The following is a 57,671-nucleotide window of genomic DNA, read 5'->3' as shown; positions in this document are numbered from 1 at the left end:
GCTAGAACAGAATCGAGAAAGGTTGGGCCCAACCGCGGAGCCGATTCGTGAAGTGCTTGAAAGCACGCATTTACCTATTACCAAGTACACGTTTGATGGTTGCAAAGAGGCGACGTTTAAGGTCGCGGTGGAGAACGCGAAAGTTGATACCTGGTTGGTTTGCGGTATTGAATCCCACATTTGCGTCTATCAAACCGCGGTTTCTCTGCGCCAGTCCGGTTATCGCGTTGAATTAGTCACGGATTGTGTATCTTCCCGAACCGCTGCCAATAAAGCGCTCGCTCTTGCGAAGTTAACCGCTAACGGTGTGGTGCTCACTGGGCTAGAAATGTGTTTGTATGAAATGGTCGAAGATTGCCGAGCACCTGAATTCAAAGAAATTCTGGCGCTCATCAAATAGAGTAATCACTGGAATCAACAACAACTTTATCTGAACACGCTATTCAAATTCTCGTTGATATCTTGGCAACATCGACTCGTTGCCAAGTAACCCGCCTTGGTGAATATAAATCACCATTTTATCTGTGTTCTCTTCCAACCAAGGGGTGAGGCATTGCCACATATACGGGTCGTATAACAGGTCAAATTCGAGGTCGGTTTGCTCAAAGAGTGCTTTCCATGTGATGTAATCTTCTTCGTACAAGCGACCAAAATGGTGTTTGTTGCGGATAGTTAAAATGGTTGGGTGGCTGTTTTCACCGAGCTGGTTGAACTGCTCAGTTAAGTAATCTGCATCGCCTACGCAAGGGCAAGTTAGCACTTCAATGCCGTGTGGACTTAAATGTTTATGAAGATATAAAGACGTCGTGCCAGTGCCTGATGGCAGGGCGACCGCAAACTGCTCTTTACCTCTCAATCGCGTCCAATCAAGAATTTCTCGTGCTAACTGTTTGATGCCAGCTTCAGCGAGGTGGGAACGTCCACCTTCTGGAATAAGCAATGTCGATTCATCTAATCTTCGTACCTGGTGGATGTACTCACTAGGGTGGAGTTCGCTACCGATGTCTTGCATGGCGGTGATTTTCATACCCAAATCGAGAGCGCCGCGATAGTTTCCGATGGGGGAGCTTTTTAGCCAAGATGGAATGTGATGAACATAAAACTCAAATGCCCAATCTTTAATCTGGGCGAGAGCCGCTAGCGAGTACATGGCATTAGATTGAGCGGAGCCAAAGCTTATTAACGTGGTGATGTCGGGATTGTGCTCTTCCATTAACGTCATAAACTTACGTGCTTTGTTCCCAGAAAAGTGGGAGTGGAGCATGTCGTCACGTTTAAGGAAAAATTTGTGCCCATTAAAGCTATGTTGGGTGATAGGACTTTCTGAGAGTTTCATGTCGATGCTGACGGAATAAACCGTGTCACCTTTGCCATTTAAAAAGGGCGCGTAGTGTAACGCCATTAAACCCAGATAAAAAGTCTGGGTTTCAGTACAACCATTTCGGTTATTCCTGATGTTTTGACGCGCTTTTACTGGGGCTGTAATGCAATGGCTCGCCTTTCTGCTTCAAGCCACGTAAACTACGCCGCTTATTTCAACTCAATCAGAAGGCTTGGTTTTGCAAACTCTAGAACAATTAAAAACAGGACAATTAGTAGGAACGAAACAACTGAAGTTGGCAGAAGGGCTAACTGAGTTTCCTATGGAAATTTTAGAGCTTGCAGAAACGCTTGAAGTGTTAGATTTGTCTGGTAACGCACTGTCAGATTTACCACCAGAGTTGGAACAGTTGACCAAGCTAAAAATCATCTTTGCTTCCAACAACCAGTTCACCCATCTGCCAGAGGTCTTGGGTAAATTGCCAAACCTTGAGATGGTTGGGTTTAAAACCAACAAGATTAAAGTGGTGAGTGAAGCCTCACTACCAACTCAGTTACGTTGGTTGATTCTGACCGACAACGAGATTGAAGTTCTGCCAAACAGTCTGGGTGAAAGACCACGCCTAAGAAAGCTTGCATTGGCGGGCAATCGCATCAAACAACTGCCAAACAGCATGGAAAACTTGGTCAATTTAGAATTGATTCGTTTATCTGCGAACCAGTTAGAGCACTTCCCGGATGTGTTGATGAAGCTGCCTAAATTGGCATGGTTTGCTTTCGCAGGTAACCCATTCTGCAAACACCCATCTTCGTTAGACAGTGTGCCGAAAGTGACGACAAACAGTTACTCGCTTAATCATGTTCTTGGCCAAGGTGCGAGTGGTGTGATTTCTCATGCTAACTGGACTGACGCTCAATACGACTTCCCGAATGAAGTGGCGGTGAAAGTGTTCAAGGGCGAAGTGACCAGCGACGGCTACCCACATGATGAACTTGAAGCATGTTTGCAAGCCGGGCATCACAACAACTTGGTGAAATCCATCGCGCAAGTGGATGACGGTAATGAGCTTGCTTTGGTGATGGAGCTGATCCCAAACTGTTACTACAACTTGGGTTTGCCACCAACGTTGGAAACTTGCACCCGAGATACATTCCCACAAGGTTTTACGTTGACGGTCGAGCAAGTCAATTCCATTGTTGAGCAGATGGTGGACGTGTTTAATCACCTGCACGACAACAAGGTGTGCCATGGCGATTTGTATGCGCACAATACTTTGGTTAATGAGCAAGGTGAGATGATCTTCGGCGATTTTGGTGCGGCGAGCATTTACGGTTACTTATCGGACGAACAGCAAGCGGCAATCCGAACCATTGAATCTAGAGCGTTGAAGTACTTTATCGAAGATATGTTTTCTGTGTGTGAGGCGTCGGAATCGGCATCGCAAGCATTCAATCGACTAGCAGCGCTTGCAGCATAAGATTTCATTCAATCGAAATTAAAAAGAGGTATCGAATTGCTCGTTTGATACTTAGCAAAGTAGATACCTCTCAATTGAATTAGGCGCTGAGGAAGTTACTCTGATCAAGCCTCTTGATGCTCTGACGCAAGATTAATCACCGCCTCACAACCACCTTCTGGATGTGTACCAATCTTAAATTGCCAGCCATAGCGTTGGCACAAATCGTCCACAATCATCAAACCTAATCCGTGCCCATCAGAATGTGGAATGGTCGAAAAGCCTTCACCTTCATCGCGCACCGAGATGGTGTTTTCATCCATATTGATATGAATTGATCCCGAAGGTGTCGCAGCGATGCCGTTGCGAATCAGGTTGCCAAGAATAATGGTCAACACGGCATTGGTCGCGCGCGTTCTTGGGTTGCCGTCGATCTGTACATCAAAGCTGAGTGCTTTCTCATCCGCCTGAGCTTGGCTTTGGAAGATGATTTGGTTGAGTTCTTCTTCGGTGATGCTGCGTACTGGTGAATCATCTGCATTACGCTCGTAACGCACTAAGCCGAGTAGGGCATCCACCATGGTCGACATCTGCTGCGTCGCATCCTGAATTCGGCTCACTTGGCGGGTCTGGAAATCCGTGTTCGCACTTCTCGCCAGTAAGCTACTTGAGCCTTTCATCACGGTTAACGGTGTACGCAGTTCATGGCTCGCGTATCGTGCAAAGGCTTGCTCGCGCTTGATGACTTGGTTGATTTTGTGGCGATATTCATTCAACTCATCCGCGAGGGTTTGGAACTCTTTGGCCGAGCCCTCAGGCACACTAAAGGTCTGCGTGGCATCGCCTTGGTGGTGATCGAGTTGGGTTTTAAGCGCATTGACGGGTTCAATCAAGCGCTGTGATAAACGCAGCAGCAGGCTACCAAACAGAAACACCAGCACGGCGACAATGGACAACACCATAGCGACAACGAGAATGAATTCCTCTGAGGTGATCTCGATTTCATCAATCAAGGAAACCAGAATCACAGGATGTTCAACGCCTTTGTAGGTGTAAGTACTCATGTAAACCATGCGCGAGTATTCACCATCTTCTACTTCATCTAGAAAGTGCTTTTGACCTATTAGGTATTTTTGGTAGCGCTCGGCAACCAATGAGATGTCGTTGTATGCGGTGGTGAGCAGGTCAAGCTGAATACTGCCTTGCTCTGGGTGGGACTGGAAATGTTCAATCGCTTCTTTTTTGTCGACCATAATACGACGCTCACCCACGCGGTCTTCAGACCAAAGCAGGGAGCCGGTAATCAACAAAAAGCAGAAGATGCCAATCACGACCGACACAAAAGAGAAAAACAGAGCGAGTCGCCCTGTCATACTTTGTGTGCTTTGCGTGCTAGCAAGTAAGCGATTGATCATGCAACTGTCTCCAAGCGGAAGCCAACTTTCGGCACGGTGATCAGCACATGTTGTTCAAATGGCTTATCAAGTTGGTTGCGAAGTTGGTAAATGTGGCTGCGCAGAACGTCGTTGTTCGGCTCGTTCTCTTGCCATAGTTGGAAGGCGATTTCTTCACGTGTTACTACGTCTGGCGCGCTTTTCACAAGCATTTCCAGAATGGTGTAAGTGGTGGGGTTTAGCGCCAACAGTTTATCTTGGCGGTAAGCTTTACGCGTTTTTTGGTCGATAGAGACTTCGCCATATTCCAACTTGCTCGACGCGACAGTGCCGCGGTAACGGCGGATCAGTGCCATCATACGCGCTTCAAGAATATCCAGATCGAAAGGTTTAGTCAGGTAATCATCGGCACCATGTTGGAAGCCTTTGAGCATATCGTCACGGCTATCAAGCGCCGTCAGCATAAGCACTGGTGTGTTGTTGCCCGCATCGCGAAGTTTATTACACATGGTCAGGCCATCCATGCGTGGCAGCATGAGGTCGAGCAAGATGATGTCGAAGGTGTTTTCCATCGCCAGTTTCAGGCCGAGCTCGCCGTTGTCTGCATAATCGAGTTCCATACCTGCACACTCAAAATAATCGAACAGCATGCCTGCGATTTCTCGATTATCTTCGACTAAAAGTACGCGTTTCATGTATTTCTCTCCAAGTGGGCAGGTGTTCGAAAATAAGACTTCTTTTTAACCGAACATTATTCACTAAGGGCGTGAAAAAGATGTCAATAACATCTCTTTCACGTTGATGTTTGTAGACTGGATTCATTCATCGGATTTAGTGGAAGAGTAGCATGTCAACCTTCAACATTCACGCTGCAACCTTTTCAAAGGTGAGCCAACACACTGAGCCTAAAACAGTTTTGTCTGTTGTGGTGCCATTCTTTAACGAGCAAGAAGTCTTACCTGAATTTCATCGTCGTTTAGCCGCCGTTTTGGATGAAATGCCAGAACGCTGTGAAATCGTTTATGTGGACGACGGCAGCAAAGACGACAGCCTAATGATCGCGCAAAACTTTTCTCAATCTTCTAGCGACGTTCGTTGTATTGCATTAAGCCGTAACTTTGGCAAAGAGTCCGCCATGAGTGCGGGTCTGGAACACTGCCAAGGTGAAGCGGTGATCGTGATTGATGCCGACTTGCAAGACCCACCGGAGTTGATCCCGCAAATGGTATCAAAATGGCGTGAAGGGTATGACGTGGTGAACATGCAGCGCAGTGAACGCCACGGTGAAACTTGGTTCAAACGCTTCTCGGCCGCTTGCTTTTACAAAGTGCTTAATAGCATGGCGAAATTGGATGTGCCGGAGAACGTGGGCGATTTCCGTCTACTGAGCGCAAAAGTGGTCAAACACATCAATGCGCTGCCGGAACGTAACCGATACATGAAAGGTATTTTTTCTTGGCCGGGTTTCAAGCAAGTGACGGTTCAGTTTGAGCGTGACGCTCGTTTCTGTGGTGAAACAAAATGGAACTACCTCAAGCTGATTGGCCTTGCAATGGACGGCATTACCTCGTTTTCCATTCGTCCTTTGCGCTTAGCGACACTTGCCGGTGCGTTAGTGGCGTTCAGTGCCTTTATCTATGGCGCATTCATAGTGATAAAAACCGTTGTGTTTGGTGAGCCTGTCACTGGCTACCCATCCATGATGGTCGTCCAACTTGCATTGGGCGGTGTGCAACTGCTGTCGATTGGCCTTTTGGGCGAATACATTGGCCGCATTTTTGTCGAGACCAAGCAACGTCCTCTTTATCTTGTTCAGTCTGTTTACGAGCAGCCTGCAAAACATCAATCCATCCAAACCATGAAGTTTAAACTGGGAGAAACCGCGTAATCATGAGTATTAATAAAACCCATCTGTGGTTGTTGTTGGCGTTTGCTCTTTTACTCCGTCTTATTTCACTTGCTGCTTACCCTTTGATGGACACCACAGAAGCCCGCTACGGCGAAATGGCGCGCTTAATGGTGGAAACCGGCAATTGGCTTACCCCACAGTTTGATTACGGCGTGCCTTTTTGGGGGAAGCCACCGCTGTTCACTTGGATGAGTGCTTATGGCATTGAGCTGTTTGGATTGAATGAATTTGCAGTGCGCGCGCCTCATTGGTTGGCGGGTGTTGCGACGATTGTTTTTGTTGCTTTCATGGCGTATCGCGCTGGCTTTAATGCTGTCATCGCAGCGTTGGTACTGGCGACGTGTGGCATCTTTTCAATTGCGGCGGGTGCGGTGATGACCGACATGGCACTGACGTTGGCCATGACGATGGCGATGGTTGGTTTTTACTATTGCTGGCTTGGCAAAGACAAACACAGCCGATTATGGGGTTACCTCGGTTTCTTTGGCTTGGCTTGCGGGCTGTTAGCAAAAGGTCCAGTGGCGATCGTGATTATGGGTATCGCAGTGTTTCCTTGGCTCGTGATTCAGCATGGTTTCTTCGGTGCCTTCAAAGCCTTGTGGCAGCGTTTTCCAATTGTGTCGGGGTTGGCGCTCATGCTGGCGATTGCTCTACCGTGGTACATCATGGCTGAAATGGCGACGCCTGGATTTATTGATTACTTCATTGTTGGCGAGCACTTTAAGCGTTTTGTTGTCAGCGGTTGGGAAGGGGACCTGTATGGCTCTGCTCATGACCAACCACGTGGGATGATCTGGGTATTCTGGCTACAATCGGCTGCGCCTTGGTCAATCGTATTGCCTATCTTGGCGTGGAAACGTCGTAAGGTGCTCAAAGCCATTGAAACCGATCATCAAGGTTTGTTTAGCTTCCTGATGTGTTGGCTGATTTCACCAATGATCTTGTTCACCATGGCTGGGAATATTTTGCCTGCTTACGTACTACCGGGTGTGCCTGCATTGGGGATCTTGATTGCAATGCTGGTGGATAAACACGATTTCAAATGGCTGACCGGAACGGCAGCGGTGTTGCCAGCCCTGCTTATGATTGCGATGTTGGTTTTGAATATGGGCAAAGCAGACAGTCGCAGCGACCGCATCATCTTCGCGCAAATTAATGACAACGCTCCGGTCTTTTATATTGGTAAGCGCCCGTTCTCAGGCCAGTTCTATAGTCATGGTCAGGCGAAAAAGCTTGAAGATAAGAATGACTTAAACAATCTGAAGAAATTCCACCTGATTGGTAAATCGCAGCAAGTGGATAGCATGATTCATGAAAATGCGTTGAGTTGTACCAACGAGTTCACAGCAAAGTCGAAACGCTCACTCTACACCTGTGTGGTTGGATAGCGGAATGGGCAAATTACCAAAATTTGCTTCGTTAGAAAGGTTTGCTTCGTTAGAAAGGTTTGCTTCGTTAACAAGGTTTGCTCTAGTAGGTGGTGTCGGCTTTATGGTCGACACCCTTATCTTTTCTGTGTTGTTCCATTGGTTTGGTCTGGAGCTGATGTTGGCTCGTGGGATAGCATTTTTATTTGCGGCAACCACGACTTGGCTTGGTAATCGTTGGCTGACTTTCTCTCAAGCAGAAAAAACCAACCCTTTCGCTCAATGGAAAAAGTCTATGATGAGTGCCTGTATCAGTGCTTTGCCGAATTTTATTGTGTTTAAAGGCGTAACGCTCGCGCTAGGAACGCAAGGAATGATGGTCTATTTGGCTTTGAGCTTAGGCATATTGGCAGGCATGATGAGTAATTATTTGCTCAGTGCAAAATGGGTGTTTAGTTGAGGATAGAAAGGTTCGGGCTTACTATCCTATCCTCGAGTTAAAAATTCGTTATTTGAACCAATTTTTCTTTTTGTACATCAGAGTAAACCTAAAGCTTTTCATGGGGTATGTAAAAAGGTAAATAAGCCAAGGTTTATACCTTGGCTGCCGTTAGTTCAGATTTTGATTGTTCGATTTCAAACTCGGTTTGCCACTTGCCGTTGTAAAGATACTTACACTCTGGGAGTGGCGCTTTCGCATCCCTTAAATCAAACACTTCATTGGTAGGGTATTCTCGATAATAAGCGGGAGTCGTAAAAAGTCTAGGTTCAGGCTTCGCTTCAAACAGCTTTTTATGATCATTGACCTCTTTACAATCCAGTTTGTAGACCTCTGACAGTTGCGTGACCATGGATTCTAATTCCGCTTCATTTTTAAAGAAAATGTAACAATAAAATCGTCCCTGTGAGCGAAAAGTAATCTCCTGAGCAGTATCTTGGTATTCGCACCTGTCATACTTAAAAAAGAACTTAATTACTTTCCTTTTCTTATTATAATCAGCAAAGAGCCAGTCTTCACGTTCTCCGACACTCACTTCTGTTGGTTCATCAGGCTGACGTTTAAGCGTTTTAAAGGAGACTAATATAAAAGCACCAGCGCCTGCTAACGCCATCGGGCCAACCACCGCAACCATCACCACACACACCACAGCACCTATCCAGCCAACGGCTTGCGTGGCGGTATTCACCCAGTTAGGCATGTTGCGACGTTTCTTCATCACAAAGCCTTTGTCAGAAAAAATATAGTCATAGCGATAGTCGAGGCCAATCGTAAGGTAAAAGGCTCCAGACACCATCACCGACAAAATAAAAGAAAAAATAGTTACGTCAACCGTGTCACTCGTGTGTATAAACAAAGTTAATAGGAATGGGGCGATCACAAATGGAAGCGCAAAAAGTTTAAAGTAATAGCGAAATGGTTCCTCTACATCATACTTATGCCATGTTCTGACGTTATCGCCTGCGAGTATTTCTTGCTCTTGTGCCTCTTGATAAACTGCCAACTCTTCTGGGGTGATGTAAAATGGTGAATATGCCAAGGGTTACTCCTTGGCTAAAATTGAAGATATATATTCTAAATCAGGTAATGGAGCGTTTGATGTTCGTAACGTTCCCACTGCTTCTAACGGGTAATGTGTCCCGCGGAATGGCGTTGTTTTGTATATTTCTGGAAGTTTCGAGAAATCGAATAAGTCTTTCGCTTTTGGGACTTCTTTACAATCCAGTTCAAACTCTTGATTAAGCATGTTTAAGGTTTCCTCTAATTGCTTTGGTGAAGAGACGAATAGATAGGAACTTCCAATAGAGTGGTATCTTGTTACCGTTGTTTTAGCAGTGTCTTGGTACGAGCAGTCATCGTGTTTATGATATAGTTCGATTACTTTTCTATTTTTGCAGTATTCACAACAAAGCCAATTTTCACGGAGAGCCACAAGTACTTCAGTCTCCTCATTTGGTTGTCGCTTTAGAATTCGAAACGAAACCAGTATAAAACCCCCGGCTCCGACAAGAACCACAGGTCCGGCAAACGCAACCATCAATATACATACAATAGCTCCAATCCAGCCCATGACTTGAGCCGCGGAGTTTACCCAATTCGGTAAATTACGTCGTTTTTTTATAACTAACCCGCGATCGGAGAAGGTGTAATCATACCGATTGTCCAAACCAAATGTCAGATAAGACACACCAGACATGATTATCGTCAGCCCCGATAAAATGTAAGTTAAGATCATTTCACTACTATCATGTAGGAAATAGGTAAGGAAAAATAATGGACTGACAGCAGCTATAGCAATTGATAGGTATAAGTATCGAAAAGGCTCTTCAATATCGTGCTTGTGCCAGATTGTTAGATTCATCCCCTTTAGAATTTGTTGCTCTTGTTCTTCTTGATAAGCCGAAAGCTCGTCTGGCGTGATGTAAAAAGGTAAATAAGCCAAGGGTTACTCCAGAGCTGTAGTTAGTTCAGATTTTGATTGTTCGATTTCAGACTCGGTTTGCCACTTGCCGTTATATAGGTACTCTCGCTCTGGGAGCGGGGCATTTGACGCCCTTAAATCAAATACCTCATCGGTTTGATATTCTTTATAACAAACTGGCGTACCAAACAGTCTAGCCTCTGGCTTAGCTTCAAATAGCTTTTTGTGGTCGGCGACTTCTGTACAGTCAAGCTTATATTCCGTGGCTAGCTGATTGACTATAGACTCTAAGTCAGACACGGTTTTGAAAAATACGTAATAGTGGAATCGGTTGTGTAAGCGTGAAATCTTAGTATGTTCTATATTAATATATTCGCATGTGTCATGCTTAAAAAAGAACTTAATTACTTTTCTTTTCTTATTGTAATCAGCAAAGAGCCAGTCTTCACGTTCTCCGACCCTCACTTCTGTTGGTTCATCAGGCTGACGTTTAAGCATTTTAAAGGAGACTAATATAAAAGCTCCAGCTCCTGCTAACGCCATCGGGCCAACGACCGCTACCATCACCACACAAACCACTGCACCTATCCAGCCAACGGCTTGCGTGGCGGTATTCACCCACTTAGGCATGTTGCGACGTTTCTTCATCACAAAGCCTTTGTCAGAAAAAATATAGTCATAGCGATAGTCGAGGCCAATCGTAAGGTAAAAGGCTCCAGACACCATCACCGACAAAATAAAAGAAAAAATAGTTACGTCAACCGTGTCACTCGTGTGTATAAACAAAGTTAATAGGAATGGGGCGATCACAAATGGAAGCGCAAAAAGTTTAAAGTAATAGCGAAATGGTTCCTCTACATCATACTTATGCCATGTTCTGACATTATCGCCTGCGAGTATTTCTTGCTCTTGCGCCTCTTGATAAACTGCCAACTCTTCTGGGGTGATGTAAAATGGTGAATATGCCAAGGGTTACTCCAGAGCTGTAGTTAGTTTAGACTTTGATTGTTCGATTTCAGACTCGGTTTGCCACTTGCCGTTGTAAAGGTATTCACGCTCAGGAAGTGGGGCATTTGACGCCCTTAAATCAAATACCTCTTCGGTTTGATATTCTCTACTACAAACTGGAATACTAAAGAGCCTTGATTCTGGCTTCGATTCAAACAGCTTTTTGTGGTCATCTACCTCTGTACAATCCAGCTTGTAGACCTTTGACAGTTGCGCGATCATGGATTCTAAATCTGCTTCAGTTTTAAAGAAAACATAACAATCTGATCTATCTTGTGAGCGAAAGATAGTCTTATGAGCAGTATCTCGATATCTGCATATGTCCTGCTTAAAATAGAATTGGATCACTTTCCTTTTCTTGTTGTAGCCCGCAAACAGCCAATCTTCTCGTTCGCCTACTCTCACTTCTGTTGGTTCATCAGGCTGACGTTTAAGCATACCAAATGAAACCAATATAAACCCACCAGCTCCGGCAAGAACCATGGGTCCAGCAACCCCAACCATCACGACACAAACTATTGCTCCAATCCAGCCCATGGTTTGAGTCGCAGAGTTGACCCAATTCGGTAAATCACGTCGCTTTTTTATAACCAATCCGCGATCGGACAAGATGTAATCATAACGATTGTCCAAACCAAATGTCAGATAAGATACACCAGACATTATTATCGTTAGACCCGATAAAATATAAGTTAAGATCATGTCACTGTTATCATGTAGGAAATAGGTAAGGAAAAATAATGGACTGACAGCGGCTATAGCAATCGATAGGTATAAGTATCGAAAAGGCTCTTCAATATCGTGCTTGTGCCAGGTTGTGAGATCTTTCCCCTTTAGAATTTGTTGCTCTTGTTCTTCTTGATAAGCCGAAAGCTCGTCTGGCGTGATGTAAAAAGGTAAATAAGCCAAGGGTTACTCTTTGGCTGTTGTTAGTTCAGATTTAGATTTTTCAATCTCAGATTCGGTTTGCCACTTGCCGTTGTAAAGGTATTCTTGCTCTGGGAGAGGGGCGTTCGAAGCCCTTAAATCAAATACCTCATCGGTTTGATATTCTCTATTACAAACAGGAATGTTAAATAGTCTAGCTTCTGGCTTCGATTCAAACAGCTTTTTGTGGTCATCTACCTCTGTACAATCCAGCTTATATTCCGTAGCTAACTGATTTACCATCGATTCTAAGTCCGTTTCAGTTTTGAAAAATACGTAGCAATCGGATCTACTGTGTGAACGGAAAATAGTTCTGTGAGCAGTGTCGATATATTCACACTTATCCTGCTTAAAGTAGAACTGGATCACTTTGCGCTTTTTGTTGTAGTCGGCAAACAACCAATCTTCACGCTCTCCAACTCTCACTTCTGTTGGTTCATCAGGCTGACGTTTAAGCATTTTAAAGGAGACTAATATAAAAGCTCCAGCTAACGCCATCGGGCCAACCATCGCTACCATCACCACACACACCACTGCACCTATCCTGCCAACGGCTTGCGTGGCGGTATTCACCCAGTTAGGCATGTTGCGACGTTTCTTCATCACAAAGCCTTTCTCAGAAAAAATATAGTCATAGCGATAGTCGAGGCCAATCGTAAGGTAAAAGGCTCCAGATACAATCACCGACAAAATAAAAGAAAAAATAGTTACGTCAACCGTGTCACTCGTGTGTATAAACAAAGTTAATAGGAATGGAGCGATCACAAATGGAAGCGCAAAAAGTTTAAAGTAATAGCGAAATGGTTCTTCTACATCATACTTGTGCCATGTTCTGACATTATCGCCTGCGAGTATTTCTTGCTCTTGCGCCTCTTGATAAACTGCTAATTCTTCTGGGGTGACGTAAAATGGTGAATATGCCAAGGGTTACTCCTTGGTTGTATTCAGTTCTGCTTTGCGCTGGTCGATTTCCGCTTCGCTTAGCCATAAGTCACCACGCAAGTATTTTAGTTCGGGTAATGTGGCATTCTTATTTCTCAGGCTATCTACTTCGCTTAGTAGATATTTAGTTCCTCTTACTGGAATATCTTGAAGTTTTTCGTACATTAGGCCTGTATTGAAAAGCTGTTTAATGTTGTTTTCTTCAGAGCATTCGATGTTCCACTTGTTAACTAACAACTTCAACAAGTAATCCACTTCTGATTCAGTTTTGCAAAATATATAACTTCGACCACGAGTTTGGTTTCGACTGACTTCTTTATGCTCAATGTCAAAGAAATAGCAGTCGTCAAATTTGTGATAAATCACAATTAGTTTTCGCTGTTTGTTGTATTGAGCAAACAATGAATCTTTGCGAAGCCCCACTCGTACCTCAGTTTCTTCTTCAGGTTGGCGCTTCAGCATGCGAAATGAAACTAAAATAAATCCACCAGCACCGACTAGAGCCATTGGTCCTACTGCGATTACCATAAATACGCAGACTACTGCTCCAAACCAACCCATCACTTGCGCTGCTGAGTTCACCCAAGTAGGGAGATCACGTCTCTTTCTCAAGACCATGCCTTGCTCGGATATGGTGTAGTCATAACGATTGTCTAAACCAAATGTAAGATAAGAAACACCGGACATGATTATCGTTAAGCCTGATAATATGTAGGTCAAGAGCATCTGACTACTATCGTGCAGAAAGTAGGTAAGGAAAAATAATGGGCTGACTGCGGCTATAGCAATCGATAGGTATAAGTATCGAAAAGGCTCTTCAATATCGTGCTTGTGCCAGGTTGTGAGCTCTTTCCCTTTTAGAATTTGTTGCTCTTGTTCTTCTTGATAAGACGAAAACTCGTCTGGCGTGATGTAAAAAGGTAAATAAGCCAAGGGTTACTCCTGTAAGCTAAGTTCACTAGTATCTGAAGTTAATGAACTTCTGATCGTTGCTTGTTTAGTATTGTCTGAAATCGCCGTATAAGTTGCACGCTGTTTTGCATTATTTTGGAACCAGTACTTACGGCTTAATTCGTTTTCATCATCGAGGATGTATTCTATCTCAAATGCTAGATAGTCAGCTGAGTCTTTCATAGGTAAACTCAATTTATACACGCTTTGAGAGTTTGTGGAGTTCATCGGGCTATTCAAGGTTTCTAGATCTACTCCGGTGTACCAAGTTCCTGATATCAATTCTCCCTTAGTTACAGAAGTATTTGTCCGAAGTTTAATTCCATCTCTTGCTATTTTGGTAGGAACTTGGATATGCAACTCAATACCAAACAGCTCCTGCATTGCTGATGGGTATTGCGTTGATGAATTGGGAACAACCCGCATCATTGGCACTTGGTAGATTGATGGTGTATCTATGATGGTTTGTAAATCAAATAGTGCCTTTTGTACTAATGAAGAGTTGTGTTTTTCTCGTTCTAACAGATCTGGAGACTGACTCCATTGTGATCTGGCGGAATTATATCCCCACGGTAATTTATCTAACCATTTTTGAAAATCGTCTTGTTTGAACTTGCTCATTACATAGTTGCTCAAAAGGTAAATTGCAGTTAGCCCCATAATGACAAACATGATTGGCCCACCGAAAAGAACGTTTGCTGACCATACGCCAGTTATTCCTCCTACAGTTTGAAAGGTCCCTACTGCTGTAAGTCCAACTAAAGAAGAAAAGTTGAAGTATCCCGCAATTTTTGCAGTGCCATTCAAACTATCAAGTTGTTGTAACGACCGGTAAGCTTCTATCCCTGAAGCTAAAGCACCTATTATTCCTGTTACCGCAAGCCATTTGTTGAAAATTTTAAGATCACTCAAAGAAGAAATAGGTATTGTGGTATCACGTTTCGCCATTTCTTTTAGGGCAGATAAAGAACGTGCTCGTAGCGTTTTATCTACTCTTACGTTGTCCCAAAGTTTACCGGTGCGAATACCCGTCCAAGCGTTGACTGTATAAAAAAGCTTTTGCTGGATATCCAAGAACTCATCTGAGGATGTTAACCCTGTGTCTTGGATACTGCTCATGGCATCACCAAGCGCGATGCAGTTAAATACTAATGCCAGAAAGCCTAGACCACCGGCATTCTCGAACAGTTTATTCAAATCATTGAGCTTATTCATCACGATCCGCGTTCTAAGCTCGATGGTTCTTTGAGGTAGATCATCAGGTAACTCAATGTACTGCGGGTACTCCAATGTAGCTACAGCGAGAGCCTTCTTAATAGTCTTTTTATTTTTTAAAGCTGTTGTGTATTTAGAGTCAGCTTTGCGGTTATTTTTCTGGAAGTCAGCAATGATTGCATCGTTTTTTTCGAGCTTAATCAGATAATCATTTACGCGTGTTTTCCATTTTTTAAAATCGTGAGCGTAACCTTCTTTTATTGTTACGGGCATATTGTGTGCCATATGTTCTGCAATAACGGCAAATAAATAATAGCTATGACGGTTCAGAGGTTTAGCGAAAACAGGCATCAGCGAAATTGATACTTGTGAGGTCATGCTAACACCAAACTCTACAACGCCTTTTGCAAGCGCACCTATTGCAGATTTAAAAATAATATCCAGCTCTTGGAAACCTTTGGCGATATCTTTGAGAAAGGCTGTTTCCGTAGTGTTTGGGTTGGAAACAAAGTCCATGATCTTAGAGTACATATTCACGCGGTTGCTGGTATCAGATATCTGGTCCATCAACTGATTATCAGGTTCAGGATTGTCTGAGACGATCGACTGTTCATCAAGCGCCTCTGTAATATTCTTCTCCATCACTTTAAATAAACTACGACTAAACCCAGAGGCATAGAGAGCAAGTAAACTGGTTGGTTTTTCCCATTGGCTTTCAGCCCACTGTCGGTCTTCTTCTTGTATCACCAAAGTAAATGACTCAACCGCTTGCTTGTGTAGTTGATACAAGCTGTACTGCGTGTCTTCGCTGTATAGGTCGAAGGTTCTTTCGAGATGATGCGGCGTTAAGGACTCCATTACTGCGATAAAGTCGCGTTTGACCGAAACCACTTGGGCTAGCATGGTTTCTTTTTGTTCTGACAGCTCTTGCATCTCGCTCAGCATTTGCTTCCAGTTGAGCTGCTGACGCCAGCGTTCAGTCGCTATCCATTGTTCGTATTTACCAAAACGGCTCGCAGAAATTCGATATTTGTCCTGTATCGCTTTAGCAATGTCACTTTGGGTATGTTGGTGTGATTCAATCGCTCCAGCGGAAAATTTAGCAGGATAGCCGGACTGAACTGAGCTTTTGTTCTGCTCTGCCAAATCAAGTTGGTGAGAAGAGTCATAATAGTCAGCCATGTCGGTATAAAACGACAGCTCTTCGCCGTTACGCTTAACGCTAGCTGGCATGTCTATCTCGTCACTTGCACCAAACATACACAGTTGCATGGCGGTCTGCATCAAGTTCCACTGGTTTGAAAACTGGTCAGTGAAAAGGCGGTAAGGGCTTGCGGCACCAACAAAATGTAGTGACATATCTTGAATGTCTGCGGCGTAATCTTTTATCGCGACGAAGTAGCCTGATTCTTCTTCTGGAATCGCAGAGGTTAAATCGCTTTTGACTGCGACAGGTTTAAAGACAGAACCATCTTCATCTGCTTTGGTGGCGATGCCAGAATCCGCAAAGCGACCATCATCGACGGCAGAAGATTCAATATCAGCGACTTGGGTTAACTTATCTATTGGTGCAATGTTGTGCTGATTCTCGTTTGAGGACAGAACAATGGTTTGCATGCGATCGATATGATTACTCGGATTGTTAAGTACGCGCATGAACGTGTGCCATGTCCACCGGTGCTCAGAGAAGCAAATCGATAGTACGCTTCCGTTGATGTAAGTAAGGAAGGGTTTTGCATCTTGTGGTGTCCCACGCTGCTCTGATTTTGGGCTTTCTGATTCTCCCAACTTATAGAGCGTGAATTGCGTTCCTTTGATTTCGTATTCGTCTAAGCTTTTGTTGATTGCATCATAGACATACAGCCAACCGTCGCGCAGTTGACGCAGAGTGTAACCAACGGTATTGAGTTTGGCTGGGCCTTGGCCTTTCCATTCTTCAGGCAAACCAAAAGGTTGTGTCTCTTCTGTTTCTAGCTGATCGATGGCATAGCGGACTGGGATAAAGTGCGCAGGTGATGCTTCCGTTGCTTCTTTCTCAGTTTTTAAATTGAGAGGTTCTGGTTCAGACGGCGGTGGCGGATCGATTTTTTTTGTTTCTCCCTCCCAAAACATACTGCGCTCTGGGGGGGAGCCAGCAAGATCATCGGATTCCGTGGTTGGAACGATATTCAGCGATTTCAGTGTACCATCGCTTTCAAATGCCTGAACGGCCTCCTCATAGGTATAGCTGTTGTCATACCAGAACATAGAAGTTTTTGGGGGAAGTGGATTATTCATCGTTAGCCCATGTTTAAGAGTTTTACTCTGTTACGCAAATATCGCACCAAAATAAAGTGATTAAAAATCAATGAGTTAGATTTTTATGGTTTTGCGTCAATCAAATAATTGTTTGTTTTTCCAATAAGTTGGTTGGTGTTTACCATTTTTTGTATTGATTGAATCAAAGTTTGAGTTGTGAGTGATGCCTCAATGAGCCGACAAAACAAAAGGGCTCCAGAGTTACCTCTGGAGCCCTTTCTAGTATTTAAGTGCTAAAGAGTTAGCGACGCTTTGGTTTACGTTGACCAGCTGGTTTGCCTTGTCCTTGTGGGCGACCTTGGCCTTGCGGCTTGCTACCTGCAGGGCGGTTTGCACCGTTGCCGCTAGGACGTTGGCCGTTGCTTGCAGGGCGTTGACCACCTGTAGCTTTACCCGAACCGTTACGGTTGCCAGATGGTTTACCATCTTTTGAACCGCCTTCAGAACGTTTGTTCAAATGACCACCGAAGCCTGGTTGGTTTTTGGTATGTTTGGTTGCAAAGCGGTTTGCCCCGTGACGACCAGATTTACGACGTTGCGCTGGTGTTTGTGCTTCAATGTCTTCTGCAGGAACGAGACAGCCTTGTTTGTCACCGATCAAATGTTTTTTACCCATACTGACTAGGGCTTCACGGATCATTGGCCAGTTTGCTGGATCGTGATAACGCAACAGCGCTTTATGCAGGCGACGTTGACGTTCACCTTTTGCTACAGGTACATCTTCACGTTTTTTGTACTTCACGCGTTTCAGAGGGTTTGTCTCTGAGTAGTACATCGACGTTGCGTTACACATTGGCGAAGGGTAGAAGTTTTGTACTTGGTCACATTCGAAGTTGTTCTTTTTCAGCCACAGAGCAAGGTTCAGCATGTCTTCGTCTTCTGTGCCTGGGTGCGCAGAGATAAAATAAGGGATTAAGTACTGCTTCTTGCCTGCTTCTGCACTGTATTTCTCGAACATCTCTTTAAAGCGATCGTACGTACCCATGCCTGGCTTCATCATCAGATCAAGAGGACCTTTCTCAGTATGTTCCGGTGCAATCTTTAAGTAACCGCCTACGTGGTGAGTCACGAGCTCTTTCACGTATTCTGGTGATTCAATCGCAAGGTCGTAACGTACGCCAGATGCAACCATCACTTTCTTCACGCCTTCAACTTTACGCGCTTCGCGGTATAAATCGATCGTGTGTTTGTGGTCTGTGTTTAGCTTGTTACAGATGCCCGGGAATACACAAGAAGGACGACGACAGTTCGCTTCCGCTTTTGGATCTTTACAGCCCAGGCGGTACATGTTTGCAGTCGGGCCACCAAGATCGGAAATTGTGCCGGTAAAGCCCGGAACTTTGTCGCGAATTTCTTCAATCTCGTTGATGATAGACTCTTTCGAACGGTTTTGAATGATTCGACCTTCATGCTCGGTAATCGAACAGAAAGAACAGCCACCAAAGCAACCACGCATGATGTTCACAGACGTCTTGATCATGTCGTACGCAGGAATTTTTGCTTTGCCGTACATAGGATGAGGAACACGCGCGTAAGGCAGGCCAAACACAAAGTCCATCTCTTCGGTCGTCAATGGAATTGGAGCTTGGTTTACCCAAAGTTCACGATCACCATGGCTTTGAAGTAACGCTCGACCAGAGTACGGGTTCGTTTCTAAATGCAGTACACGGCTTGCATGCGCATAAAGAATGCGATCGTTTCTTAGCTTTTCAAACGAAGGTAAACGGACCGCAGTCGTCGCAGCATCGTGGCGTGATGGGCGAATTGTGATTGGTTGTGCAACTGGCTCGTCTTTTTTAGTTTCACACTGAGTTTCTACTTCGTATGGGTTCTTTGGTACGAACGCTTCTTTACGAGGTTTTTCAATGCGAGAAGAATCAATAACCGTGTAGCCTTCTGGCGCCGCTGGCAAGTTCACGGCAGTACCACGAATATTGGTCATGGTGCTGATGTCTTCGCCGTTTGCGATGCGATGTGCTACTTCGACAAGTGCGCGCTCTGCGTTACCAAAAAGTAGGATGTCTGCTTTTGCATCAAACAGTACAGAACGGCGAACTTTATCTGACCAGTAATCGTAGTGTGCCACACGGCGTAGGCTAGCTTCGATACCACCTAAAACAATAGGTACTTCTTTGTATGCCTCACGACAACGTTGAGAGTAAACCAACGTTGCTCGGTCTGGGCGTTTACCACCTTCGTTATTCGGTGTGTACGCGTCATCGTGACGAAGCTTTTTATCCGCGGTGTAACGGTTGATCATGGAGTCCATGTTACCCGCAGTGATCCCGAAGAACAGATTTGGCTTACCAAGTTGCATGAACGCATCTTTATTTTGCCATTCTGGTTGAGCAATGATACCGACACGGAAACCTTGTGCTTCTAGCAGGCGGCCAATGATAGCCATACCAAAGCTTGGGTGATCCACATAAGCGTCACCGGTTACAATGATAATGTCACAGCTATCCCATCCTAGGGCATCCATTTCTTTGCGACTGGTCGGCAAGAAAGGTGCCGTACCAAAACACTCTGCCCAGTATTTTTTGTACTCATGAATAGGAGTGATGTTATTGGTCATATTTTGCTCTCTGTTCCAGGGAGCGCGAATTATAGCGATTTGATTATCAGGTATCTATAACAAACTCATCTATTCAAGCTTAGTTCATCGAGTTTTATTTGGTTTGTAAAAATATCAATGCTCTATCGGCGATTTTCTGTCTAATTTCACCTTGAAAGCCTCATGGTTATAGATCGGTTCATGAAAAATGTCGCAATCTTAATACAAAGCATAAGCAATGGTGTGCTTATATGGGGTAAAGCCTATAATCAAATTAGTGCATATTAAATGCAAAAGGCTGAGCTGCTCTGGAAATAGTTCTAAGTCGATAGGCTTATCGTTGACACAATCCATCTATAAAGAGGATCGGCAGGTCCCAACTGGAATGTCGCGAATTGACTGTGAATTTTGAGCCTTGGGCTAATTACAAAAAAAGGGGCTAGGGTATGAGTGAATCTACGACAACAGTGCATCCAAAAATGCAAACGACTTCCAGTCTAACTCCTGTTATAGAGTGGTCTTACGATATTGATACTCGCGAGTTCGAATGTGATCAGCAAGGAATGGCAAAGGCATTTGGGATAAGTACGCCAGTAACCAGCCTAAATAACTTGTTTGATCATATGCTGATGGGGCAACAAGAAACGCTAAAACAACGAATTCTAGAAGTGGAACTCTTTGGCGAACGGGGGCGGTTTTCTTGTTGCATGATGCTAAAAAACGTTAACTTAGTGCACGTTACTATTAGTTTTGAAAGGCTCAATAAGCGCATTATCCAAGGCACTATCATTCCACAATTAACAATCACTGGTTGCGAGGAGTTAGCGAAAATCCTCGAAACGATTTTTGATTTGCCGAATGTAGGCGTTTTAGTTGCCGATGAAGATACGCGCATCTTAGGTTGTAACCGTGCCTTTGAGTTACAAATGGGCTATCAAAACCGAGATCTGGTTGGGCTTAAAACTCATATTTTCAGTACCTCTCACCATAGCCAAGCGTTTTATGATCAGCTGTGGCAGCAAATTAATGATGAAGGATGTTGGTGTGGTAACTTGCTGAGCAAAACAGCAAACGGTAGCAACCAAGCTCATCATCTTTGTATTTACCGACTTACGTTTCACTCTGGACGAATTCTTTATCTGGGATTTTCTACGGATATTTCTGCTTCGTTGTTGTGGATGAAAAATCGTTGTGAACAACAGCATGATTGGGCTGCCTTTTTACCGACGAGGAAAGAATTTGAACTCCAATTAGCTACCTTAGCGAATGAAAGCAGAAATAAAGAACTCAACATTGTTATGACACTCAGACCCAAGTTTTCGGAGAGATACTTGCTTGAACAGCAATTAGGTTTTGCAGATTTTATTATGCGAAGTCGTTACACCAGTATTGCGGGGCAGTTATCTCGGGACGTGTTTGTCGTATGCTTGCAGACCCCTCATTGTCAATGGTTGAGCCCGGTTCGTTTGATCCAAATTGCCATGAAAGGGTTCTTTAATGAGCTAAGAAATGAAATGGGCACAAAAATGCATGCCACTATCGTTAAAGGCCAAACTGGTGTGTCAATCCTTGGCTATGATACGAACCGACCAAGACAAGCGCTAGCACATGCAGCGCAAGCGATGTTGTCCTCTATTTCCGGTGAAGGCAGCTATTTCAACTTTTACGACAGTGAACTTCACTCTGAATTAGTGAAGCGCCAACATCTCGAGGCGTTTTTGGAGGCGCAAATAGAGAGTGGGCTAGTGGACGTTTACTTTCAACCGATTATCGACGTTCAAACCGGAAGAGTGGTTAAGTTCGAGGCTCTCGCACGCTTCTATGATGAAAATGATGCGTATTGTACGCAAAAGATGATCGCTATTATTGAAGATCTAGAACTCATAGCGGCACTTGATGATGTGGTCTGCCAAGCTGCGTTGAAGCACTTTCCGCGCTTACAAGAAATTTATGGCGAGGAAGTGGGCGTGACCATCAATCGCTCCCTCAATACGAAATTGGATTCTCTTCAGATCCTTCAGCGGTCGCATGATTTGATTAAAGCCAGTGGTGTAGACCCTAAGCGAGTAACTATCGAGCTAACAGAAACCGCGTATTTTGAACAAGATGAGGAGCATACTCGAGCTCTAGAGGAAGTGCGGAAAGAGGGCATTGAGATCGCGATTGATGACTTCGGTACTGGGTATTCTTCTTTTTCTTATCTAGAAAAAGGGCAGTTTGATTTACTGAAAATAGACCGAAAATTCGTCAAGAACATTCATAAAGGGAGCACTAGCTATAACATTGTGAAAATGGTCACCGAGCTTGCACAGCAAATGAATGTAAAAGTGGTTGCTGAAGGCGTGGAATCTAAGCAAGAACTTCAAGTATTGGCAGAAATCGGTGTCGATTACATGCAGGGCTTTCTATTTTCTGCTGCCGTGCCTGTCGATTTGATGGATAAAGCGGACAGTTATGAGCATCTGTTCTCTGACATCGCGATTGAGTCTAAGCAAAGTGATGTGTTGCAATCTTTGAGCCATGAACAAGTCAGGTCTATGGACCCTGGAGAACCGCTCTCCTTGGCAGTGGAGTACATGAATTTGAATCCAAGCTCGCCTTTAGTTGTTCTCAATGAAAATCGTTGTGTTGGGTTAATTACGAAAGAGACGGTGAATTTACACCTAACGCCTTCGATGGGAACAGAGCGAGAAACTGAACGAGAAAGCCGAATTTGGAAACGTCCTGTTAATCAGATAATGAGCACCGAATTTGTGTTGGTTGATGAGGATTTACCTGTCTCTGTTATTCGAGAGTTGGTTAAAACCGGGATTCGTTTCCCTTGGGTACTGTGTAATACCAAAGAAGAGTACCGTGGAGTTTTAACGCAGGAAGACGCGTTGAAGTATCTTGCTTCTCTGTGAATAAAATTGTCTTACCGTTTTAGCTCATTTGGGGGCCGACTTTCGGTGGTTTGGCGATAGTTGATTTGATATTATCGCCCCCCAAAATGACTTTTGAGCGTGCATTCAACATGATTCAACAATTGCTGGTTACTTTCCCTCCGATGCTATTTGGCGCACAAGCGCTACTGACTTTGCTTCTAATCAAGGGCGATATTTGTCCTGGTCAGCGAGGACGTCTTCATAAAATGTTGCCTGCAGTAGCTGTATTGTGGCTCGCTGTTGCGTCACTTCGCATTGAAGCATTTATGATCGTGTTTGCTATTTTCTACTTCTATTCTCAGGTTCAAACCAAGAAAACGCGTGAAAAAGGGCCACTATGGGCGATGCATTTAGCGAATGGTTTGGCCTTTGCGTATGTGAGTATTCAAGTATTTGAGCAATCAAGCTGGCCAGCATCGATAGCGATAGCGCTAATGATATTTTTCCTTGGGGCGTCATTTTCTCAATTGCTGCTTACGATAGCTCGCAGCAGATTACAGGCATTTCACCGTATTTTACCAGTTACGGGCATTGTGTCTGGAATGCTATTAGTCATCGCAACGTTGTTTGCTTCTTACCAGTTAAATGAAGCTGCACTGAACGCTGCAACACAGCCAATCTTGCTGTCTTTAGCTATGTTAATTTCTTCAATTATTGTGTGGTGTTGGCATATTTTTACGCATAAGAAACCAGAAAAGGTGCAACTGAGCGTTGCCTTGTTGCTAGCACTCGCGTCGATGACGAGCCTGCAAGGTTTATTCTCTCTCGCGGCTTAACCTCTATTCTAAAGACAAAGCTAGACGGCTTATATCCAAGTGCTTTCTTGGTGCTTGGGTATAAGGTGATCACGTTTTAGATCGCACTCACTTTAAATTCGCGTGATTACTACTACGCTTGTTTATATACCTTGTCGAAGAGGAGAGTCGCGATGGATTTAAGCAATGTAGGTAATCTGGACAGCACTATTTTGCTAGGTATCGTCAACGAAAAGCTACGTTTAGAGTGCGACAGTTTTGACGAGTTAGTATCAGTGTATGAGATGGATGTAGAGTCTGTAGTCGGCAAGCTTGATATGCTCGGTTATCAGTACGATCCATTGACTAACCAATTTAAAGCATATCAACGCTAAGCCTTTCATAATCCAAATCTTTTAAGCCACCTTGATTCCGTCAAGGTGGCTTTTACATTGTAGCCTCGCGGTTGCGAAAAAAGCTTGTAAGTAACGCTTTTCTTTCTCTGAGTGACGCGTTGCAGCAAACAAGCGACGCCATAAGCCTTGGCCGAAAGGTTTACTGGTAATAAGACCTTGGCGAGAAAATTCAGAAATCGCCCAATTGGGTAGTGCCGCCACCCCTAATCCAGCAGAGACCATCTGAACTAACATGAGAGTGTTGTCGGCTTGCTTCCATTTCGCAGGTTCTATTCCTGCTGGCTGAAGAAAGTGTTTTACGACGTCTAGCCTTTGTTTTTGAACCGGATAAGAGAGCATGGTTTGATCTGCGAGATCTTGCGGCTCAATAATTTCTTTTTCCGCCAATGGGTGGTTGGTTGCGGTAATTAAACGCATTTCAAAGTCGAATAGAGGCTCGTAGTGGACTTCGGATCGAGGTTGGATATCGGAAGTAATAACGAGATCGAGTTCGCCTGCCAATAGAGCTGGGAGTGGTTCAAAGCCAAAACCAGAGGAAAAGTCCAATGTTACGCTAGGCCAAGCAAGTTGGTACTCCCTAAGTGCAGGCATTAGCCATTGGAAGCAAGAGTGACATTCAATGGCCATATGTAATCGGCCATTGACGTCTTCTTTCAAGCTCGCTAAATCATTTTCTGCTCTTGCGAGTTTCGGAAGGATATCTTCTGCAAGACGCAATAGGATTTCTCCCTCTGAAGTGAACTTCACCGGACGAGTCTTTCTCAGGAACAGTTGCCCTCCAATTCGCGCCTCCAAATCTTTGATCTGATGAGACAGTGCCGACTGAGTGAGATGTAAAGCGGTCGCTGTTGCCGTTAGAGAGCCAGTGTCTCGAAGCGAAGTGAGTGTCCGCAAATGTTTTAGCTCTATCATGAATTCCTTTCATCCTTTGTTGCTCGCTATGAACAGAATAGCAATCGTGTAAATAACTTAACGACAAAAAATGGATATGTAAACGTCTAGACGTCTATTTGTTGTGTTTATTTGCGAATCATGTCGCCTCATGATGAATTTTTTTAATAAACAAGTTGAATAAATGGACGTTGTTCAAACCGCAGATGAGAGCGATAGTTTAGCCATCCAGACATCTTATTCTTTACCGAAAGATGCTCTGATCCAAACAAATTGAACAAAATTGAGAAAGGAATAGGGACATGGCTACAACAACGCACGTACTAGGTTATCCACGCATCGGTGAAAAACGAGAATTAAAATTCGTTCAGGAAAAATACTGGCGCGGAGAAATTGATCAAGCAGAGCTTAAAAAGGTTGGAGCAGATCTGCGCGCTAAAAACTGGCAAACGCAAACAGATGCTGGCTTGAGTTTTACCACCGCTGGCGATTTTGCTTGGTACGATCATGTACTGACGACCACGTTGTTACTGGGTCACGTGCCAAAACGTCACGCAGACGGTTTCCCTGATTTGGATACGCTATTCAAAGTGGGTCGCGGTCAATCTCAAGCGGGTTGCGGCTGTGCGGGCGCTGCAGCATCGGATATGACTAAATGGTTCAACACAAACTACCACTACATCGTACCTGAATTTAGCAAGGACGATACATTTGAAGTGAGTTGGCCTCAACTGTTTGAAGAAGTCAACGAAGCAACCCAAGCTGGGCATAAAGTGAAGCCAGTTTTGCTTGGTCCAGTCAGTTATCTTTACTTAGGTAAAGAGGTAGAAGAAGGGTTCGATCGCCTGACGCTACTGCCACGATTGCTTACGGCTTACCAAGCTATTTTGGCAAAGCTCGCAAGTCAAGGTGTTGAGTGGGTTCAGATTGATGAGCCAATTTTGTCACTGGAGCTAGAAAGCAAATGGGCTGATGCGTTCAAGCTAGCGTACCAAGTGATTCGAAGCGATGTAAAAGTGCTGCTAACGACGTACTTTGACTCTATAAGCGATACGCTAGACAAAATTGTAAAGCTACCAGTGGATGGTTTACATATCGATTTATCTGCCGCGCCTCAGCAGCTTGACGACGTGGTTGCCAAACTACCGGAGGGGTGGGTGCTGTCTGCTGGCGTGGTCAACGGTCGTAACGTGTGGCGCTCGGATTTGAGTGCGCAACTTGAACGTCTACAGCCAGTAAAAGAAAAACTGGGCGACAACCTTTGGGTTGCGAGCTCATGCTCTTTGCTACATAGCCCGGTTGATCTGGAACAGGAAACAGAACTCAGTGAGGAAGTGAAAAGCTGGTTTGCGTTCGCAAAACAAAAAGTAACAGAAGTCGCCTTGCTTGGCCGCGCACTCGATGGTGATCAAGATGCGATTCTCGCTTGTGATACCTACAGCCAGCCAATCAAAGCACGTAAAACGGCAACGCATGTGAATAAGCCACAAGTTCAAGCACGTTTAAACAGTATTACTGCGTCACTTGCCGAGCGCAGCGCACCTTACGCGGAGCGTGCTGCGCATCAAGCTGAAGTATTGGGCTTGCCTCTGTTGCCAACCACGACAATCGGTTCTTTCCCTCAAACGGGTGAAATTCGTGTTCAGCGCAGTGCTTATCGTACAGGTCAATTATCTGAGTCTGAATATATCCAAGCACTTAAAGGACATATTGCTGACGCAGTAAAACGTCAAGAGGCGCTCGACCTAGATGTGCTAGTTCATGGTGAAGCAGAGCGTAACGACATGGTGGAATACTTCGCTGAGAACTTGGCGGGTTTTCAAACGACCAAATTTGGTTGGGTACAGAGTTATGGTTCTCGCTGTGTGAAACCTGCCATTGTAGTTGCTGACATTGAACGTGAAAAACCGATCACAGTTGAATGGTCGACGTACGCACAATCGCTAACCAGCAAACAGATGAAAGGCATGTTGACTGGACCAGTAACGATTTTATGTTGGACGTTCCCACGTGAAGACATCACACGTCAAGAAATTGCGCAGCAACTTGCTTTGGCACTACGTGATGAGGTGTCTGACCTGCAAGATGCAGGCATCAATATCATTCAAATTGACGAGCCAGCCATTCGAGAAGGTTTACCACTCAAAAAACGCGATCACAAAGCGTACTTAGAATGGGCCGTAAATGCGTTTAAGGTCTCTGCGGCAAGTGCAAAACCAGAAACTCAGATTCACACTCATATGTGTTACAGCGAGTTCAATGAAATCATTGATTCGGTTGCGGCACTCGATGCGGACGTCATTACCATTGAAACATCTCGCTCAAATATGGAGCTGCTGAAAGCATTTGAAGAGTTCAATTACCCGAACGAAATTGGCCCTGGTGTTTATGACATTCACTCACCAAACATTCCTACGGAAGAATGGATTGAAGGTTTAATCAAGAAAGCGGCAGAAAAAATTCCGGCTCAACGTTTGTGGGTAAACCCAGATTGTGGTCTGAAAACACGAAACTGGAAGGAGACAGAAGCCGCATTGGCAAATCTGGTTTCAGCGGCGAAGAAGCTCCGTGCTGAGCTGGCGTAACACATCGTTACAGCAAATAAAAACGGAGACTGTGGTCTCCGTTTTTCTATTCTTAATTGTTAACTTTCGTTTTCAGATTATCCAATAATAGCGAATCATCGTCTCATGCCGAAAGCAACAAAAATTACTGTAGCTACTTCACCTGAGTACAAGTCTGTGCGGAAACCAACTCATCTGCCATCAACTGACCGCGAGAATTACGTACCTTAATACGATACATCAAGCCCATATCAATTTGCTTGCGAACTTCTGGGTTGCTGCAGTAGGTATAGATACTGGTATTCAGTACTTGATTTAACGGCTTTGCACCGAGTGCGCCATCGTTATAAATCATCATCATCTCTACAACATTTTTGTTGGATGAGACACGCATTATTTGCAGTGGACCGTACTCTAAAGGGAGGCCCGCAGACAAGACTCCTGCTCGGTTTGATGCCATAAGCTCAAGTTGGCGCTGATTATCATCGGTTGATGAACAGCCAGCCAGAGCACCAAATACCAAGAAAAGACACAGTAATTTTTTCATAAATTAAAACACTTTTTTGAACGGTTTCACGATTACATGATCGTAAACACCAGCCGCTACATAAGGATCGGCTTCTGCCCACGCTTTAGCATCCTCTAGAGAGGCGAATTCAGCGATGACAGTTGAGCCCGTAAATCCAGCTTCACCAGGATTGTCAGAATCTATCGCAGGCATCGGACCAGCTGTAAGAAGGCGACCTTCGTCTTGTAGCTTTTGTAAGCGACCCAAGTGTTGTGGGCGAACGCTCATGCGTTTTTCCAACGAGTTCTCAACGTCCTGTGAAAAGATGACATACCACATAGCATAGTTCCTTAATTGGTAGGGTAAAGTGTTAATTTAACGCCTTTTTTGTGTCTCTCACAAGTGAACAACAGAAAATGTGAGGTCCTTTCTAACTGTTAGCGTTGTAGGTTGACTAATTCTGAACCGGACGTGGTTTACCTTCACTGTCAATGGCTACGTAGTTGAAGGTCGCATCACAAACCATGAAGCGTTCGCCAACACCGTGAGCTTTGACGGGTTTGACCCATACTTCCAAATCGACACTCATGGATGTGCGGCCGATCTTAGTGCATTCGCCGTAGCAGCATACGACATCGCCCACACCAACAGGTTTTTTGAACGTAATGCTTGATACCGAAACGGTGACAACGCGACCACAAGAGATCTCTTTTGCCAGAATCGCGCCTGCTAAGTCGAGCTGAGACATTATCCAACCGCCAAAAATATCGCCATTGGCGTTTGTATCTGCAGGCATTGCAAGGGTACGAAGCAGCATTTGACCTTTCGGAGAGCTAATTTCTTGACTCATTGTGACATCCTAAATCTTAAAGGCGCTCAAACTAAGCGCCAACATAGTAAATACCTAGAACCAAAGGTCCTTAAAAAACCGCAGATACCGGACCAGAGAAAGTTGGTTTACAGCAGCAAGAATGGTCTGAAAACGGTACGTTGTTTGAGCGGTTTACTGATACATGGAGCAAAACAGCGACCCTAAGGTCGCTGTGAAGTCGCGGATTATAGCAAAACTGAGTTTTTAATCATCAGTGGACACATCGGATGAGTTATTTTTTTGTTCTTTTGGCATGTGTTTATAAATGTAAAAGCCAGTCGCAATCATGTAAGCAAATGTCGCGATCAACATTCCAAATACTTTGAAGTTAACCCAAACATCCAACGGCAATTCGTAAGCAATATAAATGTTTAGGCCAGCGAAGAATGAGAAGAAGCCAACCCAAGCCCAGTTAATCTTTGCCCAAACAGCGTCAGGTAACGTAATTTCCTTGCCTAGCATACCTTTGATGGCTGATTTTCCCAATGCGTGGCTCACTGCTAAGCCAATCGCCAGAATCGCGTAAATGATGGTGACTTTCCACTTTATAAAATTGTCGTCGTGGAAGAAAAGGGTCATGCCGCCGAAGATAGTGACGATAACAAATGTTATTAGCTGCATCTTTTCGACTTTCTTATACAGCGCATAGGTGACGACAAGCTGAATGGCTGTTGCTACGATCAGTGCACCTGTCGCCACGTAGATGTCGTACAGCTTGTATAAAGCGAAGAAAACGATGAGTGGTATAAAGTCTAGGATCTGCTTCATGATGGCAAAATCTACCTAATTGTTGAATTGAAGACAGTCTAACGGAATCTGACAAGATGTGAATACTGAGGAAGTTAAGGTAAGAATAGTAACGCTTAGTATATCGTACAGCCCGCAAGCTTCTTCCACGTCGAAACAGCAAATGGAAGGAATAAAAATTGCCGCGTGAAGCGGCAATAGAGTTGAGAGTTTTAAACCTTAAGCCACACGTTGATATTGGGAAATAAGCGTTTTTACATCTTCTAAATAGCCTTCCCGCAGTAAGTTATCGACCGTTGCTTCTAGCTCTTCGAGAGACATCGTGAAGCAAGTGGATTTACCAGTCATCAGGGTCAGATATTGATGATACTCTTCTTCTGTATAGTGGCCTAAGCGATCAAGTAACAGTGTTTTGATTCCATGATGAATCAAGCCGTAGTATGTATGTCGATGAAGTAACATGGCGATCTCCTTATCAAGCTCATACGCTACTCATTTGCAGCCTGCTTGACCTTCTGGATAATTCGATTTACTCCAATAATGCACATCTAGTGCCAATTCTATATTTGCAAATTAAAAAGTGCTGGAAGGTGCAAAATTCTCGTTCTGTAACCATCTTTGGATGACGACTTGAAGTGCATTTAACGTGGTGGGCTTTTCGAGCCTGTCATCCATGAGTTTCGAAATTAGCTCCAACTCTCTAGCTCCAGACTCACCAGATAAGGCAATGATTGGAACGGAGGATGTGATTTGCTTAATCCGCTGGCTGGCGTCAAATCCATTCATTACCGGCATTTGGACATCCATAAGAACGAGATCAATCTTGTGAGAGTGGAATAGTTCTACCGCAGAGGCTCCATTATTTGCTTGTAAGCTGTTGACTCCCAATCTTTTTAAATACATCTGTACCAAGGTGCGTTGCACCTCTTTGTCATCTACAATGAGCACTGTTGGTGCATCTTTACATACTTGTACGTGTTGAGCTGAATGATTTTCAGAATGTGATGCAGTTGCTTTCCAGCTATCAAAGTCCGGTGCTCTTAATGTCTCTGGTTTTGGTGCGTTTGGTACGACTGGGAAATACAAGTAGAATTCTGTGAACTCGTTCAATTCAGACTGGCACTCTATTCGTCCTCCGAAGGAGCGCATAACACGTTGGCAATAGCCCAAACCTAAGCCACTGCCTCCGCTTTTTTGATACGAGAAAAAGTCATCAAATATCTTGTGTAAGATACTGCTATCTATACCTGGCCCACTATCTCGGAAGATCAGAATGTTTTCGTAAGCCCCCGTCTGGGTACGAATCTCAATTTGACTGTCGGGATAAGAATCAAAATAGTAGATAGCGTTACGAATCAAATTGAAAATGACAAAGTTAAACAGGGTCTCATTTAACTTCGCGACAAAATCGTGTGCCTGTGGCAGGTTAATTCTCTCTATTATTTGATCGTTTTCAAAACCATAACGGCTTACTGCTTGGTCGATGGCTTTATGTATGGAAGTGAGAGCTAAAGGCTCATGCTCTGGTGAACTGTCGCTAACTTCTCGTAAAATAATATCGATAAGTTGTCGACCGCGTTGTATAGCGGCTTCACCTTTATCAATTTCTCTTTTTAGCGTATCCAGCGAGGCGTTTGACTCTATATGCTGTTTTAAAGCTTCAAATTGTAATTGTACTTGAGCGAGAGGGTTACGCATTTCATGTGCAATGGAGTTAGCCAGCGCACGGCTTTGGCGTACCTTTCTATCGGCTTCAATGGTGCTCTGGATGCGAACTAATAACGTTTGCAGAGCTGAGATTTCTTCATTAGAAAACAGCTTATTATCTATTTTATGTGAAGAAATTAGTAAGTGAGTAACAGACTTTCCACGACCGAAGAGAGGCATAACGAGCGCAGTATTGCTTGAGCGCATGCGCTCGTAGAGCTTTCTCATCGACCCTTTAGAAGAGGAGGCATAATCAATTTCTTCAGACAACTCATCTAGCACGAGAACTGACTTGCTTGACGGCAGGTACTCTTCGTAAAACGTTTCTGTGTAATTGCTAGTGACTAGCTGTAGCTTGTTGTTTGGTATGTTAAGTAACGATGCCAACTGACGCATAGCATCATCTATTGAGCGTTTAAACTCTTCCTCTAACCCAAGGATTTGCTGAACGGGAGTGTGTCGTTTCCCATAAATAAAATACGAAGCGAAACGACTGACTCGCTTAAAAAGCAAGTGCCAAGTGATACCGATAAGCGCGCATAAAGGTACCGCAACAAGCCATTGGTTATCTTCAGAGATAGGAATAAATATCGCCCCTAGCGGCAGAACAAAAATGGCGCAGACTAAGAGCGCGCTTACCGTTAAGTACGTGAGATATTTAGCGCTGTAGAAGCGAGAGGTAAGTAGGGCATAGCCCACAAACAACATTTCGCTGATTGAAAGTGCTGGTGGTAACCAAGTTAGGGAGAAGTCGCCAAGGAAATACGTCATTCCAAGGTGTATCACTGCCGTAGATAACATGAATACCAAAATGCCAGCGATCATATAGTTGCTTTTTGCTAGCGTGAGCTTGCTGCTGTTAGCGCGCATGGCAATCAAGTTAAGCAGCGTTAGTACCACGAAAGCTAGCAAACTAATGAAAAAATATGAGGTATGTGGGCCAAATTCAATGACGAACTGGCTTGGACCACTAATGGTGACATTTTCGACAGTAAGATTCGGCACTAAGTTGATGTACAGTGAATACGTTGCTAGTGCGACAAAGACGACTTTTTGCCAGACTTTGACCGCTGTTTTTTTAACATCTGCGGTTAACTGGCAAGAAAAATAGAATGCAAACGCAAAGGCGAAAAAAGACGCTAAGTTCGCTAACTTAGCCATAAAAATGCCACCAACAGAGCCTAATTCTGGCAATAAATCGGTATGGAAATAGGCGTTGCTGCTTATCCAAACAATGATACAGCTGGAATAAGCGATGTAAGGCGCGTGATGCGAGCCTAAGATTGATTCACTCTTCTGTTTTAGGCGATAGCAGTAATACAGTAGCCAAGCGAATACTATTAGTACAGTCGCGTACAATGCCATTGCTTTTGGGTAAAAGAGACCGTGCAAATGAACATCAAGCATGCTCATTCACCTTTTTATCCATTCTTTTTGTTCGTACGCAATGTTTGTAGTCGCGAAATTGTATGTCTTGAAATGCTTCAACCATCATACCTAAATTCCAGAAACCGCGGTATGTCTTGGTACCGTCACCGTTAATGTCGCGGTATCCTGAGTGAAAGTAGGCACTTAAATCAATAGATTGATAGAAATTTAACATAAATACTTGCTCAATAATGGTAAAGCCGAGCTTATAGCCTGCTTTATAGAGCTCGCTCATCATAGTTTTTTGCGCCAGATACAAAAAATACAGCTTTTGTTGAATGTTGCCTCCCACCGTAAGACGCAGTACTTCGCAAACCGCTTCACTGTTCTTTACACGAGATTGAAACTGAGCATCAAACTCAATAAGAGTGTGCTCATGAGTTAGAGCACGACACTCCAAAATACCCAGTTGATTGAGAACACTGTACCCATGATTAGGAAAGCAAAACTGCCATTGTTCGTTACTAAACTGTGGTGAGTAACTGAGCCAGTTATTTCGTTGATGCCAGCTTTGCACTAAAGCGGAGGAGACCATGATTGGTGAAGATGACGATTTGAGCAAGAGGGCAAAGTGCTGCCCTTTTTGCGAGAGTGATAAAAGAGGCAAGATTTCAAACCATTGTTCAGTTTGGACGAAAAGCTCAAGATTACTCAGTGTGATCGCTTCGGAAATCGGCATTAACGCTGCATGATTTGGCAGCATTACCTCAAGATCGCAATCTGCGATATCTTCAATTAACACGCTAGTATAGCTGTGGTCGTCAAACGGAAGCGGAGTAGGAATCGCAGCTTCGTTTGAAGGATATTTTTGCTTGATTGCTTCGATCTCGCATTGACACCAGAAAACCATCCAATGCGGGTAACAATCTGCGGCAAGTTGTTCAAGTAAACGAATCTCTTTGGAGAAACCTGTCGGATACTGTTGCACTAAATCTCGATAATCCATTAACTCAAATAGTGCAGAAAGACTTTTTGATGTGTGTTTAGGAAAGAGAGATTTAAGCAGTTTTATTCGATACAGAGCAACCTGTTGAAAAAGAGCATCTCGTTTTTGTTTCGTTAGGGTAAGAATAACTGAGTCAACCAGGGCCTGCTGCTTTGATTCGATCGGCAAATTTATTTTGGTGAGATATTCCAAAGATTGCTCAAGACTCATGATATAACCTAGCTCTAACGTTTTGTTATATTTTGTAATGGTTTATATCATTTTGAAAAATTTATGCCATCGGTTTCTATTTGTATAGTTACGTAATGCAAGAAAAGACAAAAAAACCGCTCATTATGAGCGGTTTTTGGTCTATTCAAGAAAGGGTTAGGCTTCTTGCTTTTTTAGCTCAGCTTCTGCCGTTTCTTCTTCAATTAGCGCATCAACGATAACTGCACATGCAGCATCACCTGTGATGTTCAGTGCTGTACGAATCATATCGAAAATACGGTCAAGAGCGAATAGCAGCGGTAGACCTTCAATTGGAATGCCAGCGGCAAGAAGCACGGCAACCACTAGGAAAGAAGGGCCAGGAACACCCGCTTGACCAACCGCACCCAATGTAGACGTTACGATAATTGCAATGTAAGCGCCCATGCCTAGATCGATATTGAACAGTTGAGCAAAGAAGATAGCAACCAAGCCATAGTAAATCGCATTACCTGACATGTTGATCGTTGCGCCTAGAGGCAGAACAAATGATGCAGTTGAATTTTTTACGCCCAGCTCTTTTTCACAGGTGTCCATTGTAACAGGCAGTGTTGCCATAGAAGACGCTGTTGAAAGCGCAACTGCTTGCGGTTTCTTCATTGAAGACAGGAATTTCTTCGCAGATGTCTTCGTGAAAACATGCACCATTGCTGGGTAAACAACGAAACCGAAGATTAGGATGGCGGCAACGTAAACAACGAACAGTTTAAACACCACCATTAGCGCACCAAAACCGAACGTACCGACGGCTTCTGCCATCAGACCAAATACACCGATAGGTGCAATGATCATTACTTTGTTGATCATCCAAACCATTGCGTCAACGATGCAGTTAACACCATTGATGATTGGTTCACGACGCTCTTTTGCTTGCTTAGAAATCGCAATACCAAAGAACATACAGAAAACGAGGATCTGTAGGATGTTTGCTTCATTTAGTGATTGGAAAACGTTGGTTGGGATCATACCAGTGATGGTTGCCCAGAAAGTAGGTAGTTCACCTTTTGAAGCGTATTCTGCTGAGAACATGCCTTCAACGCCAGAGACGTCGATACCCATGCCTGGTTGGAATACTTCACCCATAAATAGTGCAAGCGCAACGGCTAGGGCGGATGTTAAACCAAAATAACCTAGAGTGACGATGCCAACTTTACCTGCTGACTGGCTGTTCCCAAGACCAGCGGCGCCAGAAATCAAGGCTACAGCGACCAAAGGAATAACCAACATTTTGATTAAGTTGATAAAGATAGCACCTAAAGGAGCGAACACTGTCGCATCATGACCCATCATGGCACCAACGGCTGTGCCCACGATCATGGCGATTACGACTTGTACGCCAATGTTGTTTAGCAAACTCTTTTCTTTTAACACTTCCATAACCTCTGTGCTAATAAAATGTAAAATCCTAAAATTACCCACTAACCATAAATGGATTTACGGATAATTATCTCGCCTTGCTTTTTACACTTATCGTTTACAATTGGCAATATGCAGCAAGGTATTATTGATGGATTAATCGATATTTTATTGACGAACGATAAAGTTTTGTTCAATAGCAAACGTTTGCTATTGATTTTTCTTATAAGGGTCGCGCTTAGGATTGTTCAAGTTTATTTTTCTTTATTTGTTTTCTTTTTGTTAATTTTAACCGCTTTTGTATTTGCTATTGCAGTCAGAGTTTTTAGTGACTTGGGTTGATATTTATAACAATTCATCTCTTTCAAGCTCACACTTTTATTAATTTGCCTTCTGAAATGTTAATTGCTTTACATTCTTGGCTCTAATTGCGTTGTAAACATAATGTTAAATTGTAATGACTGGTGAGACTCAAATGCTGACGATCCAGTGTTAGAGATAACTTGCTTAGTTAATGCTCCTGAGCTGATTAGACGAGAAAGACAAGTAAGAGGTGAAGAGACTATGATGAATCTTGCTGCTGCGTTACAAAGAAATGCTGCGAGTAAACCAGATAAAACGGCGTTGATATGTGGCACTGAAAAGATAAATTATGCGCAGTTTGATGCGATCGCCGGCAAGATCGCAGCGTCTTTAATCAATAAAGGCGTAAAGCCAGGTGACCGCGTTGCGATTTCATGCCCAAACATTCCTTTTTTCGCGTTTGTTTATTATGCAATACAAAAAGCTGGCGCGGTTGCAGTCCCATTAAATGTGCTTTTGAAAGCGCGAGAAATTAAGTATCACTTAGAAGATTCAAAAGCGAAGTTTTATTTCTGCTTTGAAGGGACGAAAGAACTGCCAATAGCAAAAGAGGGTGTCAAAGCCTTTGAACAAGTCGATACATGCGAAGGCATAGTCGTACTGACTCAATCTCAAGATGAAAGCTATTGGAATGGTGTAATAACTCTCAATGCGTTTATAGCCGATGTCCAACCGTTGCCGGATTATATACCGCGTAATGCGGATGATACATGTGTGATTTTGTATACATCAGGGACGACAGGCTTACCAAAAGGCGCTGAACTGACTCAGCAGAACATCATAATGAACGCTCTGGTGGCACAAAACATTATGGGCAGCCAGGCCGATGATATTCACTTAGTAACTTTGCCTTTATTTCATACATTTGGTCAAACCGTCCACTTAAATGCTAGTGTTTTGGGCGGGGCAACATTGGTGTTAGTGCCTAGGTTTGAGCCTAAACATGTTCTTGAGCTGGTGGAAAAACATAGGGTGACGATATTTGCTGGTGTGCCAACGATGTACATCGGTCTGCTTCATGTGCAGCATCAATTTGATACCTCGTCATTGCGTGTTGCAGTAAGCGGTGGTGCGCCATTACCAACCGAAATCTTTCGAACCTTTGAAGAAACATTTAATGTGCCGATCTTAGAAGGATACGGGTTGTCGGAGACAAGTCCTATTGCATGTTTTAATCATTTAGATCAGGAGCGAATACCAGGCTCGGTAGGTCAACCGGTTCAAGGCGTCGAAGTAAGAGTTATCGACATTGAAGGCAATGCACTACCGATAGGCGAAGAAGGTGAGATTGTTGTGCGTGGTCATAATGTTATGAAGGGATATCTTGATCGCCCAGAAGTTACTGAATCTGCGCTACAAAATGGTTGGTTCCATACTGGTGATGTGGGCCGCTTTGACAGTTCAGGTAATTTATTTATTGTCGATAGAATGAAAGATCTGATCATTCGAGGTGGATTTAATGTTTATCCCAGAGAAATTGAAGAAGTTTTCATGACTCATCCTGCAGTTTCAATGGTCGCGGTGATAGGGATTCCAAATGAAGAGTATGGCGAAGAGATAAAAGCCTACGTTGTACTTAAACCAAAAGAATACATTGACGCCGATTCATTACAAAAGTGGGGTAAAGAGCAATTAGCCTCGTTTAAATATCCTCGTTATGTCGAAATTCGTGAACACCTCACGATGAGTGCGACAGGAAAGATTTTGAAACGTGAGTTGAAATCTGAATTGAATATAGCTTAGTCAATTCAATGGTTTTTGTGTCACAGCGCCACTTGCCTAAGTGCAAATGGTGTTGTGCTCTTGACCAATTAGATGCATAAGTTTTTTAGATATCGTTAGACAATACTTACCGTTTGTTGAATGGATCTATTGCTCGAGTTCTTTAAAGTATTCTTCTAAGCGTTTCGGATTGGTAATGGTTACTGAGCCATAGTTTAGCTCTAGCATCCCGATACTTTCTAATCGTTTTAGTATCTTGTGTACGCTTTGACGAGTTAGCCCCATCATGTTAGCGATATGTTCTCTTGTTACCCTGACAACGCATGGTCGAGTATCGATCGCTTGATTAAGTTGGTATTCAGCAAGTAGCAGCAACCTTTTGGCGACTCGTTCTTCAATTCCTCTAATCGCGTCATCTTCGATAACAGAAATAGCAGACCACAAGCGGCGGCTAAGTAAGTCGAGTATAGTGGGGTAACTTTGAGGGTATTTGGCGAGTAATTGGCGAAATTTATCTCCAGGAAGCTCCATTACAGTCACGTCAGAATGCGCGGTCGCACCAAAAATACGAGGCATGCCGGGAGAAAAAACATTGTCTCCAAACCAGCCACCAGCTTCGAAAATCATCAGTGTGACTTCTTTGCCTTTTGAACTAATTGAGTTCACTCTCACTGCACCTTGAGCTATGACCATAAGAGAAGATTGAAGCGCACCTTTATTGCAAATCAGTGCTTTTTCGTCGAAGCAGCGAACCTTAGTCATTTGCGCTGCTTCACTAAGCCCTTTATCTGGCAGCCCTGATAGTACAGGACATTTGGCTAGCAGTGTTTTGACTTCTTCCATGTAGCAACCTTACTGCACATTGCTTTATTGAGTGAGTTAAGTCACCCAAGCTTAACACTCTTTGAGTGCTCTGCTTGAGATAGATTTGGAAAGTGCGGGCGTTGAACAAAAAATGACGTGGTATAAACGCGATAGTAAGAAAACGCCCACTAAACATAATGTTAAGCGGGCGTTGTTGTGTCATATCAAACTGAAATTATTTTTGAGTGGCAGCTTTCATTGCAGAAACGAATTCACCTAGCTTGTCGAGCATAATTTGTGGCTGATCAACGTTCGCTTCAATGATTTTTACCACGGCTGAACCAGAAATTGCACCAGCGGCACCAGATTCTAGTGCTTGTTTCACCTGTGCAGGCTCAGAGATGCCAAAACCAAGTAGCGCTGGTGGCGCATCAAACTGGTTCAGTCTATCGAGCATATGACCCACAGGCATGTTTGCTTTGGTTTCTGCGCCAGTAACACCTGCACGAGAGAGTAGGTAAGTGTATCCGCCACCCAACTCTGATACTTGCTTCAGTGTTTCATCACTTGCCGTTGGTGGTGCGATGAAGATTGGGTGAATACCAAACTTTTCTGCAGCAGCAACAAATTCAGCACTTTCATTAGTTGGTACGTCTGCAATCAAAACAGAATCGATGCCTGCTTTTGCACAACGCTCATAGAAGTTCTCGATACCACGAGAGTAAACAAGGTTCGCGTACATCAGAAGGCCAATAGGCAACTCTGGGTACTTAGCTCGGATCTTACCGATTTGCTCGAAGCAGATATCTGGTGTTGCACCTGAATCTAACGCGCGAATGTTAGCGCCTTGGATGGTTGGGCCATCGGCTAGCGGATCTGAAAATGGAATACCAAGTTCAAGGGCATCTGCGCCAGACTCAACCAGTGTTTCCATGATTTTGTAAGACTGCTCTGCGTTTGGATCGCAAACCGTTACGAACGGTACAAACGCGCCTTGGTTCTTTTCGTTTAGGCGCTCAAACATCTTTTCATAACGGCTCATTAGATTGCTCCTTTTTCTTCTAGGATGGCATGCACAGTGAAGATATCTTTATCACCACGACCAGATAGGTTAACAACCAACAATTGCTCTTTTTCTGGGTTCTCACGAGCCATACGCAGTGCATGAGCCAGTGCGTGAGAAGATTCTAGAGCAGGGATGATACCTTCGTGACGCGCAATCTCTTGGAATGCTTCTAGCGCCTCATCATCTGTTACGTTGTCGTATTCAGCACGGCCGATTGCGTTTAGGTGGGCGTGTTGTGGACCAACTGAAGGGAAATCAAGACCAGCAGATACTGAGTAAGACTCTTCAACTTGGCCGTTTGGATCTTGCATCAATGGCGCTTTCATACCGAAGAAGATGCCTGTTTTACCATGCTTAAGTGGTGCACCGTGCTGGTCAGTATCGATACCTTTACCTGCTGGCTCAACACCAATTAGGCGAACGCTTTCTTCTTCGATGAAGTCAGCAAACATGCCGATAGCGTTTGAACCACCGCCCACACATGCGATAACCGCATCAGGAAGACGGCCTTCACGTGCCAAAATCTGATTCTTCGTTTCTTCACCAATCATGCGTTGGAAGTCACGCACGATGGTTGGGAACGGGTGAGGACCTGCCGCTGTACCTAGTAGGTAGTGCGCGTCTTCATAAGTTGCAGACCAGTCGCGTAGCGCTTCGTTACATGCGTCTTTAAGCGTTGCTGAACCCGAGTGGACAGGAATAACTTCTGCGCCCATTAGCTTCATACGGAATACGTTCGGGCTTTGACGCTCAACGTCTTTTGCACCCATGTAAACGCGACACTTAAGGCCAAGCAGCGCACACGCTAGTGCAGTTGCTACACCGTGTTGGCCTGCGCCTGTTTCTGCGATGATTTCGTTTTTACCCATGCGTTTTGCAAGTAGCGCTTGACCTAACACTTGGTTGGTCTTGTGCGCGCCACCGTGAAGTAGGTCTTCACGTTTTAGGTACAGTTTGGTTTTCGTACCTTTGGTTAGGTTACGAGTTAGAGTCAAAGCCGTTGGACGGCCCGCATACTCTTGGAGAAGCGTCATGAATTCGCTGCGGAATTCTGGATCTTCTTGCGCGTCGATAAACGCTTGCTCTAGTTGCTCCAGTGCTGGAACTAGAATTTGCGGAACGTACTGACCGCCGTATTCGCCAAAGTAGGCATTCAGTTTTGCCATCGTTATATTCCTTCTCGTATTTTTCGCTACGAATAGCTTTAAATTTTTTAGCTGATATCCAGCTTTAGTAGTTGCGAATAGCAGTGAATGCCGCGAGCAACTTCTGTGAATCTTTTTTGCCTGGTGCGCTTTCTACACCAGAGTTTAAATCTAATCCCAAGCAACCTAGTGTCGCTGCTTGTTGAGCATTTTCTGGCGACAGTCCGCCCGCTAGCATAATTTGACTTGGGTCGCCGATCAGTGACCAGTCGAACACTTGACCGGTTCCGCCAGTTTGAGTGCCAACTTGCGCATCTAATAAATGGCGATCAATGTTGTCTGCTAGCAGTTCTGGCTTGGCATCAGTCACGCCGTAAGCTTTCCAAATTTCTACCGTTGCTGGCAGTTCGGCTTTGAGTTGGTTTACGTAAGCTTGGTCTTCTTGACCGTGCAGTTGCACCGCTTTTAAACCCAAAGAGGTGACGACAGAAGCAACAAAATCGATATCGTGATTTTGGAAAACGCCCACGTAGTTCAGTGGAGCACCGCTCATGGTTAAGCGAGCACCTTCAAGGTCAACCGCACGCTTCGACTTCTCGACAAAAATCAGGCCACCAAATACTGCGCCAGATTGATACGCTTTTGCTGCGTCATCTGGATGCGTTAAGCCACACACTTTGTTTTCGCCTAACGTCACTTTACGTACAGCAAGTTCTAGGTTGTCTTCTGCCATCAGTGAACTACCAATCAAGAAGCCGTCTGCGTATTCCGCTAAATCACGAACTTGTTGATGCGTATAAATGCCAGATTCTGAGATTACTGTTGCGTTAGGAGCCAGTTCGCGAATTGTCGGTGCCAGTTCTTTAGTACGATTCAAATCAGTACTTAGGTCGCGAAGGTTACGGTTATTAATGCCGATAACGCGTGCGCCTAGCTTAACTGCACGATGAAGCTCTTCTTCGTTGCTGACTTCGGTCAAGATACCCATGTTCAGGCTGTGCGCTGCTTCCTCTAGCGCTTTGTACTCTTCGTCATTCAGGACAGAAAGCATCAGTAGCACGGCATCAGCACTGTAATGACGCGCTAGGTAAACTTGGTAGGTATCTACCATGAAGTCTTTGCACAGAACCGGTTGTTTGACTTGACCACGCACTTGAGGAAGAAAGTCAAAGTTACCTTGGAAGTACTTCTCGTCTGTTAGGACTGAAATCGCATCAGCATGGTTGTTGTAAACCGATGCAATGTAATCCAAGTCGAAGTGATCACGAATCAAACCTTTAGAAGGAGATGCCTTCTTACATTCGGTGATGAAGGTCGTCTTTTCGCCACTCAGAGCATCGTAGAAGCTGCGGTCCGATGGAAGCAAATCAGACTGAAATGTGCTTAGCGGTTGAGACATCTTACGGTCTGCTACCCACTGATATTTGTCGCGGACAATTTTCGCCAGTACTTCTGCCATTTCTGCTTCTTTCTTAGAAACGTGTTCAGACAGGTTGTCAGCTTGCTGAGTGTTGAAGTCAGTCATCTTCTTCAATTCCTTAAGCGTGTGCGGCAAGTTGTTGTACCAATTGGTACGCCTTGCCTGAATTCATTGCCTCAATCGCTTGTTGCGTGTTGGCTTTTAAATCTTCGTGGCCGAATAGACGCATTAGCAGAGCAACGTTTACTGCCACTGCGCCCAATTGTGCGTCTGTCCCTTTACCCGTCAGAATATTGGTAATGATCGCTTTGTTTTCTTCAGGATCGCCACCTTTGATTGCTTCTAGTGGGTGCGCTTCTAGACCGAAGTCTGCAGGCGTTAATTTGTATTCTGTGATCTTACCGTCTTTGATTTCGGCAACGGTTGTTTCACCGTGAATTGCTACTTCGTCCAAACCACTGCCGTGTACTACAGCGGCGCGCTTCATACCCATTTGTAGCATGGTTTCTGCGATAGGACGAACCAGTTCTTCACTGTAAACGCCCATCAATTCGATGTTAGGACGAGCAGGGTTAATCAGTGGGCCAAGAATGTTAAAGATGGTGCGTGTTTTCATGGTTTGACGCACTGGCATCGCATGGCGCACACCACCGTGGTATTGAGGTGCAAATAGGAAAGCAACACCGATATCGTCTACCGCTTTGCGCGTATCTTCTGCGCTCATAGCTAGGTTGATACCAAATGAATCAAGAAGGTCAGAAGACCCCGATTTGCTTGAAACGCTGCGGTTACCGTGTTTCGCTACTTTTAGACCACATGCTGCAGCAACAAACGCCGCAGTGGTTGAAATGTTGATGGTGTTGTGACCGTCGCCGCCAGTACCTACGATATCCGCGAAATCATAATCTGGACGAGGGAATGGGTTTGCGTTTGCCAGCAGTGCTTTTGCCGCGCCTGCAATTTCGTCTGGCGTTTCGCCTTTGATTTTTAGTGCAGTCAGCGCTGACGCCATCAAAATTGGATCTAGTTCACCACGGATAATGATGTCGAATAGCTGTTGGCTCTCTTCCTGAGTAAGCGATTCTTGCTCGTACAGTTTGGTAATAATAGGGTTGATGATTGCTTCCATATTTCCTCTCCTAAATTTCTTATGTGCCAAGTGCTTTTTAAGCAGTGAGTGGGTTCGCTGAAGTTTGTTCTTCAAGTGCCCATTCAATGGCATTGGCCAACAGTGTTGCTCCGTAGGTCGTCATAATAGATTCCGGGTGGAATTGGAACCCGCAAACTTTATCTTCTTCATGTACAACAGACATGACCAAGTCATCCACTTCTGCTGTGATGGTTAGGCTCTCAGGAACCTTGGTCGCAACCAGCGAGTGGTAACGTGCAATTGCAAGTGGTGATGGTAGGTTTTGGTAAATCGCATGGTTTTGGTGCTCCATCATAGAGACCTTACCGTGAATGATTTCGCCCGCGCCAGCAACAGTACCGCCGTACGCTTCAACAATTGCTTGATGACCAAGACAAATGCCGATCATCGGTACTTTGCCTTTCATACGTTGGATAAGCTCTGGCATTGAGCCTGCCTCTGACGGTGCACCAGGACCTGGTGACAGCAGAACCACCGGGTTTTCAAGCTCGTTTATCGCTTGTTCAATGGTTTCTGCTGGAATGTTGTTTCGGTAAATCTTGACTGAGTGACCTAGCGAGCGGAATTGATCCACAAGGTTGTAGGTGAACGAGTCAAAGTTGTCGATAAAAATGATATTAGCCATCTCTGAACCCTATTCCTTATTGTGACTTATGCGCTGCTTGGATAGCAGAGATTACCGCTTGTGCTTTGCCGCGCGTTTCGTCTGCTTCCGCTTGCGGATCAGAGTCGAACACTACGCCTGCACCAGCTTGAACTTGAGCAATGCCGTTCTCAACGTACGCTGAGCGGATCACGATACAAGTATCTAATGTTCCTTCGCCGGTAAGGTAACCCACAGCACCGCCGTAGCTACCGCGTCGTGCGCCTTCTACATCGCGAATCAACTGCATTGCACGAATCTTAGGTGCACCAGTTAGCGTGCCCATGTTCATACAAGCTTGGTATGCGTGTAGCGCGTCTAGGTCTTCACGCAGTTGACCAACTACACGAGATACCAAGTGCATTACGTGGCTGTAACGGTCGACTTTTAGAAGGTCTGCTACGTGGCGAGTGCCAGCTTGAGCAATACGAGCGACGTCGTTACGTGCTAAGTCAACCAACATCATGTGTTCTGCGTTTTCTTTCATGTCGGTACGCAGTTCAAGTTCGATGCGGCTATCTAGGTCGAAATCAATCTCGCCGTTAGGGCGCTTACCGCGGCGACGAGTGCCTGCGATTGGGTAGATTTCAATTTGGTTGGTATCGGTTTCATACTTAAGCGCGCTTTCTGGTGATGCGCCAAACAGAGTGAACAGCTCATCTTGCATGTAAAACATGTAAGGGCTTGGGTTACTTTGTTTCAGTTCTTTGTAAGCCGCGAGTGGAGAAGGGCAAGGTAGAGTGAATCTACGAGACGGTACAACTTGGAATACATCGCCTTTCACTACGAACTCTTTTAAGTCGCGAACGGTTTGGCAGAAGTCTGCATCAGACACGCTAGGTTCTACCGTTACATCTGTTATTTGCTCTGCACTCGGCAACAGTTTTGGCGCTGCACACTGGACGCTAATTTCTGCAATACGAGTCTCTAACGTTGTTTTCTCTGAACCATCAACAAACAAAGTCGCTTGAAGCTGGCAAGATTCCGTTTGATGGTCGACAACAAGTAGTGTTTCCGCGACGTAGAAAACGTAATCTGGACACTGATTTGTTGCTTCGGCATTACCAAGCGGCTCAAAGTTTGCGACTAAGTCGTAGGCAAACAGACCACCAAGGAAAATTGCGTGTTTGTCTTGCTGTGAAATATCAAAACTATGCTGAACCAAACGCAGCGCATCGAAAGAAGAGGCTTCACGTAGGCGAGAGTCTTCATCTAACGTGTCGCATGGCTGGTTAAACTGCAAAGTTAGCGTTTCGCCATCGAACTTGCTCTCAACGTCACCACGGATGTTCTGGTTTAGGTGAGACAGTAGGTTTTTACCGTTATTGGTCAAGGCGTGCATGCTAACGGTATGGCCGAAGCAAACAATGCGAACCGCTGAATCTACGATCAGCAGGGATTTTAAATTTTGCTTTGAATCGATCTCAGCAGATTCCAGCAATAGGCTGTCAGTTTTGTTCTCACATAGTGTGTGGAACAAGCGAGTCGGGTCTTGAGTATAAGGGACGGAAGCCGTTAGCACTTCAAGCTGTCCAAGTTTCTTAATTTCAATGGCCTTGTTCACAAGACCTCCTTGTAGCTGTTTAAATCTTCCTGCCGTACATAGTCGCATAAAGCAAACGTTCTCCCAATCTAGAGTTGGCTATATTCGATTAATGTTTAGGCAGTTGAATGTGAAATGAGCAACAAAACAAAAAAGCCCGCTTAAGTAGCGGGCTTTACAACGTTTGGTTCTATAAACTAGAAGTATACGTTTGCCCACCAAGAACTAGTCCAAGTGCGCCACCAAGCAAGATCTGATGAGTTTGCCTTATTAAGACAAACCGCAACTTTCGCTTTTTGGTTTTGGTTAAATTCTTGTAACATGGTGAACCTTAAATTACATACTTTGTATTTGTGTACTAGTTAACTAGTGCGAGAGTAAAAAGTCAACCCCAAAACGGCATTAAAACGATAAAAATATGAGAATTGATTTACATAGTCACACCACTGCATCGGACGGTCGGTTAGAACCTAAAGATTTAGTGGAAAGGGCGCTGAGTTTTGATATCGAGGTTTTGGCGATCACTGATCACGATACGGTTGACGGTTTGGCGTTAGCTAAGCAATACGTTCAAGATAATAATTTGCCGATAAAAATCATCAATGGCATTGAGATATCGACCGTCTGGCAAAACAAAGACATTCATATTGTCGGCCTGAATATCGATCCGGAAAATGAACAATTATCTGCCCTTATAGAACAGCAGAAGCAGCATCGCATAACACGATCTGAGTTAATTGCAGAGCGACTACAAAAAGCAACTCGAGTAGGTGTGCTTGAAGAGGTAAGGAAAATCGCCGGTGATGCCCCAGTGACAAGAGCGCATTTCGCGAAATGGTTGGTAGATAATGGTTACGCAAAAACCATGCAAATGGTGTTTAAAAAATACCTAACGCGTAATAACCCAGGTTATGTACCACCGAATTGGTGTTCGATGAAGGATGCGGTTGATGCTATCCATGCGGCTGGTGGAATGGCGGTATTAGCGCATCCTGGTAGATATAAGTTGACAGCGAAGTGGATTAAGCGTCTTCTAGCAGCGTTTGTCGAAGCGGGTGGTGATGCGATGGAAGTTGCACAGCCACAGCAAGCGCAACAAGAAAGGCGCAACTTGGCTGATTATGCTATACAATACAAACTATTAGCCTCTCAAGGCAGTGATTTTCACTACCCATCACCGTGGATGGAGCTAGGAAGGAACCTATGGTTGCCTGCTGGCGTCGAACCAGTTTGGAAAGATTGGGGAATAGATCCTTCGTTGAATAACACTCAGTAATACGAAGTCGAGAACCCATAAAAATATAGAGCCGAGAGGCTCGATAATGAGGAATTACAATGAGCCAGTTTTTTTACGTTCACCCAGAAAACCCACAGGCTCGCTTGATTAATCAAGCAGTAGCAATCATTCGTAACGGCGGCGTTGTGGTTTACCCTACTGATTCAGGGTACGCACTTGGCTGTCAGTTGGAGAACAAACAGGCGCTGGAACGAATCTGTCAGATTCGTCGTCTGGATGATAAGCATAACTTTACTTTACTGTGTCGTGATTTGTCGGAGCTTTCTCTCTATGCGCGAGTGGATAACTCTGCATTCCGACTGCTGAAAAATAACACACCAGGTCCTTACACCTTCATCTTCAAAGGCACAAAAGAGGTGCCGCGTCGTTTGATGAATGCAAAACGTAAGACCATCGGTATCCGTGTTCCAGACAATCAAATTGCCTTGGACTTGTTGGAAGCATTAGGTGAGCCGATGATGTCTACGTCGTTGATTCTACCTGGCAGTGACGTAACAGAATCTGATCCAGAGGATATTCGAGATAAACTAGAACATGCGGTTGATGTGATTCTTAATGGCGGTTACCTAGGTGAACAACCTACGACTGTAATTGACTTTAGCGAAGGTGAACCTGTTGTAGTTCGTTTGGGATCAGGTGACCCTGCACCATTCGAATAGTAGACGCACACCACCGTCAAACAAAATAGGAGGCATCGCGCCTCCTATTTTAGTTGTCATATCGAATATCTCATTGAACTTAACTGATTGAGGTTAAGCGAAATCGAAAATGTCGATACCATTTTGTTCTGCATAGTTGATGTATGCAGAGCTCACACCGTTTAGTGTCACTTCAACATTGTATTCATCACTTGAGAATACTGCCCAGCCACATTCATTGTAAGATAAGGTCAGATCATCCGCTGAATCCAAGAACGTATCTCGAATGCCATCGTTATCAGTGTCTCGGCCCATATCAAAGACAAGTTTGTCATGGAAAATATTAAAATCGACAATGTCGGCTTTAACATCAATATCGTTGGAAGACACTGGCTGATCAGGTACACCAATAGCCAGGCGGTTTGTAAGCACGAAGGTGTCGTCTCCACAGCCACCGCTCAGTACCGATTCACCATCACCAACAACGAGCGTGTCGTTACCCCAGCCACCACTCAAGTAGTTGTTGCCTGAATAATCAAAAATTGTGTCGTCGCCACAGCCACCAAAGAGTTTGTCGTTTCCTAATCCTCCGGATAGGAAATCGTTTCCAAAACCGCCAGAAACAAAGTCGTTACCTCGGCCACCAAGCAAGGTATCGTCTCCCCAGCCACCGAAGACAATATCATTACCTCCGTATCCTACAAACTTATCATCACCACAGAAGCCGAAGAAAATATCGGTTGTTTCAGAGCCTTTTGTGCCTGTCATATCGTCATCTTGAGATGTCCCAAAAATCCAATTTAGGTCGAGATTTAGCATAGACATTGTCCTATTCCTTTTTGTCTGATTTATGCCAATCGCCGAGAGTGCAGAGCGAACCTAGTGAGTCAGAGTACACGATAGCATTAGTGTTATTTTTGATGTGAACTAATGACTTAAAGACAATTTTTGTCTTGTTACCCACGACCTTGTTTTGCTATGAGCGCTCATTGTCTACGGTGATTGGTATTACTTAGCAGCAAACAGGGACGGCTTATTTTTCGTTGCTTTCTAGCAATACGAACAGTAAACACACCCCAAGTGGTTATTGTTGTAACCCTGACAATTTTATCAGGTACCGCGTGGTTAAAGTGGTTCAGGAAGACCGATATTAGTGGGATTCTCGTTGAGCAATGCCTGCATTAAGTAGTAAAAAAGTTGCAGAATAGGACAAATATTTCGGTCATTTTTGATGTGAATTTTGGTGTGGAGAATGGCGCCGATTTAGCTTACATTAACTAAGAAAGTTACGTATAATGTCCGACCGAAAAATCCCACTGAAATGGGTAAATAGCAAAATGCAGACCAATCCTGGTCTAGACGTCTGTGAAGACGACACATAGGTAGATAAATGAGCGAAAAGTTACAAAAAGTATTAGCACGTGCTGGTCACGGTTCTCGTCGTGAGATTGAATCGTTAATTAAATCTGGTCGCGTTAGCGTGAACGGTGTAGTCGCTAAGCTTGGTGAAAGACTTGAAGACGAGAGCAGCGTAGTTCGTATCGATGGTCACATTGTCTCTGCAAAGATTCAAGAAGAAGTGATTTGTCGTGTACTTGCGTACTACAAACCTGAGGGTGAACTGTGTACTCGTCACGATCCAGAAGGTCGTCGTACTGTTTTTGATCGTCTGCCAAAAATTCGTGGCTCTCGTTGGATTTCAGTTGGTCGTCTGGATGCGAACACTTCTGGTCTTCTACTTTTCACAACGGATGGTGAACTGGCGAACCGCTTAATGCACCCAAGCCGCCAAGTTGAACGTGAATACCTAGTACGTGTGTTCGGTGAAGTAACTGAACAGAAAGTTCGTAATCTAGTAAAAGGTGTTGAACTGGAAGACGGTTTAGCTCGCTTTGAAGATGTTGTTTACGCGGGTGGTGAAGGCATGAACCACACGTTTTACGTTGTTATCAACGAAGGTCGTAACCGCGAAGTTCGTCGACTATGGGAATCGCAAGAGTGTACCGTTAGCCGTCTGAAACGTGTTCGTTACGGCGACATCTTCTTAGACAAGAAACTGCCTCGTGGCGGTTGGATGGAGCTTGACCTGAAAGAAGTAAACTACTTGCGTGAGCTTGTAGAGCTTCGTCCAGAGAAAGAAACCATGCTTGATCTGAACAAAGACAACACGTCACGCAAACGTGAGCGTGCACGCAGCCAAAAAATTCGTCGCGCAGTTAAGCGCCATGAAGAGCGTGTTAACACGCCAAAAGGTCGCAGCAACAACCCTTCTCGTCGTAAGCCGAAGAAGACTGCTGGTGACCAAGGCGCACGCAACAAGCATCGTTAATCGATAGCAAAACATCAGAAAGGCTTGCCAATTCGGCAAGCCTTTTTCTTATCTGTTACATAACAAAAGGATCTAAAGCCGATATAGAGCAGGGTGCTTTGGATAAACAAATATCTCAGCTAAACAAAAACAACAGATAAAAAAATACCAGCACTAGGCTGGTATTTTTGTTCATGATGAAGAAACGTTAATCGCGTTTCCAAAGCATATGGCAGAACTTATGTTCAGGGTCTCGGCTGATTAGCATACGAGCAAATACGTCATCAAGAACGTCATTTTCCTCATTTACTAGGCCGATACGAACCTCTGCATATACTTCTTTGTCGATCTCGAAGCCAACATGTTCAACCCAGTCATCACCGGTTTCAACAAGTTCTGCGGCACCACGATCTTCAAATTGCGCAGTAAACAGAATCACGTCAGCAGGCTCTAGGTTATCCGGAGCCATCTCAAGGAAAATGTCGTACGCTGCGTCGATGACGTCGTCGTAAGAAATCAAATCAGACATGCTTATGCTCGGCTCATGTATTTACGTTCAGCTGTGTTAATGATAACACGGTCACCAGTTGCAATGTACTCAGGAACCTGGATGACAAGACCTGAAGCGAAGCGCGCTGGCTTAGTGCGAGCAGATGCAGAAGCACCTTTGATTGAAGGGTCAGTTTCTTCAATCACTAGCTCAACAGAAGATGGTAGTTCAATACCCACTGCAGCACCGTTAACAAGGATAATGTGGATACCTTGTGTATCTTCGTTGATGAACAGCATGTCGTCTTCAACTTCATTGTGCTTGAATGTGTATTGTGAGTAGTCTTCGTTATCCATGAAGATGTGCTCATCGCCGTCAGCGTATGAGTACACAACTGCACGTTTGTTCATTTCTACCGTTTCAACAACGTCATCAGACTTGTAACGCTCATCTACACGTGCGCCCGTGTTTAGATCTGTACAACGCATTTTGTAGATTTTAGCGCCGCCACGACCGCCAGGAGTCGTTACTTCGATGTCTTTAACTAGAAGAGTTTTACCATTAGACTCGATTGCGAAGCCTTTTTTGATTTCACTTGCCTTTGGCATTGTATATTCCTATTCATACTTATTAAGCAAAACTCGGTGATTATAGCGCTAAGTTAGCCGCCTAGCATTAAAATTCATTGCAGAAATTTGTTGTTACTCCCATGACTAAACACCTGAATGGACTTGATTCGGTGAGTCGGCTAAGAGAACATATAGCCCAACTTCTTGAACCATCTGAGAACACGTTTTAAGTCATGTCTCTGCCTCTTATCGATCCTAAACAACCATTTCAACCAGAGTTTGCGCCTTTAATTAGGGAAGTCACCGCTTGTCTCAAAGGTGGATTGGGGCAAAACTTACACAGCGTTTATGTATACGGTAGTGTTGCTCGTAAAACAGCGATCGTTGGGAAGTCGAACTTAGACCTGGTTGTCGTTACTCAATCATCCTTTGAGCACAATCGCGCGACTTTGCTCAACACAATTAAGTGGCGTGCGCAGCAGAGTTACCCTCACGTTAATGGTGTATCGGTCCGTACAGCCTTAGTGAATGAAGTGGCTAATTTAGACAGTATTTTCACTTGGGGCTTTATGCTTAAGCATTGCTGTGTCTGTGTTTATGGTGATGATCTAGCAGACTGTTTTGGTGATTACGTCCCAAGTTGGGAAATTGCTAAGCACTGGAATATGGATGTGGAAGATTGGATTACGGTGTATCGCAAAAAAATCGTACAAGCGAAGACGATAGAAGAGCAGGTGGCCGCCCAGCGCGTGATTGCTAAAAAGTTACTAAGAGCGTCATACTCTTTGGTGATGTATCGAGATAAACGTTGGTTTGATGACCCTATACAATGTGGCAAGGTATTCTTAACTTATCATCCTGAAAAGCAGCTTGAGATCGAGCGGCTAGAAATTTTACTTTCTGGCCGGGGTATTCCCAAGCGTTCTGTTATCGGGCTAATTGATGCGTTTGGTGATTGGTTAGTCAAACAGTACCAGAAAACAGAGTTTCGTATCGGCTAAAACAACCCCATTTGTGGCGCTGAAAGCCTGTCAAAGTCCGTCCCAATGAAAGGGAGAATCGCATCCGCAACGGGTTTGAGTTGTTTATCAATGTAATGTTGATAATCAATCGGGCTATTGAGGTACTCATAAGGTTCAGGGCCGTTCACGGTAATAATGTATTCAATTCGCCCTTTGTTTTGATACTGTAATGGGCGGCCAAGCTTGGCATTTATCTCATCGGCTAAACGAGCTGCACGCACTTGTGGCGGGACGTTCTTCTGATACTCATGCAGTTTTCTTCGCAGTCGCTTTTGATACACCAACTGTTCATCAAATTCACCGTTGTTAGTTTTCTCAACCATCTCTCGGACATAGTCGCTTGGATCTTCACCATGGAAAATCATGCTATAGAGTGTATTTTGAAATTTCTGTGCTAACGAGGTCCAGTCAGTACGGGCACTTTCTAACCCTTTAAATACAATCCGTTCTTGCTTTCCTTCACCGATTAAACCCGCATAGCGCTTTTTCGAGCCAGTTTCTGCGCCACGAATCGTTGGCATAAGGAATCTGCGATAATGGGTTTCATACTCGATTTCCAACATAGATGTTAGGTTGTACTCAGAACGCAGGTGTTCTTGCCACCAAGAGTTGATGTAATCAACTAATTGATTTCCAACAGCGTCAGCTTCTACTTGACTGTATGGTCGATTCAACGACACGAATGTGGAATCCGTATCGCCGTAAATCACTTGATATCCTTGCTCCTCGATCAGCACCTTAGTTTGCTTCATGATTTCATGTCCGCGCATGGTAATACTAGAAGCTAACCGAGTATCAAAGAAACGACATCCCGATGAGCCCAGTACGCCATAAAAGGAGTTCATGATGATTTTGATTGCCTGAGAAAAAGCTTTTTCATTGTTCTTCTTTGCAACATCACGTGCTGCCCAAAGCTTTTCAATCATTTCTGGTAAAAAGTGTTTCGTACGATGGAACTGCCCACCGCGAAAGCCAGGTACAGCCTGATTTTCTTCTTTTCCAATATCGAGCAATAACCCCTCAACTAAACCCATAGGATCAATCAAGAAAGAGCGAATAATCGATGGATATAGACTCTTAAAATCCAATACTAAAACAGAATCATATAGGTTAGGGATGGAGTCCATCACGTAACCGCCGGGGCTCGCAATCCAATTTTCAGGGTGTAGGTTTGGGGCAACGTAGCCTGCTCGGTGTATCTGAGGCATGTATAGGTTTGTGAATGCTGCAACCGAACCGCCGACACGATCCAGTTCGACACCAGTGAGACGAGAGCGCTCTATTGCAAAGTCTAGCAGGTGAGTGTGATTGAAAATCTTATTCACTAACACGCAGTCTTGTAAATTATATTTAGCCAGCGATGGTTTGTCGGAGCGGTACATACGATTGATCTCATCCATGCGGTCATGAACGTTGTGGATTTCTTTCCCTTCCCCTAAGAGTTCTTGAGATACAGACTCTAATGACCAAGACCGAAAGTGATAAGTCGCCGTTTTTAACGTATCGATACCGTCCATTACAACTCGCCCTGGAATGGAAATAAACCCTTGTTGGCTTTGAGATGAACTTCTGAAAAAGCTGGCTTGGTCTGCTCTACCAAGCATTAGCTTCATGTTGTGCCATTCTGCTCGTTTGTGTAGCAGACGAAAGTCAAAATCAATGACGTTCCAACCGACAATGACATCGGGGTCGAATTGTTTAAACCAAACGATGAGTGCTTCTAGAAGTGCTTTTTCATCCTTAACCCATTGTATCGGTGTCTCCGAAGGTTCTGGTTCTCCGATCATGATAACGCGGGAATCCATGACGCTGTCTAATCCGATTGAGTAAAGAGTGCCTTTCTCAGAGCATTCTAGATCTAACGAGACAACGTTTAACTTCGGCTCATATTGCCCCGCACGGCATTTTGCGCTCTGAACGCGTTGGTAGCCATTGGTGCGAGTCACATTGCCTGTAAACTCGATACTTCCTTTGATAAAACGCTCCATTAGGTAGCGATCGGCGAGGCGAATATCACTTTCATACGTAGTGATATCTTTTTGAGCGAATGTGTCTTTGAGTGCGAGAGCGTCTCTGGTTACATTGGTATAGCAGGCAGCAAGAGGCGTATGTTCAAACGTTTTGAGATCCAAAAAGCGGATGTCGACGAATACATTTTTTTCTCGTGCGAGTGTCTTTGCTTGCTCTGAGTGTTTCTGAGCGATGAAAAATACTGGCTTCTCACCATTAATAAGTAACTGAGTAGGACCTGCTTCTGTCGAAAGCCACAGCTCGATTTGAGTTTGACCTTTGATGTCTCGTGCCTGTCGAGTTAGCAGGAAGCCTTGTTGAATATTCAAATGTGAGAAACCTTAGAAAACTTGAAGAACGTTAGTTTAACACTAAGAACTGTAAAAATAACCAGTAAAGAAAGCGTCTCAAATTTTTGCTGGAATTAGTGATTACAAGTTAGTCTTTGGTGCAAGAGGGACAGTGTCATTTTAAGTTATAGCGTGTTTCTCTGGGCAATATGAAACCTAGTTACTTGATTTATTGTACTTAATGTTGTTAATTGTCTTTTCTTAGATTTCGGTTCTGCTCATCACGCTCTAAAATAATAGAGTGGTTTATGAATAAGTTCTTGCTAAAGTTTGCGTTTCAGCACATATTCATAGAAAGCAATTTTTTGTCGATTACGTTAGTATATAGGCAGTCATACTGATATCCACATTTAACAAATAATGGTTATGTGGGTGCAGAACCAATACAAAGTGTGGAGATACAAGTTTGATAAATGTTTTCCTTGTAGATGATCACGAGCTGGTTCGCACAGGGATACGACGTATTATTGAAGACGTCCGTGGAATGAACGTAGCAGGAGAAGCTGACAGCGGTGAAGATGCAGTAAAATGGTGTCGCAGTAATCATGCTGACGTCGTTTTAATGGACATGAACATGCCAGGAATTGGCGGCTTGGAAGCCACTAAAAAAATTCTTCGCGTGAATCCTGATGTGAAAATCATCGTACTTACCGTTCATACAGAAAACCCGTTTCCAACCAAGGTGATGCAGGCAGGTGCGTCTGGTTATTTAACCAAAGGTGCTGGCCCTGACGAAATGGTGAATGCGATTCGTGTAGTTAATAGTGGGCAGCGTTACATCTCGCCAGAGATTGCGCAGCAGATGGCATTGAGTCAATTTTCTCCAGCCTCTGAGAACCCTTTTAAAGACTTATCCGAACGTGAATTGCAGATCATGCTTATGATCACCAAAGGCCAAAAGGTAACGGATATTTCTGAGCAACTTAATTTAAGTCCAAAGACAGTCAACAGCTATCGCTACCGACTCTTTAGTAAATTGGACATTAATGGTGACGTTGAGTTAACTCACTTAGCGATTCGCCACGGAATGCTGGACACCGAGACCCTTTAGCGTGAATCCTCCTTTCGATTCGGCTTCCTTTCTCAAGACAGTAACTCATCAGCCCGGCGTTTACAGAATGTACAACGCCGAAGCTGTTGTAATCTACGTAGGTAAAGCCAAAGACCTTAAAAAGCGCCTTTCAAGCTACTTTCGAAAAAAAGTAGACAGTGAGAAAACTCGCGCGCTTGTCAGTAATATCGCCAAAATAGACGTCACGGTGACTCATACTGAGACAGAAGCGCTGATCTTAGAGCATAACTACATCAAGCAGTATTTACCGAAATACAATGTGTTGCTGCGAGATGATAAGTCTTACCCTTATATCTTTATTAGCGGTCATAAGCACCCACGGCTTTCTATCCACCGTGGCGCCAAGAAGCGCAAAGGTGAATATTTTGGCCCCTACCCAGATTCTGGTGCAGTAAGAGAAACATTGCATTTGCTGCAAAAGATATTTCCTGTGCGCCAGTGTGAAGACACTGTCTATTCCAACCGAACGCGCCCATGTTTGATGTACCAAATTGGTCGTTGTGCAGGACCATGCGTTAATACCATCATTTCTGATGAAGAATATGCAGAGTTGGTTGGCTTTGTGCGCATGTTTTTGCAAGGCAAAGATCAGCAAGTACTCAAACAGTTGATTGAGAAAATGGAAGATGCCAGTCAGCAATTGCGCTTTGAAGATGCCGCTAAATTTCGCGATCAAATCCAAGCGATTAGGCGTGTTCAAGAGCAGCAGTACGTCTCAGAAGACAGCATGGATGATATGGATGTACTCGGGTTTGCTCAGGAGAATGGTATCGCGTGTATCCATATCCTGATGATACGCCAAGGCAAAGTGCTTGGTAGCCGTAGCCATTTTCCGAAAATCCCACAAAATACAAGCCAGCAGGAAGTGTTCGATAGTTTTCTGACTCAATACTATTTGAGCCATAACGAAGCACGTACAATTCCTTCTCGTATTATTTTGAATCAAGAGTTGGCAGAAGATATTGCGCCAATACAGAAAGCGTTAAGTGAAGTGGCAGGCCGTAAGGTTCATTTTCATACGTCGCCAACTGGCTCTCGAGCAAGGTATCTCAAGCTTTCGAACACGAATGCACTAACGGCGATTACCACCAAAATCAATCACAAGATGACGATTAATCAGCGTTTTCATGCGCTTCGCGAAACATTGAAGTTGGAGTCTATAGCTCGAATGGAATGTTTTGATATCTCCCATACGATGGGGGAAAGTACGATTGCGTCATGTGTGGTGTTCAACAACGAAGGCCCCGTAAAGCAAGAGTATCGTCGCTACAACATTACTGGGATTACCGGTGGTGATGATTACGCAGCAATGGGACAAGCGTTGGAGCGTCGTTATTCGAAGCAATTGGACGTAGAGAAAATTCCCGACATCATCTTTATCGATGGCGGTAAAGGTCAGTTAAATCGTGCGCATGACATCATTTCGCAGTACTGGGGGGATTGGCCAAAGCGTCCTATCATGATTGGTATTGCAAAAGGCGTTACTCGCAAACCAGGTTTAGAAACGCTGATTACAGTCGATGGGGACGAGTTTCATTTACCAAGCGATGCTCCTGCGCTGCATCTTATCCAACATATTCGTGATGAAAGCCATAACCATGCTATAGCGGGGCACCGTGCTAAGCGAGGTAAAACCAGACGTACGAGTGCACTCGAAGGGATTGAGGGAATCGGCCCTAAACGACGTCAGGCGTTACTCAAGTACATGGGTGGGTTACAAGAACTTAAACGTGCAAGTGTCGAAGAAATCGCCAAAGTACCGGGAATAAGTCACTCTTTAGCAGAAATTATTTTCCAAGCATTGAAACAATAAGGAAAATCGCGCAACATTAAGCCGCAATGTGTAAGAGAATAATAAAATGCGTTTGAATATCCCGAACATTCTGTCTCTTCTTAGACTGTTCCTAATCCCTGTTTTTGTGGTTGTCTTTTATCTACCTTATTCATGGGCACCGTTTGCAGCAGCAATGGTGTTTTGGGTAGCGGGTTTTACTGACTGGCTTGACGGCATGTTGGCCCGTAAACTTGGCCAAACTTCTCGTTTTGGCGCGTTTATTGATCCTGTCGCTGATAAAGTGCTAGTGGCAACGGCATTGATTCTAATCACGGAACATTATCATTCAATTTGGGTGACCATTCCTGCGGTAACGATGATTGCGCGAGAAATCATTATCTCAGCATTGCGAGAATGGATGGCTGAAATCGGTAAGCGAGCAAGTGTTGCGGTATCTTGGGTTGGCAAAGTAAAAACTGTTTCGCAAATGTTCGCCTTATGGGTGTTGATATGGCGTTACGATGAATGGATGGTTTGGCTAGGCTTTGCGGCCTTGTATGTGGCAACTTTCTTGACATATTGGTCAATGATTCAATATTTGGCTGCTGCGAAAGACGATCTGTTGAATGAAGAGCACCATTAAATTCTGATGTTAGAAAGCAGGCTTAATAGCCTGCTTTTTTGTATCTAAGACAATCTACAGCATTTTTTGGCTTCTCTCGCTTTTCAATGCTTGCTAACGGCCATGTTTGCAATTTGTATCTGGGGCTTTTGCTTCGATAGAGTTCTATTTGTGATCTAAGTCTTGTTTTTGTCCTTGGAGAGTCTTAGAGAGGCGAGTCTTCTGATTATTAATACTTCAATGCACGCAACGCACGGCCAGCAGTGTAAGGCGTAGCCAAAGTTTTATGATAAACAAGTGTATTTAAGCGATTTTTAGTATTAAAACTAAGCAATCCATCGTCTTTCGCACAAATTCTAGTCAAACGATTTAAAAAAATAAAAATAGTGTTGACTCGATCGCTCGAATCCGTAGAATGCATCCCGTACCCAAGAGAGCAAGGCTCGAAAGGGTGGTGAAAAAGCTTAGCTTTATTCACAAATGAGGCGCCTTGGCAGAGTGGCTATGCAGCGGATTGCAAATCCGTGGACCTCGGTTCGACTCCGGGAGGCGCCTCCATT

Annotated in this window: 49 protein-coding genes, 1 tRNA gene and 1 other annotated feature (1 of these 51 running past the window's edge); of the genes, 18 read left to right on the top strand and 32 right to left on the bottom strand. The window is 44.3% G+C overall.

Translation table 11 applies throughout. From position 1 onward, the window contains the following. Positions 1-400: the 3' portion of an isochorismatase family protein gene (locus tag R7P36_RS12865; protein WP_064354153.1), read on the top strand. Its footprint begins 143 nt before the window's first position; only the last 400 of its 543 coding nucleotides appear in the window; the start codon falls outside the window, past its left edge; the stop codon is at positions 398-400. 39 nt (positions 401-439) lie between these two features. On the opposite strand, the gene R7P36_RS12860 is transcribed toward R7P36_RS12865, so the two are convergent. Continuing rightward, positions 440-1,336, bottom strand: coding sequence for a 1-aminocyclopropane-1-carboxylate deaminase/D-cysteine desulfhydrase (locus R7P36_RS12860; protein ID WP_064354217.1), 897 nt, complete (start codon positions 1,334-1,336; stop codon positions 440-442). A 223-nt stretch (positions 1,337-1,559) separates the two neighbouring features. Here R7P36_RS12860 and R7P36_RS12855 point away from each other — a divergent pair, with 223 nt between their 5' ends. Continuing rightward, positions 1,560-2,798 (top strand): leucine-rich repeat-containing protein kinase family protein, encoded by a 1,239-nt coding sequence (locus R7P36_RS12855; RefSeq protein ID WP_064354152.1) that lies wholly within the window; start codon positions 1,560-1,562, stop codon positions 2,796-2,798. A gap of 104 nt (positions 2,799-2,902) precedes the next feature. On the opposite strand, the gene R7P36_RS12850 is transcribed toward R7P36_RS12855, so the two are convergent. Next, positions 2,903-4,192 (bottom strand): sensor histidine kinase, encoded by a 1,290-nt coding sequence (locus tag R7P36_RS12850; RefSeq protein ID WP_085569775.1) that lies wholly within the window; start codon positions 4,190-4,192, stop codon positions 2,903-2,905. Further along, on the bottom strand, positions 4,189-4,866 hold the full coding sequence (locus R7P36_RS12845) for a response regulator transcription factor (protein ID WP_020197905.1): 678 nt from the start codon (positions 4,864-4,866) through the stop codon (positions 4,189-4,191). The genes R7P36_RS12850 and R7P36_RS12845 overlap by 4 nt, the downstream gene beginning before the upstream one ends. Positions 4,867-5,018: 152 nt before the next feature. Here R7P36_RS12845 and R7P36_RS12840 point away from each other — a divergent pair, with 152 nt between their 5' ends. Genes R7P36_RS12840 through R7P36_RS12830 form a run of 3 tightly spaced genes read left to right on the top strand, consistent with a single transcriptional unit; the run spans position 5,019 to position 7,907 of the window. Further along, positions 5,019-6,059: a glycosyltransferase family 2 protein gene (locus R7P36_RS12840; protein WP_115386170.1), complete on the top strand. Its 1,041-nt coding sequence runs from the start codon at positions 5,019-5,021 to the stop codon at positions 6,057-6,059. Between the two features lie 2 nt (positions 6,060-6,061). After that, positions 6,062-7,468 carry an ArnT family glycosyltransferase gene (locus R7P36_RS12835; RefSeq protein WP_009706943.1) on the top strand — a complete coding sequence of 469 codons (1,407 nt, stop codon included), beginning with the start codon at positions 6,062-6,064 and terminating at the stop codon, positions 7,466-7,468. A 4-nt stretch (positions 7,469-7,472) separates the two neighbouring features. Then, positions 7,473-7,907: a GtrA family protein gene (locus R7P36_RS12830; protein ID WP_213899832.1), complete on the top strand. Its 435-nt coding sequence runs from the start codon at positions 7,473-7,475 to the stop codon at positions 7,905-7,907. A 133-nt stretch (positions 7,908-8,040) separates the two neighbouring features. Here R7P36_RS12830 and R7P36_RS12825 read toward each other — a convergent pair whose 3' ends face one another. From R7P36_RS12825 to R7P36_RS12790, 8 genes are all read right to left on the bottom strand, one after another. Continuing rightward, positions 8,041-8,985 carry a hypothetical protein gene (locus R7P36_RS12825; RefSeq protein WP_213899831.1) on the bottom strand — a complete coding sequence of 315 codons (945 nt, stop codon included), beginning with the start codon at positions 8,983-8,985 and terminating at the stop codon, positions 8,041-8,043. A gap of 3 nt (positions 8,986-8,988) precedes the next feature. After that, on the bottom strand, positions 8,989-9,888 hold the full coding sequence (locus R7P36_RS12820) for a hypothetical protein (RefSeq protein ID WP_213899830.1): 900 nt from the start codon (positions 9,886-9,888) through the stop codon (positions 8,989-8,991). 3 nt (positions 9,889-9,891) lie between these two features. Further along, positions 9,892-10,836 carry a hypothetical protein gene (locus tag R7P36_RS12815; RefSeq protein ID WP_318099321.1) on the bottom strand — a complete coding sequence of 315 codons (945 nt, stop codon included), beginning with the start codon at positions 10,834-10,836 and terminating at the stop codon, positions 9,892-9,894. 3 nt (positions 10,837-10,839) lie between these two features. Continuing rightward, positions 10,840-11,784, bottom strand: coding sequence for a hypothetical protein (locus R7P36_RS12810; RefSeq protein WP_213899828.1), 945 nt, complete (start codon positions 11,782-11,784; stop codon positions 10,840-10,842). 3 nt (positions 11,785-11,787) lie between these two features. Then, positions 11,788-12,726: a hypothetical protein gene (locus R7P36_RS12805; protein ID WP_213899827.1), complete on the bottom strand. Its 939-nt coding sequence runs from the start codon at positions 12,724-12,726 to the stop codon at positions 11,788-11,790. 3 nt (positions 12,727-12,729) lie between these two features. After that, positions 12,730-13,677, bottom strand: coding sequence for a hypothetical protein (locus R7P36_RS12800; RefSeq protein WP_213899826.1), 948 nt, complete (start codon positions 13,675-13,677; stop codon positions 12,730-12,732). Positions 13,678-13,680: 3 nt separating this feature from the next. Further along, entirely contained in the window at positions 13,681-17,187 is a 3,507-nt protein-coding gene (locus tag R7P36_RS12795; RefSeq protein ID WP_213899825.1) for a T6SS effector BTH_I2691 family protein, read from the bottom strand. 262 nt (positions 17,188-17,449) lie between these two features. Beyond that, positions 17,450-19,783 carry a YgiQ family radical SAM protein gene (locus tag R7P36_RS12790; RefSeq protein WP_064368606.1) on the bottom strand — a complete coding sequence of 778 codons (2,334 nt, stop codon included), beginning with the start codon at positions 19,781-19,783 and terminating at the stop codon, positions 17,450-17,452. 425 nt (positions 19,784-20,208) lie between these two features. Between R7P36_RS12790 and R7P36_RS12785 the strand changes: the two genes are divergently transcribed. The 3 genes from R7P36_RS12785 to R7P36_RS12775 all read left to right on the top strand — a co-directional run bounded on the left by R7P36_RS12785 (position 20,209) and on the right by R7P36_RS12775 (position 23,815). Continuing rightward, positions 20,209-22,665 carry an EAL domain-containing protein gene (locus R7P36_RS12785; RefSeq protein WP_318122175.1) on the top strand — a complete coding sequence of 819 codons (2,457 nt, stop codon included), beginning with the start codon at positions 20,209-20,211 and terminating at the stop codon, positions 22,663-22,665. An 86-nt stretch (positions 22,666-22,751) separates the two neighbouring features. Beyond that, positions 22,752-23,462 (top strand): hypothetical protein, encoded by a 711-nt coding sequence (locus R7P36_RS12780; RefSeq protein WP_054574763.1) that lies wholly within the window; start codon positions 22,752-22,754, stop codon positions 23,460-23,462. 152 nt (positions 23,463-23,614) lie between these two features. Then, a complete protein-coding gene (locus R7P36_RS12775; protein ID WP_005376762.1) occupies positions 23,615-23,815 on the top strand; it encodes a DUF4250 domain-containing protein in 201 nt (66 codons plus the stop codon). Positions 23,816-23,836: 21 nt separating this feature from the next. Here R7P36_RS12775 and metR read toward each other — a convergent pair whose 3' ends face one another. Next, positions 23,837-24,748 carry an HTH-type transcriptional regulator MetR gene (gene metR, locus R7P36_RS12770; RefSeq protein WP_005386724.1) on the bottom strand — a complete coding sequence of 304 codons (912 nt, stop codon included), beginning with the start codon at positions 24,746-24,748 and terminating at the stop codon, positions 23,837-23,839. Positions 24,749-25,029: 281 nt separating this feature from the next. On the opposite strand from metR, the gene metE reads away from it, so the two are divergent. Beyond that, on the top strand, positions 25,030-27,312 hold the full coding sequence (gene metE / locus R7P36_RS12765) for a 5-methyltetrahydropteroyltriglutamate--homocysteine S-methyltransferase (RefSeq protein ID WP_054574762.1): 2,283 nt from the start codon (positions 25,030-25,032) through the stop codon (positions 27,310-27,312). A 133-nt stretch (positions 27,313-27,445) separates the two neighbouring features. Here the strand turns inward: metE and R7P36_RS12760 are convergent, their stop codons facing one another. The 8 genes from R7P36_RS12760 to R7P36_RS12725 form a co-directional block, all read right to left on the bottom strand. Further along, a complete protein-coding gene (locus R7P36_RS12760) occupies positions 27,446-27,838 on the bottom strand; it encodes a GspS/AspS pilotin family protein (protein ID WP_005386726.1) in 393 nt (130 codons plus the stop codon). 3 nt (positions 27,839-27,841) lie between these two features. After that, positions 27,842-28,138: a YciI family protein gene (locus R7P36_RS12755; protein WP_017634695.1), complete on the bottom strand. Its 297-nt coding sequence runs from the start codon at positions 28,136-28,138 to the stop codon at positions 27,842-27,844. Between the two features lie 115 nt (positions 28,139-28,253). Then, a complete protein-coding gene (gene yciA / locus R7P36_RS12750) occupies positions 28,254-28,649 on the bottom strand; it encodes an acyl-CoA thioester hydrolase YciA (RefSeq protein WP_005376768.1) in 396 nt (131 codons plus the stop codon). Positions 28,650-28,874: 225 nt separating this feature from the next. After that, positions 28,875-29,438 (bottom strand): septation protein A, encoded by a 564-nt coding sequence (locus tag R7P36_RS12745; protein WP_005376769.1) that lies wholly within the window; start codon positions 29,436-29,438, stop codon positions 28,875-28,877. A 198-nt stretch (positions 29,439-29,636) separates the two neighbouring features. Next, positions 29,637-29,879 carry a hypothetical protein gene (locus R7P36_RS12740; RefSeq protein ID WP_017634694.1) on the bottom strand — a complete coding sequence of 81 codons (243 nt, stop codon included), beginning with the start codon at positions 29,877-29,879 and terminating at the stop codon, positions 29,637-29,639. 111 nt (positions 29,880-29,990) lie between these two features. Continuing rightward, the gene (locus R7P36_RS12735) at positions 29,991-32,531 is read right to left on the bottom strand and encodes a hybrid sensor histidine kinase/response regulator (protein ID WP_167415321.1); all 2,541 of its coding nucleotides are present in this window, start codon (positions 32,529-32,531) and stop codon (positions 29,991-29,993) included. Then, positions 32,524-33,708: an acyl-homoserine-lactone synthase gene (locus tag R7P36_RS12730; RefSeq protein WP_318099322.1), complete on the bottom strand. Its 1,185-nt coding sequence runs from the start codon at positions 33,706-33,708 to the stop codon at positions 32,524-32,526. Before R7P36_RS12730 ends, R7P36_RS12735 begins: the two co-directional genes overlap by 8 nt. Positions 33,709-33,864: 156 nt before the next feature. Next, the gene (locus tag R7P36_RS12725; RefSeq protein WP_005376774.1) at positions 33,865-35,124 is read right to left on the bottom strand and encodes a dicarboxylate/amino acid:cation symporter; all 1,260 of its coding nucleotides are present in this window, start codon (positions 35,122-35,124) and stop codon (positions 33,865-33,867) included. A gap of 543 nt (positions 35,125-35,667) precedes the next feature. On the opposite strand from R7P36_RS12725, the gene R7P36_RS12720 reads away from it, so the two are divergent. Next, positions 35,668-37,209 carry a long-chain-fatty-acid--CoA ligase gene (locus tag R7P36_RS12720; protein WP_213899823.1) on the top strand — a complete coding sequence of 514 codons (1,542 nt, stop codon included), beginning with the start codon at positions 35,668-35,670 and terminating at the stop codon, positions 37,207-37,209. Positions 37,210-37,335: 126 nt separating this feature from the next. Here the strand turns inward: R7P36_RS12720 and R7P36_RS12715 are convergent, their stop codons facing one another. The 8 genes from R7P36_RS12715 to R7P36_RS12680 form a co-directional block, all read right to left on the bottom strand. Continuing rightward, the gene (locus tag R7P36_RS12715) at positions 37,336-38,031 is read right to left on the bottom strand and encodes a Crp/Fnr family transcriptional regulator (protein WP_005376777.1); all 696 of its coding nucleotides are present in this window, start codon (positions 38,029-38,031) and stop codon (positions 37,336-37,338) included. A gap of 196 nt (positions 38,032-38,227) precedes the next feature. Continuing rightward, a complete protein-coding gene (gene trpA, locus R7P36_RS12710; RefSeq protein ID WP_047103302.1) occupies positions 38,228-39,034 on the bottom strand; it encodes a tryptophan synthase subunit alpha in 807 nt (268 codons plus the stop codon). Beyond that, positions 39,034-40,224, bottom strand: coding sequence for a tryptophan synthase subunit beta (gene trpB, locus R7P36_RS12705; RefSeq protein ID WP_005445041.1), 1,191 nt, complete (start codon positions 40,222-40,224; stop codon positions 39,034-39,036). The genes trpA and trpB overlap by 1 nt, the downstream gene beginning before the upstream one ends. 64 nt (positions 40,225-40,288) lie before the next feature. Further along, a complete protein-coding gene (gene trpCF, locus R7P36_RS12700; RefSeq protein ID WP_213899822.1) occupies positions 40,289-41,728 on the bottom strand; it encodes a bifunctional indole-3-glycerol-phosphate synthase TrpC/phosphoribosylanthranilate isomerase TrpF in 1,440 nt (479 codons plus the stop codon). Positions 41,729-41,741: 13 nt separating this feature from the next. Further along, complete coding sequence (gene trpD, locus R7P36_RS12695; protein ID WP_017635721.1) at positions 41,742-42,752, bottom strand: anthranilate phosphoribosyltransferase; 1,011 nt, start codon at positions 42,750-42,752, stop codon at positions 41,742-41,744. 37 nt (positions 42,753-42,789) lie between these two features. Beyond that, positions 42,790-43,398, bottom strand: a complete 609-nt coding sequence (locus tag R7P36_RS12690) for an aminodeoxychorismate/anthranilate synthase component II (protein ID WP_054577683.1) — start codon at positions 43,396-43,398, stop codon at positions 42,790-42,792. Positions 43,399-43,414: 16 nt separating this feature from the next. Continuing rightward, complete coding sequence (locus R7P36_RS12685; RefSeq protein ID WP_213899821.1) at positions 43,415-44,980, bottom strand: anthranilate synthase component 1; 1,566 nt, start codon at positions 44,978-44,980, stop codon at positions 43,415-43,417. Between the two features lie 126 nt (positions 44,981-45,106). Beyond that, positions 45,107-45,210: a sequence feature (Trp leader region), on the bottom strand. Further along, entirely contained in the window at positions 45,157-45,282 is a 126-nt protein-coding gene (locus tag R7P36_RS12680; protein WP_005376787.1) for a trp operon leader peptide, read from the bottom strand. Its footprint overlaps the feature before it by 54 nt. A 95-nt stretch (positions 45,283-45,377) precedes the next feature. Here R7P36_RS12680 and rnm point away from each other — a divergent pair, with 95 nt between their 5' ends. Continuing rightward, a complete protein-coding gene (rnm, locus tag R7P36_RS12675; protein WP_053306583.1) occupies positions 45,378-46,235 on the top strand; it encodes an RNase RNM in 858 nt (285 codons plus the stop codon). A 59-nt stretch (positions 46,236-46,294) separates the two neighbouring features. Beyond that, a complete protein-coding gene (locus tag R7P36_RS12670; protein WP_005376791.1) occupies positions 46,295-46,915 on the top strand; it encodes an L-threonylcarbamoyladenylate synthase in 621 nt (206 codons plus the stop codon). Between the two features lie 93 nt (positions 46,916-47,008). Here the strand turns inward: R7P36_RS12670 and R7P36_RS12665 are convergent, their stop codons facing one another. Further along, positions 47,009-47,719, bottom strand: a complete 711-nt coding sequence (locus tag R7P36_RS12665; protein ID WP_005376796.1) for a calcium-binding protein — start codon at positions 47,717-47,719, stop codon at positions 47,009-47,011. 565 nt (positions 47,720-48,284) lie between these two features. On the opposite strand from R7P36_RS12665, the gene rluB reads away from it, so the two are divergent. Next, positions 48,285-49,223 (top strand): 23S rRNA pseudouridine(2605) synthase RluB, encoded by a 939-nt coding sequence (gene rluB, locus R7P36_RS12660; RefSeq protein WP_005376798.1) that lies wholly within the window; start codon positions 48,285-48,287, stop codon positions 49,221-49,223. A 187-nt stretch (positions 49,224-49,410) separates the two neighbouring features. Here the strand turns inward: rluB and R7P36_RS12655 are convergent, their stop codons facing one another. Together R7P36_RS12655 and yeiP are read right to left on the bottom strand one after the other, a co-directional pair. Further along, positions 49,411-49,731 (bottom strand): HI1450 family dsDNA-mimic protein, encoded by a 321-nt coding sequence (locus R7P36_RS12655; protein WP_005376800.1) that lies wholly within the window; start codon positions 49,729-49,731, stop codon positions 49,411-49,413. Positions 49,732-49,733: 2 nt separating this feature from the next. Continuing rightward, positions 49,734-50,300: an elongation factor P-like protein YeiP gene (gene yeiP, locus R7P36_RS12650; protein WP_005376801.1), complete on the bottom strand. Its 567-nt coding sequence runs from the start codon at positions 50,298-50,300 to the stop codon at positions 49,734-49,736. A gap of 194 nt (positions 50,301-50,494) precedes the next feature. Here yeiP and R7P36_RS12645 point away from each other — a divergent pair, with 194 nt between their 5' ends. Then, positions 50,495-51,262: a hypothetical protein gene (locus tag R7P36_RS12645; protein ID WP_064368598.1), complete on the top strand. Its 768-nt coding sequence runs from the start codon at positions 50,495-50,497 to the stop codon at positions 51,260-51,262. Here R7P36_RS12645 and R7P36_RS12640 read toward each other — a convergent pair. Then, positions 51,259-53,622: a DNA polymerase II gene (locus R7P36_RS12640; protein WP_318122174.1), complete on the bottom strand. Its 2,364-nt coding sequence runs from the start codon at positions 53,620-53,622 to the stop codon at positions 51,259-51,261. The two genes, R7P36_RS12645 and R7P36_RS12640, sit on opposite strands and share 4 nt — an antisense overlap. Before the next feature lie 427 nt (positions 53,623-54,049). On the opposite strand from R7P36_RS12640, the gene uvrY reads away from it, so the two are divergent. The 4 genes from uvrY to R7P36_RS12620 all read left to right on the top strand — a co-directional run bounded on the left by uvrY (position 54,050) and on the right by R7P36_RS12620 (position 57,669). Beyond that, positions 54,050-54,694: a UvrY/SirA/GacA family response regulator transcription factor gene (gene uvrY, locus R7P36_RS12635; protein ID WP_005386783.1), complete on the top strand. Its 645-nt coding sequence runs from the start codon at positions 54,050-54,052 to the stop codon at positions 54,692-54,694. Between the two features lies 1 nt (position 54,695). Continuing rightward, positions 54,696-56,528 carry an excinuclease ABC subunit UvrC gene (gene uvrC / locus R7P36_RS12630; RefSeq protein ID WP_203345909.1) on the top strand — a complete coding sequence of 611 codons (1,833 nt, stop codon included), beginning with the start codon at positions 54,696-54,698 and terminating at the stop codon, positions 56,526-56,528. A gap of 46 nt (positions 56,529-56,574) precedes the next feature. After that, on the top strand, positions 56,575-57,132 hold the full coding sequence (gene pgsA / locus R7P36_RS12625; protein WP_005394805.1) for a CDP-diacylglycerol--glycerol-3-phosphate 3-phosphatidyltransferase: 558 nt from the start codon (positions 56,575-56,577) through the stop codon (positions 57,130-57,132). A 463-nt stretch (positions 57,133-57,595) separates the two neighbouring features. Further along, positions 57,596-57,669, top strand: a tRNA-Cys gene (locus R7P36_RS12620). Positions 57,670-57,671: the final 2 nt, after the last annotated feature.

This window comes from Vibrio sp. 397, from assembly GCF_033339395.1.
GTDB classification, from domain to species: Bacteria; Pseudomonadota; Gammaproteobacteria; order Enterobacterales; family Vibrionaceae; genus Vibrio; species Vibrio alginolyticus.
Note: the sequence above shows the minus strand (reverse complement) of the source record. Positions and strands in the feature narration are given on the sequence as shown.

What these genes read in the sequence shown, in the direction of transcription:
- R7P36_RS12860 (WP_064354217.1), bottom strand. Translation starts at nt 1,336, where the DNA reads ATGAAACTCTCAGAAAGTCCTATCACCCAACATAGCTTTAATGGGCAC.
- R7P36_RS12850 (WP_085569775.1), bottom strand. Translation starts at nt 4,192, where the DNA reads ATGATCAATCGCTTACTTGCTAGCACGCAAAGCACACAAAGTATGACA.
- R7P36_RS12845 (WP_020197905.1), bottom strand. Translation starts at nt 4,866, where the DNA reads ATGAAACGCGTACTTTTAGTCGAAGATAATCGAGAAATCGCAGGCATG.
- R7P36_RS12840 (WP_115386170.1), top strand. Translation starts at nt 5,019, where the DNA reads ATGTCAACCTTCAACATTCACGCTGCAACCTTTTCAAAGGTGAGCCAA.
- R7P36_RS12835 (WP_009706943.1), top strand. Translation starts at nt 6,062, where the DNA reads ATGAGTATTAATAAAACCCATCTGTGGTTGTTGTTGGCGTTTGCTCTT.
- R7P36_RS12830 (WP_213899832.1), top strand. Translation starts at nt 7,473, where the DNA reads ATGGGCAAATTACCAAAATTTGCTTCGTTAGAAAGGTTTGCTTCGTTA.
- R7P36_RS12795 (WP_213899825.1), bottom strand. Translation starts at nt 17,187, where the DNA reads ATGAATAATCCACTTCCCCCAAAAACTTCTATGTTCTGGTATGACAAC.
- R7P36_RS12790 (WP_064368606.1), bottom strand. Translation starts at nt 19,783, where the DNA reads ATGACCAATAACATCACTCCTATTCATGAGTACAAAAAATACTGGGCA.
- R7P36_RS12785 (WP_318122175.1), top strand. Translation starts at nt 20,209, where the DNA reads ATGAGTGAATCTACGACAACAGTGCATCCAAAAATGCAAACGACTTCC.
- R7P36_RS12780 (WP_054574763.1), top strand. Translation starts at nt 22,752, where the DNA reads ATGACTTTTGAGCGTGCATTCAACATGATTCAACAATTGCTGGTTACT.
- R7P36_RS12775 (WP_005376762.1), top strand. Translation starts at nt 23,615, where the DNA reads ATGGATTTAAGCAATGTAGGTAATCTGGACAGCACTATTTTGCTAGGT.
- metR (WP_005386724.1), bottom strand. Translation starts at nt 24,748, where the DNA reads ATGATAGAGCTAAAACATTTGCGGACACTCACTTCGCTTCGAGACACT.
- metE (WP_054574762.1), top strand. Translation starts at nt 25,030, where the DNA reads ATGGCTACAACAACGCACGTACTAGGTTATCCACGCATCGGTGAAAAA.
- R7P36_RS12760 (WP_005386726.1), bottom strand. Translation starts at nt 27,838, where the DNA reads ATGAAAAAATTACTGTGTCTTTTCTTGGTATTTGGTGCTCTGGCTGGC.
- R7P36_RS12755 (WP_017634695.1), bottom strand. Translation starts at nt 28,138, where the DNA reads ATGTGGTATGTCATCTTTTCACAGGACGTTGAGAACTCGTTGGAAAAA.
- yciA (WP_005376768.1), bottom strand. Translation starts at nt 28,649, where the DNA reads ATGAGTCAAGAAATTAGCTCTCCGAAAGGTCAAATGCTGCTTCGTACC.
- R7P36_RS12745 (WP_005376769.1), bottom strand. Translation starts at nt 29,438, where the DNA reads ATGAAGCAGATCCTAGACTTTATACCACTCATCGTTTTCTTCGCTTTA.
- R7P36_RS12740 (WP_017634694.1), bottom strand. Translation starts at nt 29,879, where the DNA reads ATGTTACTTCATCGACATACATACTACGGCTTGATTCATCATGGAATC.
- R7P36_RS12735 (WP_167415321.1), bottom strand. Translation starts at nt 32,531, where the DNA reads ATGCTTGATGTTCATTTGCACGGTCTCTTTTACCCAAAAGCAATGGCA.
- R7P36_RS12730 (WP_318099322.1), bottom strand. Translation starts at nt 33,708, where the DNA reads ATGAGTCTTGAGCAATCTTTGGAATATCTCACCAAAATAAATTTGCCG.
- R7P36_RS12725 (WP_005376774.1), bottom strand. Translation starts at nt 35,124, where the DNA reads ATGGAAGTGTTAAAAGAAAAGAGTTTGCTAAACAACATTGGCGTACAA.
- R7P36_RS12720 (WP_213899823.1), top strand. Translation starts at nt 35,668, where the DNA reads ATGATGAATCTTGCTGCTGCGTTACAAAGAAATGCTGCGAGTAAACCA.
- R7P36_RS12715 (WP_005376777.1), bottom strand. Translation starts at nt 38,031, where the DNA reads ATGGAAGAAGTCAAAACACTGCTAGCCAAATGTCCTGTACTATCAGGG.
- trpA (WP_047103302.1), bottom strand. Translation starts at nt 39,034, where the DNA reads ATGAGCCGTTATGAAAAGATGTTTGAGCGCCTAAACGAAAAGAACCAA.
- trpB (WP_005445041.1), bottom strand. Translation starts at nt 40,224, where the DNA reads ATGGCAAAACTGAATGCCTACTTTGGCGAATACGGCGGTCAGTACGTT.
- trpCF (WP_213899822.1), bottom strand. Translation starts at nt 41,728, where the DNA reads ATGACTGACTTCAACACTCAGCAAGCTGACAACCTGTCTGAACACGTT.
- trpD (WP_017635721.1), bottom strand. Translation starts at nt 42,752, where the DNA reads ATGGAAGCAATCATCAACCCTATTATTACCAAACTGTACGAGCAAGAA.
- R7P36_RS12690 (WP_054577683.1), bottom strand. Translation starts at nt 43,398, where the DNA reads ATGGCTAATATCATTTTTATCGACAACTTTGACTCGTTCACCTACAAC.
- R7P36_RS12680 (WP_005376787.1), bottom strand. Translation starts at nt 45,282, where the DNA reads ATGTTACAAGAATTTAACCAAAACCAAAAAGCGAAAGTTGCGGTTTGT.
- rnm (WP_053306583.1), top strand. Translation starts at nt 45,378, where the DNA reads ATGAGAATTGATTTACATAGTCACACCACTGCATCGGACGGTCGGTTA.
- R7P36_RS12670 (WP_005376791.1), top strand. Translation starts at nt 46,295, where the DNA reads ATGAGCCAGTTTTTTTACGTTCACCCAGAAAACCCACAGGCTCGCTTG.
- R7P36_RS12665 (WP_005376796.1), bottom strand. Translation starts at nt 47,719, where the DNA reads ATGTCTATGCTAAATCTCGACCTAAATTGGATTTTTGGGACATCTCAA.
- rluB (WP_005376798.1), top strand. Translation starts at nt 48,285, where the DNA reads ATGAGCGAAAAGTTACAAAAAGTATTAGCACGTGCTGGTCACGGTTCT.
- R7P36_RS12655 (WP_005376800.1), bottom strand. Translation starts at nt 49,731, where the DNA reads ATGTCTGATTTGATTTCTTACGACGACGTCATCGACGCAGCGTACGAC.
- yeiP (WP_005376801.1), bottom strand. Translation starts at nt 50,300, where the DNA reads ATGCCAAAGGCAAGTGAAATCAAAAAAGGCTTCGCAATCGAGTCTAAT.
- R7P36_RS12645 (WP_064368598.1), top strand. Translation starts at nt 50,495, where the DNA reads ATGTCTCTGCCTCTTATCGATCCTAAACAACCATTTCAACCAGAGTTT.
- pgsA (WP_005394805.1), top strand. Translation starts at nt 56,575, where the DNA reads ATGCGTTTGAATATCCCGAACATTCTGTCTCTTCTTAGACTGTTCCTA.